The 57,671-nt window shown below is 72.9% G+C and carries 49 protein-coding genes and 1 riboswitch (2 of these 50 running past the window's edge); of the genes, 34 read left to right on the forward strand and 15 right to left on the reverse strand.

The genetic code is table 11. From position 1 onward, the window contains the following. The 5 genes from IE272_RS32100 to IE272_RS32120 all read left to right on the forward strand — a co-directional run. Window positions 1–1,106, forward strand: the 3' portion of a protein-coding gene (locus tag IE272_RS32100; RefSeq protein ID WP_073744066.1) for a S8 family peptidase. 85 nt of this gene lie to the left of the window's left edge; only the last 1,106 of its 1,191 coding nucleotides appear in the window; its start codon lies off the left edge, out of view; it ends in the stop codon at window positions 1,104–1,106. Window positions 1,107–1,357: 251 nt separating this feature from the next. Next, entirely contained in the window at window positions 1,358–5,647 is a 4,290-nt protein-coding gene (locus IE272_RS32105) for a discoidin domain-containing protein (RefSeq protein WP_190009255.1), read from the forward strand. 124 nt (window positions 5,648–5,771) lie between these two features. Beyond that, window positions 5,772–6,779: a LacI family DNA-binding transcriptional regulator gene (locus tag IE272_RS32110; RefSeq protein WP_050362639.1), complete on the forward strand. Its 1,008-nt coding sequence runs from the start codon at window positions 5,772–5,774 to the stop codon at window positions 6,777–6,779. A gap of 45 nt (window positions 6,780–6,824) precedes the next feature. Beyond that, window positions 6,825–7,142, forward strand: a complete 318-nt coding sequence (locus tag IE272_RS32115) for a cupin domain-containing protein (RefSeq protein ID WP_056700221.1) — start codon at window positions 6,825–6,827, stop codon at window positions 7,140–7,142. Window positions 7,143–7,303: 161 nt separating this feature from the next. Further along, window positions 7,304–8,227 (forward strand): YihY/virulence factor BrkB family protein, encoded by a 924-nt coding sequence (locus IE272_RS32120; RefSeq protein WP_190009257.1) that lies wholly within the window; start codon window positions 7,304–7,306, stop codon window positions 8,225–8,227. Here the strand turns inward: IE272_RS32120 and IE272_RS32125 are convergent. After that, entirely contained in the window at window positions 8,205–9,215 is a 1,011-nt protein-coding gene (locus tag IE272_RS32125; RefSeq protein WP_073960398.1) for a zinc-binding dehydrogenase, read from the reverse strand. The two genes, IE272_RS32120 and IE272_RS32125, sit on opposite strands and share 23 nt — an antisense overlap. Window positions 9,216–9,321: 106 nt before the next feature. Here IE272_RS32125 and IE272_RS32130 point away from each other — a divergent pair, with 106 nt between their 5' ends. Next, window positions 9,322–9,927 (forward strand): TetR-like C-terminal domain-containing protein, encoded by a 606-nt coding sequence (locus tag IE272_RS32130; protein ID WP_098892398.1) that lies wholly within the window; start codon window positions 9,322–9,324, stop codon window positions 9,925–9,927. 70 nt (window positions 9,928–9,997) lie between these two features. On the opposite strand, the gene IE272_RS32135 is transcribed toward IE272_RS32130, so the two are convergent. Continuing rightward, window positions 9,998–10,846, reverse strand: a complete 849-nt coding sequence (locus IE272_RS32135; RefSeq protein WP_056700229.1) for a M12 family metallo-peptidase — start codon at window positions 10,844–10,846, stop codon at window positions 9,998–10,000. Window positions 10,847–11,075: 229 nt separating this feature from the next. Here IE272_RS32135 and IE272_RS32140 point away from each other — a divergent pair, with 229 nt between their 5' ends. After that, window positions 11,076–11,948 carry a substrate-binding domain-containing protein gene (locus tag IE272_RS32140; RefSeq protein WP_190009258.1) on the forward strand — a complete coding sequence of 291 codons (873 nt, stop codon included), beginning with the start codon at window positions 11,076–11,078 and terminating at the stop codon, window positions 11,946–11,948. A gap of 25 nt (window positions 11,949–11,973) precedes the next feature. Here the strand turns inward: IE272_RS32140 and IE272_RS32145 are convergent, their stop codons facing one another. Then, complete coding sequence (locus IE272_RS32145; RefSeq protein ID WP_057661154.1) at window positions 11,974–12,399, reverse strand: nuclear transport factor 2 family protein; 426 nt, start codon at window positions 12,397–12,399, stop codon at window positions 11,974–11,976. Between the two features lie 149 nt (window positions 12,400–12,548). Between IE272_RS32145 and IE272_RS32150 the strand changes: the two genes are divergently transcribed. From IE272_RS32150 to IE272_RS32245, 20 genes are all read left to right on the forward strand, one after another. Next, window positions 12,549–13,118 carry a PadR family transcriptional regulator gene (locus tag IE272_RS32150; RefSeq protein WP_050362632.1) on the forward strand — a complete coding sequence of 190 codons (570 nt, stop codon included), beginning with the start codon at window positions 12,549–12,551 and terminating at the stop codon, window positions 13,116–13,118. Between the two features lie 90 nt (window positions 13,119–13,208). Continuing rightward, the gene (locus IE272_RS32155; protein WP_073960400.1) at window positions 13,209–13,886 is read left to right on the forward strand and encodes a winged helix-turn-helix domain-containing protein; all 678 of its coding nucleotides are present in this window, start codon (window positions 13,209–13,211) and stop codon (window positions 13,884–13,886) included. Further along, window positions 13,883–15,262 carry an MFS transporter gene (locus tag IE272_RS32160; protein ID WP_190009260.1) on the forward strand — a complete coding sequence of 460 codons (1,380 nt, stop codon included), beginning with the start codon at window positions 13,883–13,885 and terminating at the stop codon, window positions 15,260–15,262. The genes IE272_RS32155 and IE272_RS32160 overlap by 4 nt, the downstream gene beginning before the upstream one ends. A 136-nt stretch (window positions 15,263–15,398) precedes the next feature. After that, a complete protein-coding gene (locus tag IE272_RS32165; protein WP_229897871.1) occupies window positions 15,399–16,415 on the forward strand; it encodes a LacI family DNA-binding transcriptional regulator in 1,017 nt (338 codons plus the stop codon). A gap of 69 nt (window positions 16,416–16,484) precedes the next feature. Further along, window positions 16,485–18,167, forward strand: a complete 1,683-nt coding sequence (locus tag IE272_RS32170; RefSeq protein ID WP_057661148.1) for an ABC transporter substrate-binding protein — start codon at window positions 16,485–16,487, stop codon at window positions 18,165–18,167. Between the two features lie 81 nt (window positions 18,168–18,248). Continuing rightward, window positions 18,249–19,226, forward strand: coding sequence for an ABC transporter permease (locus IE272_RS32175; RefSeq protein ID WP_050362628.1), 978 nt, complete (start codon window positions 18,249–18,251; stop codon window positions 19,224–19,226). 25 nt (window positions 19,227–19,251) lie between these two features. Beyond that, window positions 19,252–20,262 carry an ABC transporter permease gene (locus tag IE272_RS32180; RefSeq protein ID WP_050362626.1) on the forward strand — a complete coding sequence of 337 codons (1,011 nt, stop codon included), beginning with the start codon at window positions 19,252–19,254 and terminating at the stop codon, window positions 20,260–20,262. Between the two features lie 3 nt (window positions 20,263–20,265). Beyond that, a complete protein-coding gene (locus tag IE272_RS32185; RefSeq protein WP_073960404.1) occupies window positions 20,266–21,228 on the forward strand; it encodes an ABC transporter ATP-binding protein in 963 nt (320 codons plus the stop codon). Then, on the forward strand, window positions 21,225–22,262 hold the full coding sequence (locus IE272_RS32190; RefSeq protein WP_050362623.1) for an ATP-binding cassette domain-containing protein: 1,038 nt from the start codon (window positions 21,225–21,227) through the stop codon (window positions 22,260–22,262). The genes IE272_RS32185 and IE272_RS32190 overlap by 4 nt, the downstream gene beginning before the upstream one ends. Before the next feature lie 2 nt (window positions 22,263–22,264). Continuing rightward, window positions 22,265–23,779 carry a glycoside hydrolase family 32 protein gene (locus IE272_RS32195; protein WP_190009262.1) on the forward strand — a complete coding sequence of 505 codons (1,515 nt, stop codon included), beginning with the start codon at window positions 22,265–22,267 and terminating at the stop codon, window positions 23,777–23,779. A gap of 53 nt (window positions 23,780–23,832) precedes the next feature. After that, window positions 23,833–27,399 (forward strand): glycoside hydrolase family 32 protein, encoded by a 3,567-nt coding sequence (locus tag IE272_RS39170; protein ID WP_190009265.1) that lies wholly within the window; start codon window positions 23,833–23,835, stop codon window positions 27,397–27,399. A gap of 14 nt (window positions 27,400–27,413) precedes the next feature. Continuing rightward, window positions 27,414–28,346 (forward strand): carbohydrate kinase family protein, encoded by a 933-nt coding sequence (locus IE272_RS32205; RefSeq protein ID WP_190009267.1) that lies wholly within the window; start codon window positions 27,414–27,416, stop codon window positions 28,344–28,346. Between the two features lie 100 nt (window positions 28,347–28,446). Beyond that, window positions 28,447–29,562, forward strand: coding sequence for a beta-ketoacyl-ACP synthase III (locus tag IE272_RS32210; protein WP_229897873.1), 1,116 nt, complete (start codon window positions 28,447–28,449; stop codon window positions 29,560–29,562). Then, the gene (locus IE272_RS32215; RefSeq protein ID WP_050362618.1) at window positions 29,546–30,802 is read left to right on the forward strand and encodes a beta-ketoacyl-[acyl-carrier-protein] synthase family protein; all 1,257 of its coding nucleotides are present in this window, start codon (window positions 29,546–29,548) and stop codon (window positions 30,800–30,802) included. Before IE272_RS32210 ends, IE272_RS32215 begins: the two co-directional genes overlap by 17 nt. Before the next feature lie 73 nt (window positions 30,803–30,875). Beyond that, complete coding sequence (locus IE272_RS32220; RefSeq protein WP_190009309.1) at window positions 30,876–32,885, forward strand: acyl-CoA dehydrogenase family protein; 2,010 nt, start codon at window positions 30,876–30,878, stop codon at window positions 32,883–32,885. A 105-nt stretch (window positions 32,886–32,990) separates the two neighbouring features. Then, window positions 32,991–33,266 (forward strand): acyl carrier protein, encoded by a 276-nt coding sequence (locus tag IE272_RS32225; protein WP_050362616.1) that lies wholly within the window; start codon window positions 32,991–32,993, stop codon window positions 33,264–33,266. Further along, window positions 33,263–34,486 carry a beta-ketoacyl-[acyl-carrier-protein] synthase family protein gene (locus tag IE272_RS32230; protein ID WP_190009269.1) on the forward strand — a complete coding sequence of 408 codons (1,224 nt, stop codon included), beginning with the start codon at window positions 33,263–33,265 and terminating at the stop codon, window positions 34,484–34,486. Before IE272_RS32225 ends, IE272_RS32230 begins: the two co-directional genes overlap by 4 nt. 119 nt (window positions 34,487–34,605) lie before the next feature. Continuing rightward, window positions 34,606–34,791, forward strand: a riboswitch (cobalamin riboswitch). A gap of 60 nt (window positions 34,792–34,851) precedes the next feature. Further along, on the forward strand, window positions 34,852–35,898 hold the full coding sequence (locus IE272_RS32235) for an ABC transporter substrate-binding protein (protein WP_107103477.1): 1,047 nt from the start codon (window positions 34,852–34,854) through the stop codon (window positions 35,896–35,898). Beyond that, the gene (locus IE272_RS32240) at window positions 35,895–37,004 is read left to right on the forward strand and encodes a FecCD family ABC transporter permease (RefSeq protein WP_057661130.1); all 1,110 of its coding nucleotides are present in this window, start codon (window positions 35,895–35,897) and stop codon (window positions 37,002–37,004) included. The genes IE272_RS32235 and IE272_RS32240 overlap by 4 nt, the downstream gene beginning before the upstream one ends. After that, on the forward strand, window positions 37,001–37,792 hold the full coding sequence (locus IE272_RS32245; protein WP_190009270.1) for an ABC transporter ATP-binding protein: 792 nt from the start codon (window positions 37,001–37,003) through the stop codon (window positions 37,790–37,792). Before IE272_RS32240 ends, IE272_RS32245 begins: the two co-directional genes overlap by 4 nt. Window positions 37,793–37,895: 103 nt before the next feature. On the opposite strand, the gene IE272_RS32250 is transcribed toward IE272_RS32245, so the two are convergent. Then, window positions 37,896–38,957, reverse strand: a complete 1,062-nt coding sequence (locus IE272_RS32250) for a PRC and DUF2382 domain-containing protein (protein WP_190009272.1) — start codon at window positions 38,955–38,957, stop codon at window positions 37,896–37,898. Window positions 38,958–39,238: 281 nt separating this feature from the next. Here IE272_RS32250 and IE272_RS32255 point away from each other — a divergent pair, with 281 nt between their 5' ends. Continuing rightward, entirely contained in the window at window positions 39,239–39,976 is a 738-nt protein-coding gene (locus IE272_RS32255; RefSeq protein WP_229897884.1) for an adenosylcobinamide amidohydrolase, read from the forward strand. A gap of 16 nt (window positions 39,977–39,992) precedes the next feature. Here the strand turns inward: IE272_RS32255 and IE272_RS32260 are convergent, their stop codons facing one another. The 8 genes from IE272_RS32260 to IE272_RS32295 form a co-directional block, all read right to left on the reverse strand. Beyond that, a complete protein-coding gene (locus tag IE272_RS32260; RefSeq protein WP_056700269.1) occupies window positions 39,993–41,246 on the reverse strand; it encodes a sulfite oxidase in 1,254 nt (417 codons plus the stop codon). A gap of 103 nt (window positions 41,247–41,349) precedes the next feature. Further along, window positions 41,350–42,567, reverse strand: a complete 1,218-nt coding sequence (metX, locus tag IE272_RS32265; RefSeq protein WP_056711882.1) for a homoserine O-acetyltransferase MetX — start codon at window positions 42,565–42,567, stop codon at window positions 41,350–41,352. After that, a complete protein-coding gene (locus IE272_RS32270; RefSeq protein ID WP_190009274.1) occupies window positions 42,564–43,925 on the reverse strand; it encodes a bifunctional o-acetylhomoserine/o-acetylserine sulfhydrylase in 1,362 nt (453 codons plus the stop codon). The genes metX and IE272_RS32270 overlap by 4 nt, the downstream gene beginning before the upstream one ends. Before the next feature lie 271 nt (window positions 43,926–44,196). Continuing rightward, window positions 44,197–44,730, reverse strand: coding sequence for a thioesterase family protein (locus IE272_RS32275; protein ID WP_073960412.1), 534 nt, complete (start codon window positions 44,728–44,730; stop codon window positions 44,197–44,199). Continuing rightward, a complete protein-coding gene (locus IE272_RS32280; RefSeq protein WP_190009276.1) occupies window positions 44,727–45,734 on the reverse strand; it encodes a 3-hydroxyacyl-CoA dehydrogenase NAD-binding domain-containing protein in 1,008 nt (335 codons plus the stop codon). Before IE272_RS32280 ends, IE272_RS32275 begins: the two co-directional genes overlap by 4 nt. 85 nt (window positions 45,735–45,819) lie before the next feature. Further along, a complete protein-coding gene (locus IE272_RS32285; RefSeq protein WP_176739417.1) occupies window positions 45,820–46,713 on the reverse strand; it encodes a beta-keto acid cleavage family enzyme in 894 nt (297 codons plus the stop codon). A 112-nt stretch (window positions 46,714–46,825) separates the two neighbouring features. Continuing rightward, window positions 46,826–47,719: a TetR/AcrR family transcriptional regulator gene (locus IE272_RS32290; RefSeq protein WP_056700273.1), complete on the reverse strand. Its 894-nt coding sequence runs from the start codon at window positions 47,717–47,719 to the stop codon at window positions 46,826–46,828. Window positions 47,720–47,875: 156 nt separating this feature from the next. Then, the gene (locus IE272_RS32295) at window positions 47,876–48,766 is read right to left on the reverse strand and encodes an RNA polymerase sigma factor SigF (protein WP_190009278.1); all 891 of its coding nucleotides are present in this window, start codon (window positions 48,764–48,766) and stop codon (window positions 47,876–47,878) included. A 616-nt stretch (window positions 48,767–49,382) separates the two neighbouring features. Here IE272_RS32295 and IE272_RS32300 point away from each other — a divergent pair. The 6 genes from IE272_RS32300 to IE272_RS32325 all read left to right on the forward strand — a co-directional run bounded on the left by IE272_RS32300 (window position 49,383) and on the right by IE272_RS32325 (window position 56,690). Continuing rightward, window positions 49,383–50,144, forward strand: a complete 762-nt coding sequence (locus tag IE272_RS32300; protein WP_057661117.1) for a GNAT family N-acetyltransferase — start codon at window positions 49,383–49,385, stop codon at window positions 50,142–50,144. Between the two features lie 212 nt (window positions 50,145–50,356). After that, window positions 50,357–51,634 (forward strand): PP2C family protein-serine/threonine phosphatase, encoded by a 1,278-nt coding sequence (locus IE272_RS32305; RefSeq protein ID WP_050362602.1) that lies wholly within the window; start codon window positions 50,357–50,359, stop codon window positions 51,632–51,634. Window positions 51,635–51,722: 88 nt separating this feature from the next. After that, complete coding sequence (locus tag IE272_RS32310; protein WP_098893576.1) at window positions 51,723–52,478, forward strand: TetR family transcriptional regulator; 756 nt, start codon at window positions 51,723–51,725, stop codon at window positions 52,476–52,478. Next, window positions 52,475–53,275, forward strand: a complete 801-nt coding sequence (locus IE272_RS32315) for an SDR family NAD(P)-dependent oxidoreductase (protein WP_190009280.1) — start codon at window positions 52,475–52,477, stop codon at window positions 53,273–53,275. Before IE272_RS32310 ends, IE272_RS32315 begins: the two co-directional genes overlap by 4 nt. An 88-nt stretch (window positions 53,276–53,363) precedes the next feature. Further along, window positions 53,364–54,404: an NAD(P)-dependent alcohol dehydrogenase gene (locus tag IE272_RS32320; RefSeq protein WP_050362599.1), complete on the forward strand. Its 1,041-nt coding sequence runs from the start codon at window positions 53,364–53,366 to the stop codon at window positions 54,402–54,404. A 489-nt stretch (window positions 54,405–54,893) separates the two neighbouring features. Next, a complete protein-coding gene (locus IE272_RS32325; RefSeq protein ID WP_190009282.1) occupies window positions 54,894–56,690 on the forward strand; it encodes an ABC-F family ATP-binding cassette domain-containing protein in 1,797 nt (598 codons plus the stop codon). Here IE272_RS32325 and IE272_RS32330 read toward each other — a convergent pair. From IE272_RS32330 to dhaL, 3 genes are all read right to left on the reverse strand, one after another. Continuing rightward, window positions 56,654–57,157, reverse strand: coding sequence for an NUDIX hydrolase (locus IE272_RS32330; protein ID WP_050362597.1), 504 nt, complete (start codon window positions 57,155–57,157; stop codon window positions 56,654–56,656). The genes IE272_RS32325 and IE272_RS32330 overlap by 37 nt on opposite strands. 66 nt (window positions 57,158–57,223) lie before the next feature. Further along, on the reverse strand, window positions 57,224–57,634 hold the full coding sequence (locus IE272_RS32335) for a PTS-dependent dihydroxyacetone kinase phosphotransferase subunit DhaM (RefSeq protein WP_007454357.1): 411 nt from the start codon (window positions 57,632–57,634) through the stop codon (window positions 57,224–57,226). Further along, a protein-coding gene (gene dhaL / locus IE272_RS32340) for a dihydroxyacetone kinase subunit DhaL (protein WP_190009284.1) crosses the window boundary here: on the reverse strand, window positions 57,631–57,671 show its final stretch. Its footprint extends 571 nt past the window's final position; the window shows 41 of its 612 coding nt (coding positions 572–612); the start codon falls outside the window, past its right edge — the gene reads right to left on this strand; it ends in the stop codon at window positions 57,631–57,633. The genes IE272_RS32335 and dhaL overlap by 4 nt, the downstream gene beginning before the upstream one ends.

The raw sequence follows: 57,671 nt of genomic DNA on the forward strand, positions 1-57,671 counted from the left end.
GCGGACCGGAAGGGGTTCTGGTGGAGCAGTCCACCCGGGCCGTACCCGGGCAGTACATCGTCACCCTGGAGCCCGAACTCTCGCCGGAAACCTTCCTGCGGGAGTTCGGGCTCAGCCCGTTGTTCACGTACGGAAATGCTCTGCATGGCTTCGCCGCCAAGCTCACCGCCACCGAACTGCAAGCGGTACGGGCCGTTCCCGGCGTCCTCGCCGTCGAGGAGAACGCCGAGGTGACCGTCCCCGCGCCCACCGCCGCGAATCTGCTGCGGGCCCCGGCGGCCGGCTGGGGCGCCGACCGCATCGACCAGCGCACCCTGCCGCTGGACGACACCTTCACCACCACGGCCACCGGCAAGGGAGTGAAGGCGTACGTCGTCGACACCGGGATCGACGCGGCGCACAGCGAATTCGGCGGCCGGGTCGTGAACGGGTACGACGCCGTCGGGGACGGCCGAGGGGGCATGGACTGCAACGGACACGGCACGCACGTGGCGGGCACGGTCGGCGGCGCGACGTCCGGTGTGGCGAAGGACGCCTCGCTGGTCAACGTACGCGTCCTGAACTGCGAGGGCCGGGGCACCTGGGCCGGCATCCTCGCCGGGTTCGACTGGGTCGCGAAGGACGCCGAGCGCAGCGGCGTCCCCGCCGTGCTGAACGCCTCGCTCGGCGGCGAGCGCTCCACCTCGGTCGACGCCGCGGTCGAGGCGGTCGCCGACGCGGGCGTGCTGCCCGTCGTGGCCGCGGGCAACGACAACCGGGACGCCTGTGACGTCTCCCCGGCCGCCGCGGACGGCGTGTTCACCGTCGGGGCGAGCGACCGGCAGGACCAGGAGACCTCCTTCAGCAACTGGGGCTCCTGCCTCTCGCTGTACGCACCCGGCGCCGGCATCGTCTCCGCCCGCCTCGGCGGCGGCACCGTCTCGCTGAACGGCACCTCCATGGCCAGCCCGCACGTCGCAGGCGTCGCGGCGCTCTACAAGGAGGAGAACCCCTCGGCCTCTCCCGCCGCCGTCTCGCGGTGGCTGACGGACACGGCCACCCCGGACGTGCTCTCCGGTCTCGGCCAGGGATCGCCCGACCTGCTGCTGTACACCGGCGGCATCTGACGATCCGTCGGACGGCCGGACCGACGACTCGTCCACGGGGTGGGGGAGCGGTGACCGCGCGACGGGATCCGCTCCCCGGCCGGGTCGCGCGGCTGTTGCCGGAACGGTGGACGGTCTCTCAATTCTCTGCAACTCTCTGACGGCACAACGCAAAACAGGCCGCAGCGCATGCAGAAACTCGTGTTCCCTGGCTGCGGTCACAGAGCCGCGCCCTCGACGCGCCCTGCGCCGAGGCCGAAGATCGGGGAGCTATGAGAGCCCAACGCTGGAGATGGCGGGCGATATCCGCCTTGGTCGCGACCAGTCTTCTGATGATCGGCGTACCGTCGCTCGCCGCTGCGGCGGCCGACGGCCCCAACCTCGCCGCGGGCCGGGCCGCGGCCGCGAGCAGCGCCCATGCCGAGTACGGCGCGTCCAACATCACCGACGGCAACCGGTCCACGTACTGGGAGAGCGCGGGAGGCGGACTCCCCCAGTGGGTCCAGACCGACCTGGGGGAGGGCGCCCGGGTCGACGAGGTGAGGCTGACGCTCCCGGCGGGCTGGGAGACCCGTACCCAGACGCTGTCCCTCCAGGGCAGCGCGGACGGCACCAGCTTCGCGACCCTGAAGAACTCCGCGACGTACACCTTCGCCCCGGGGGCGGCGAACGAGGTCACCATCGCGTTCCCGGCCACCCTGGCCCGCTTCGTCCGGGTCGACATCACCGCCAACACCGGCTGGTCCGCCGCCCAGCTCTCCGAGCTGGAGGTCCGGGGCGCCGGGGATTCCTCGGCCGACCTCGCGGCAGGCAAGGCCCTCACCGCCAGCAGCAGCAACGGCTCCCGGACCCCGGCCGACGCCAACGACGGCAACCGGGACAGCTACTGGGCGAGCCGCGACGACCAGTTCCCGCAGTGGATCCAGGCGGACCTGGGCGCGTCGCTCGGCGTGGACCGGGTGGTCCTGCGCCTGCCCGACGGCTGGGCCGCGCGCAGCCAGACCCTGAAGCTCCAGGGCAGCGCCAACGGCACCGACTTCACCGACCTCACCGCGTCCAGGGCCTACCGCTTCGACGCGGCGGGCGGACAGTCGGCGACGATCACCTTCGACGCGACGACCACCCGGTACGTCCGCGTCCTGGTCACCGCCAACACCGGTGCGCAGGCAGCCCAGTTGGCCGAACTGGAGGTCTACGGACCCACCACCGGCGACACGCGAGCCCCGACCGCGCCGACGAGCCTCGCGTTCACCGAGCCCGCCACCGGGCAGATCCGGCTGACCTGGAAAGCCTCGACGGACGACAAGGGCGTCGCCGGCTACGACGTCTACGCGAACAACACCCTGCTCACCAGCGTCGCGGGCGACGTCACCACGTACACCGACACCCGGCCGGCCGGGCAGCGCGTCAGCTACTTCGTCCGCGCCAAGGACGCGGCGGGCAACGTCTCGGCCAACAGCAACACCGTCACCCGCAACGGGGACACCGGCGACACCCAGGCGCCCACCGCCCCCTCCGCCCTGGCGTACACCGAGCCGTCCAGCGGCTCGGTCAAGCTGACGTGGCAGGCGTCCACCGACAACAGGGGCGTCACGGGCTACGACGTCTACGCCGACAACGTGCTGCGCGGCAGCGTCGCGGGCGACGTACTGACGTACACCGACGCCCAGCCCGCTTCCACCACGGTCAGCTACGTCGTGCGGGCCAAGGACGCGGCGGGCAACGTCTCCGGCGACAGCAACACCGTCACCCGCAACGGGCAGAGCGGCTCCGCCTCCAACCTCGCCGTGAACAAGCCGATCACCGCCTCCTCCGTGGTCCACACCTTCGTCGCGGAGAACGCCAACGACAACAGCGCCTCCACCTACTGGGAGGGCGCGGGCGGCAGTTACCCGAACACCCTCACCGTGAAGCTCGGCTCCAACGCCGACACCGAGAACGTCGTCGTCAAGCTCAACCCCGACAGCAGCTGGGGTCCGCGCACCCAGCGGATCGAGGTCCTCGGCCGGGAACAGAGCTCCTCGTCGTTCAACTCCCTCGTCGCGGCGAAGGATTACGCCTTCGCCCCCGCGTCCGGCAACACGGTGACCATCCCGGTCTCCGCACGCGTCGCCGACGTCCAGCTGAAGTTCACCGCCAACAGCGGCTCCGGGGCCGGTCAGGTCGCGGAGTTCCAGGTCCTCGGCGCTCCGGCGGCCAACCCGGACCTCCAGGTCACCGGCATCACCTCCGCCCCCGCCGCACCGGTAGAGACGGACGAGGTCACCCTGACCGCGATCGTCCGCAACGCCGGCGCGCTCGCCGCCCCGGCGAGCAAGGTCGAGCTGCGCCTCGGGGGCACCAAGGTCGCCACCGCTTCGGTCGGCGCCCTCGCCTCGGGCGCCTCCACCCAGGTCAGCGCCTCCATCGGGGCCCGGAACGCGGGCAGTTACCCGCTGAGCGCGGTCGCCGATCCGGCGGGCGAGATCATCGAGCAGAACGAGACCAACAACACCTACACCAGCGCCTCCCCGCTGGTCGTGAAGCCGGTCTCCAGCTCCGACCTGGTGGCCTCGGCGGTCACCACCTCACCCTCGGCCGCGTCCGAGGGCGAGACGGTCACCTTCTCCGTCGCCCTCAAGAACCAGGGCACGGTGGCCTCGGCTGCCGGCGCCCACGGCATCACCCTGACGCTCGTCGACAGCAAGGGCGCCACGGTGAAGACCCTCACCGGCAGCCACACCGGGGCCATCGCGGCGGGAGCCACCACCGCGCCGGTCCCCCTGGGCACCTGGACCGCCGCCAACGGCTCGTACACCGTACGGACCGTGATCGCGGCCGACGCCAACGAACTCCCGGTCAAGCGCGAGAACAACACCTCCAGCCAGGCGCTCTTCGTCGGACGCGGCGCGAACATGCCGTACGACATGTACGAGGCGGAGGACGGCGCGACCGGCGGCGGGGCGAAGGTCGTCGGCCCGAACCGGACCGTCGGCGACGTCGCGGGCGAGGCCTCGGGGCGCAAGGCCGTGACCCTCGACCAGACCGGCGACTACGTCGAGCTCACCACCCGGGCCGCCACCAACACCCTGGTCACCCGGTTCTCCATCCCCGACGCCCCGGGCGGCGGCGGTATCGACTCCACCCTGAACGTCTACGTGGACGGCGTCCTCCTCAAGGCGATCGACCTCACCTCCAAGTACGCCTGGCTGTACGGGAACGAGACCGCTCCCGGCAACTCCCCGGGCTCCGGGGCGCCCCGTCACATCTACGACGAGGCGAACATGATGCTGGGCACGACCGTCCCGGCCGGGTCGAAGATCCGGCTCCAGAAGGACAGCGCCAACACCACCACGTACGCGATCGACTTCGTCAACCTGGAGCAGGTCGCCCCGGTCGCCAACCCGAACCCCGCCACGTACACCGTGCCGGCCGGGTTCACCCACCAGGACGTCCAGAACGCCCTGGACAAGGTCCGCATGGACACCACCGGCACCCTCGTGGGCGTCTACCTCCCGGCGGGGCAGTACAGCACGGCCAGTAAGTTCCAGGTCTACGGCAAGGCCGTCAAGGTGGTCGGCGCGGGCCCCTGGTACACCCGCTTCAACGCCCCCTCCACCCAGGACAACACCGATGTCGGCTTCCGGGCCGAGGCCAGTGCCAAGGGGTCCTCGTTCGCGAACTTCGCGTACTTCGGCAACTACACGTCCCGGATCGACGGGCCGGGCAAGGTGTTCGACTTCTCCAACGTGTCGGACATCGTGATCGACAACATCTGGAACGAGCACATGGTGTGCCTCTACTGGGGCGCCAACACCGACAGCGTGACCATCAAGAACTCCCGGATCCGCAACATGTTCGCCGACGGCGTCAACATGACCAACGGGTCCACCGACAACCTCGTGACCAACAACGAGGCACGGGCCACCGGCGACGACAGCTTCGCGCTCTTCTCGGCGATCGACGCCGGGGGAGCGGACATGAAGAACAACGTCTACGAGAACCTGACCTCGATCCTCACCTGGCGCGCGGCGGGCGTCGCCGTCTACGGCGGGTACGACAACACCTTCCGCAACATCCACATCGCCGACACCCTGGTCTATTCCGGGATCACGGTCAGCTCATTGGACTTCGGCTATCCGATGAACGGGTTCGGGACCGGACCGACGACGATCGAGAACGTCTCGATCGTGCGCGCGGGCGGTCACTTCTGGGGATCGCAGACCTTCCCCGGCATCTGGCTGTTCTCGGCGTCCAAGGTGTTCCAGGGCATCCGCATCAACAACGTGGACATCGTCGATCCCACCTACAGCGGGATCATGTTCCAGACGAACTACGTCGGCGGACAGCCCCAGTTCCCGATCAAGGACACCGTGCTGACCGACGTCTCCGTCTCGGGTGCGCGCAAGAGCGGTGACGCCTTCGACGCCAAGTCCGGGTTCGGGCTGTGGGCCAACGAGATGCCGGAGGCCGGGCAGGGGCCGGCCGTCGGCGAGGTCACCTTCAACGGCCTGAAGCTCAGCGACAACGCCCAGGACATCAAGAACACCACCTCCACCTTCAAGATCGTCAACAACCCGTAGCCCGGGGGAGAGGCCGCGTCGAGCGGCAAGGGGGCGCTTCCCGATGACGGGGAAGCGCCCTTCTTGCGTGCAAGCTTTGCATGGATAAGTCAATTGTTTGCGTTGCTTACGCTAGTCTTGCGGCATGACGCGACGACTTGCTCAGGTAGCCAAGAAGGTTGGGGTCAGCGAGGCCACGGTGAGCCGGGTGCTCAACGGCAAGCCCGGGGTCTCCCGGACCACCCGGCAGTCCGTGCTGACGGCCCTGGACGTCCTCGGCTACGAGCGGCCCACCCAACTCCGGGGCGAGCGCGCCCGGCTCGTCGGCCTCGTCCTGCCCGAACTGCAGAACCCGATCTTCCCCGCCTTCGCCGAGGTGATCGGCGGCGCCCTCGCCCAGCAGGGGCTCACCCCCGTCCTGTGCACCCAGACCAAGGGCGGAGTCTCCGAGGCGGACTACGTGGACCTCCTGCTCCAGCAGCAGGTCTCCGGGGTGGTCTTCGCCGGCGGTCTGTTCGCGCAGGCCGACGAGGCCCATGAGCACTACCACCGGCTCGCCGAACGCCGCATCCCCGTCGTGCTGATCAACGCCCCCATAGAAGGCCTGGACTTCCCCTGCGTCTCCTGCGACGACGCCGTCGCGATCGAGCGGGCCTGGCGCCACCTGGCCTCCCTCGGCCACGAGCGCATCGGCGTGGTGATGGGCCCCTCCGACCATGTGCCCTCCCGCCGTAAGCTCGCGGCCGCCCGGTCCGTCGCGGCGGCCACCGGCGGGGAGCTGGCCGAGGAGCACGTCGAGCGCTCGATGTTCTCCCTGGAGGGCGGGCAGGCCGCGGCGTCCCGGCTGCTGGAGCGGGGAGTCACCGGCATCGTCTGTGCCAGCGATCCCCTGGCGCTCGGCGCTGTGCGGGCGGCCCGCAGGCGCGGTCTGCGGGTGCCTTCGGACATCTCCGTCGTCGGCTACGACGACTCGGCGTTCATGAACTGCACCGAACCCCCGCTCACCACGATCCGCCAGCCCATCGAGGCCATGGGCCGGGCCGCCGTCGAACTGCTCTGCGCGGGCATCCAGGGCGGCTCGGTCCCTCCGGACGAGCTGCTGTTCGAGCCGGAGCTGGTGGTGCGGGGCTCCACCGCGAAGGCGCCCCGCTGAATCCCGCGGATCGCGGCGCTGTCACGGCTGCGGCACAGTGGGCACATGGACGACCTCAACGCACTCGCCGAGGAACACCTGACCGCCGCCCGCGCCTCCGCGCACGGCCGCAGCGCCCACCTCGTGCTCCAGCAGCCCCCCTTGCGGCAGACGGTGATCGCCCTCACCGAGGGGACGGCGCTCGACGAGCACAACGCGCCGCCCGCCGCCTCGCTCCTCGTCCTGCGCGGCAGCGTCCGTCTCACCGCCGCCTCCGGGGACGCCGAGCTGCCGTCCGGGGTCCTGCACCCGATCCCGCAGGAACGGCACGGGCTGCTGGCGCTCCAGGACGCCGTGGTCCTGCTCACGGCCGTCAACGACTGACCACCGGGCGCACGGGGCTCGCCGGCCGACGCGCGGCACCGGCCGGGGAGGGGTGTGCTTCGGCCGGGACGTGGCAGGAGAGGATCGAGCAGAGTAACCGCGTCCGGAAACGGACAGGTCACGCCGCCCACCGCGTCCGCCCACGTCCCCGGAGTACCAGCTTGCCCACCCAGACCGCGTCCGCCGCGGAAAGCACCGCCCCCGCCGCCCTGCCCCGCCGCTGGGGCACCGCCCTGCGGCGTACGCCGGTCTCGCTGTGGAACGACGACGTCACCGACTGGGCCGCCGCCCTGACGTACTACGCCATCCTCGCCCTGCTCCCGGCGCTCCTGGTCACCGTCTCCGTGATCGGGCTGGCCAACCCCGGCGCGACCGGCGCCCTGATCGCCGACATCACCGCGTTCGCCCCGGCCGAGTCCGGTGACGCGCTGCGCAGGCCGTTGGAGGCGGCGACCGAACAGCGCTCCGCCGTCTGGCTGCTCGTCGCCACCGGGTCCGTGAGTGCCGTCTGGTCCGCGTGCAGCTACCTCGCGGTCTTCCGCCGGGCGATGCACGCCATGCACGGCGTCCGGGACACGCGCCCGCCCCTGCGGCAGGCGCACATCATCGTCGTCTCCGCGATCGGCCTGCTCCTCCTGCTGATGACCAGCGCCTTCGCCATCGTCATGACCGGCCCGCTGGCCCGCTGGCTGGGTCGCCGCATCGGCCTGCCGCACGAGGGGGAGACCCTGTGGGCGGCGCTGAAGTGGCCGCTGCTGGTCCTCCTCGTGGCCTGCCTGATCATGGTCCTCTTCAGTACCGGCCCCCGCTCCGCGCGCGGTGTCCGCCGGGGACTGCCCGGCGGGATCCTCGCCGCGTTCTGCTGGCTCACCGCGTCGGCGCTGTTCGCTCTCTACGCGACCCAGGTCGGCAGCTACAGCAGGCTGTACGGGTCGCTCGCCGGGCTCGTCGTCTTCCTCATCTGGGTCTGGTTCGCCAACCTCTCGCTGCTGGCCGGAGCCCAGTTCAACGTGGAGCTCCGGCGGCCCGAGCCGGAGTCCGACGCCCGCGGCGGGGAGCCCGTCACGGCCGCAGAACGATCCTGACCGGGTCGCCCTCCTTGGTCTCCATCCGCCGCACGGCCGACGCCGCCTCCTCCAGAGGCAGGACATCGGTGATCGACCGGGCGAAGTCCAGCCGGCCGCCCTCGGCGAGCCGGACGAGCTGCGCCACATGGTGTCCCTCCGAGCCGTAGTGGCCCAGGATCCGGTGCTGGAGGTAGCTGAACAGGGTGCCGCGGGCGACGGTCAGCGGCTGGTCGGTCAACCCCACCAGCACCAGCCGCCCCTTCGGGGCCAGCGTGGCCAGCGCCTGTTCGCGGACCGGGGGGACCCCGGCGAAGTCGAACGCCGCCTCCAGGCCCACGCCGCCCGTCGCCCCGAGCACCTTCTCGCGGAACAGCGGATCGGCGGGGTCCAGTGCCAGGTCGGCCCCGAACTCCAGAGCCCGCCGCCGGGCCGCCGGGGCGGGGTCCACCGCGACGACCGGGTGCGCGCCCACCGCCCGCAGCACCTGCACGGCGTGCGCGCCGAGCCCGCCCGCGCCCCAGACGCCCACGGCCTCCGCGGCCCGGACGTCGCCGGTGGCGGTCACCGCCGCCCAGGGAGTCGAGACCGCGTCCGGGATGATCGCCGCCTGCTCGAAGGGGAGCGAGTCGGGCAGGGCGACGAGGGTCGACGCGGTGGCGAGGGCGTACTCGGCCCAGCCGCCGTCGTAGTCGACGCCACGGGTGTGCGTCCGGCCCCGGCGCTGCTCGCCAGCCTGGAGCACCACCCTCGTGCCGGGCGACCAGCCGGTGACGTCCGGACCCGGCTCCGCCACGGTCCCGGCCACCTCGTGGCCCAGGGTGACCGTGTCCCCCTCCAGGTACATCGGGCTCAGGGTGCCGTCGACGAGGTGCACGTCCGAGAGGCACACGCCCGCCGCCTCCACCTTCACCAGTACTTCGCCGGGACCGGGCACGGGCCTGTCCACCTCCTCCACGGCGAGGGTGCGGCTGGGCAGGTGCAGACGCGCTGCGCGCATGCGTTCCATGACGGGTCCTTACGGTTCGGATCGGCGGCCTATCGCAAGTCGCCTTGCTTTGAAACGTAAGCCCGGCCTGCCGGTAAAGCAAGTAGCCTTGCGATACGGTTCGGGGGTGACCACCGAGAAGACCCCCGCGCCGCTGCGCCGCCGGGGCGAACGCATGCGGCAGGCCGTCCTGGCGGCCACCGTCGGCCTGCTCACGTCGGAAGGGCTCACCGGTACCACGGTCGCCGCGGTCGCCCGGGCGGCGGGGGTGCACGAGACCTCCGTGTACCGGCGGTGGAAGACCCGTGAGAACCTGCTGCTGGACGCCCTCGGCTCGCACGCCGACGAGGCCCTGCCCGCGCCCGACACGGGGGACGTGCGCCAGGACCTGACCCAGCTGATGTCGGCGGTCTCGGACTATCTCGCCTCGCCGCAGGGTGCGGCCCTCCTCCACCTCGGCGCGTCCCCCGACGCGGGATCCGTCGAGGCGGAGCGCCTGCCGTACTGGGACGCCCGGCTGGAGCGGGGCGAGGACATCGTGCGGCGCGGTGTCGAGCGCGGCGAGCTGGCCCCGGACACCGATGCCCGGCTGGTCGCCGAGACCCTGGCGGGGCCGTTGTTCGCCCGGGTCCTGCTGACCGGGGCGCCGCTGGACAGGGGGCTCGCGCGCCGGATCGTGGACCTGACGCTGGACGGCGCGCGCCCCCGTGGCGGCGGCGGCGCCGACGGGTGAAGCACCCCGGAAAGCGTCACGCGCCCGGGAGGCTCCGCGTACGACGGGACGCCCCGGGGGGGCGGCCGGGTCAGCGCTTGTCGCGGTATCCGGCGACGATCGGCAGGGTCTCGCGCAGCACCCGTACGCCGTCGTTGTCCGCGTCGCCCAGCCGCCGGCCCTTCCACGTCTCCGTCGCGCTGGAGAACCGGCTGATCCGCCGGCAGTGGTCCCCGCACGCGGAGCGGTACGCCATGATCGTGTAGTGCTTGCCGTCCTCGGTGATCCAGCCGGTGTTGTACGGACGGTTCCGGCTCACGCTCATCGAGCCGTCCGTGTCGCCCGCCAGCGTCGTACGGTCGTGGGCGAGGCCCAGATTGTGGCCGATCTCGTGGCTCGCCGAATCCAGGCCGATGCCGTCGGCCTCGACGACCGCGTAGGCGTACTCGTCCGTGGAACCGTCGAGCGCGGGCGTGTAGTCCGCCGTGCCGCCGCCCCGCTCCACCCGGTCCACGACGAGCGTGACCAGATCGGCGCCGTACCGCGCCCGCTGTTCGTGCACCTGGCGTCCGAGCCCGGCAGAGTGGTCCTTGAGGACGGTGTGCGCGGCGCGGAACTCCTCCGAGCCCTCGTACCCGGTCGCCGTGTACGGGTGGACGACCCGGATGGCGCCGCAGAGCCCGCCCGCCGCCAGTGACCGGTTCATCCGCGTGGCGATCTGCTGGGCCGACGAGGGCACCCGGTGCTCGCCGCCGACCCGCTTCGCCGCCTTCGGTGTGTAGACGGCCAGCACATCGACCACCGGGCACCGTTCCGCTCCCGCCGCTTCCGCCGACGGACGGGCCGCGGCCCCGGCCGTGGCCGGGGCGTCCGCCGAGGCCGCACAGAGCGATGCGCCGACGCCGACGGCCAGGGCTGCCTTCAAAAGGGTCGCGCGCATGGGGGGAGTTGGCTCCGTCCGGATGAGGGCCGGCCGAGAGCGCCGCCCCGGTGACTGAGGGTCCCTCATTTCTAACATTCCGTGACGCCGACCGCCCTTCGTGCCCGAAACCGGTTGACGGCCGTTTGTTCCCTGGCCGGAGGGGTGTGGCGGCGAGGAGGTGGGCAGGTACACGTGTACGAACTCGCACGAATGGAACGGCAGTCGGCGGCAGAGGGGCGTGTGTGACGTGACGGAGCAGAGCGAATGGCGGTTCTCCGACGACCGGGGTCAGCAGTCGACGGCGTCCCGGACGCCCGAGCGGGTGCTGGCCTATGTCCAGGCCGGGGCCACCCTGTGGGACCTCGGAATACGGCCGGTGGGGATCTTCGGCTCCGACCACGACGGACCGGACCCCGACACGGCGAAGACCGGGACCCTGCCGCTGGGCGAGGTCGCGTACGTCGGTGCGGGCGCGGCCCTGGACGTCGAGCGGCTGCTGAGCACCGGGCCGGACCTCGTGGTGGCCGTCAGCTACGGCGGCGGTCATGTCTACGGGCTGACCCCCGAGACGGCCAAGCCCCTGGAGGAGCGGGTCCCGGTGGTCGTCCTCGACGTCAGCCAGGCCCGTACGTTCGGTGAGATCGGCGACCGGTTCGCCGAACTGGCCCGCTCGCTCGGTGCCACGGCCCGGCCGGGCGCGGACCGGGATCTGGACGCCGCCCGGGAGCGGCTGCGCTCCGTGGTCGCCGTCACGTCCGGCGACGCGCCCCGGGTGCTCGCCCTCTCCCCGGCAGGCCAGGACCAGGCGCATGTCGCGCGCCCCAGGATGTGGCCCGAGCTGCGCGTGCTCACCGAGCTGGGCGTCCAGGTCGTGGAGCCGGCCGAGGGCCCCGGGGCCAACTGGTCCACGCAGAGCCGCTCCGACACCTTCGCGCTGCGCCCCGAGGTGATCCTGACCGACATCCGCGCCCACGCGGCCCCGCTGGAAGAGCTGCGGGGGAGCGAGGGCGCGCCGACGCCCGTCGTCCCGTGGAACCCCGAGCCCCTCTACGGGCCCCGCGACCACGCCCGGTTCCTGGGCCTGGTCGCGGACGCCCTGGAGGCGGCGCGGGCGCGCTGATCGCGAGCACCGCCGCCGAGCGCCGTTACGGGGCGGGGACGAGGCCGTCGGCGACCAGGCCGGCGAGCACCGCCTCGCCCAGCGCCTGGACGGCGGACTGCGGGCGCACCATCACGGTGAACTCCTTGATGCGCCCGTCGTCGTCCAGGTGCAGCAGATCGATGCCGTGGATCTCCCGGCCGCCGACCGTCGCCCGGAAGAGCAGGACCGCCGACGGGGCCTCGGTCCCGTCGGCGCTCGTCTGCGAGGCGCCCGCGAACTCACCGACGTAACGGAAGTCCTCGAAGGTGCGCAGCAGGACGCCGAAGAGGCCCAGCACCATCGGCCTGCCCTCGAACGGGGTGAACTTCACCGGGCTGTACAGCCGGATGTCCTCGGTGAACAGATCGTCCAGGGCGCCGAGGTCGCGACGGTCGACGGCGGCGCGGAAACGGTCCACTGCGGTGGTCATGTGTCCTCCTTGATGAGGTGCGTCCTCGCTGAGGGGCGCTGCATAGTCATGAAAGTGACTAGTCAGTTTCATGACTATCATGAGGGTCGGTGTTCCGGACAGGGGTGGGCGGGGATGTGCCCGGCCGCCGCGGAGAGGGAGGCGGTCCGATGGCGTTGCGCCACGCGGTGCTGGCGGCGCTGCTCGACGAGGAGTTGAGCGGCTATCAGGTGACGAAGGCGTTCGCGGCGGGCGTCGCGAACTTCTGGCACGCCCTGCCGCAGCAGGTCTACGCGGAGCTGGCCAGGCTGGAGAAGGAGGGACTGGTCGCGGGGCGCGAGGTCGTCCAGGAGGCGCGCCCCAACAAGCGGCTGTTCCACGTCACCGGCGAGGGGCTGGCCGAACTGGAGAGCTTCGCCTCCACCGCGGCCAAGCCCTCGTTCCTCCGGGAGGACCTGCTGGTCCAGGTCCAGGCCGCCGATCATCTCGACACCGACGTGCTGATCGAGCGGCTCACCGAACGGTTCGCGTTCGCCGAGGCCAAGGCCGCGCTGTTCGAGGAGCAGTTGCGCACGATGCGCGGGGGGTGCGACGAGGCGGAGTTCCTGCTCCGCGGCGCGCGCGTCGGCCCGTACCTCACCTGCCGGCGGGGACGGGACTTCGAACGGGCCAACCGTGACTGGTGCCGGGACGTGGTGGAGGTCCTCCGGGCGCGGCGGGAGGTCCGGGCCGAGTCCTGACGGGCGCCGCTCCGGGGTCCCGCCGGGTTTCCAAAAAATATTCTGCAAAAATACTTTGGGAAAGTGCTCCTTCCGTTCTACGCTGCGGTCATGGACAGCGAAGACGGTCGTCGCGTACTCGATCCGGCGCAGGACGGGGCCGCCCTGAAGGCCCTCACCCACCCCCTCCGCCTCACCCTGCTCGGACTGCTGCGACAGCACGGCCCGGCCACCGCCAGCGAGCTCGCGGCGAGGACGGGGGAGTCCTCGGCCTCCACCAGCTACCACCTGCGGGTGCTCGCCAAATACGCGTTCGTCACCGAGGCCGAACACCGCGACAGCCGGGAACGGCGCTGGAAGTCCGTGCACGACATGACCTCGTGGAGCAATGAGGCGATGCGCCGCAGCCCCGGCGGCAGCACGATCCTCAACGTCCTGCACCGCCGCCAGATCGAGCACCTCCAGCGGTCGCTCGACCGCCACGAGGCGGACCTGGAGAGCGGCCGGCTGGGCCAGGAGTGGCAGGAGCCGTCGGGCGTCAGTGACTCGATGCCCCGGCTGACCCCGGAGTCCCTCGCCGAGCTGTGGGAGGTGCTCCGGGCGAAGACGGACGAGCTGACCGCCCGCGATGCCGGGGACCCCCGCGCCGAACAGGTCGTCCTGTTCACCGCGGGACTGCCGCTGGCCCCGGATCCGGTGGCCGGTCAGGGCGGCGCGGACGCCTCCGCCGGACCCGACGCGACCGACGCCGGAGCCCCGGACGCCCCCGCTGCCGGAGACGCCTCGTGACCGGCGGGCCGGCGCTCGCCGCCCTTGCTCCGGGGCACGGTCCGGACGGGGCGACCGCGCGTCGCCGGTTCGTCACGGTCTCCTTTCTCTTCTGGTTCCCCATCGGCATGTCCATCGCGACGGGAGTGCTGCTCTTCACCGAGCGCGGTATGGGCCTCGCCGCCATCGCCGGCTTCTACGCCGTGCACTCCCTCACGGCCGCCGCGATGGAACTGCCCACCGGCGGCCTCTCCGACGTCATCGGGCGGCGCCCCGTCCTGGCCATCGCCGGGCTGCTCAACCTGGCCGCCTTCACCCTCATCGGCCTCGGCGCTGCGGGCTGGGCCATCGCGCTCGGCATGGGCCTGATGGGTCTGGCCCGCGCCCTGTCCAGCGGGCCCGCCGAGGCCTGGTACGTCGACACCGTTCACGCCCACGCGGGGCCCGACGCCGATCTGCGTACGGGGCTGGCGCGCGGCAGCTCCGCCACCTCGGCCGCCCTCGCGCTCGGCACCCTGCTCGGCGGCGGGCTCCCCTGGCTGCTCGGGCTCGCCCCGGGCCTGGGGGAGTGGCTCACCGATACGACCGGCGGGCTCGTCATCCCGCTCTCCGTGCCCGCCCTGCTCGGGGCGCTGGTCGAGATCGTCTTCGTGCTCTACGTGCTGAGCGCCCTGACCGAACCGCCCCGGCCCCGGACCGGTGTACGAGGCGTCGTGGGCGGCGTGCCCGCCGCCGTCGCCGCCGGTCTCCGGCTCGGCGCCCGGGACGCCCTGATCCGGCGCATCCTGCTGACCGCGAGCGCCGCCGGCGCCGCGCTCGCGGCCGTCGAACTGCTCACCCCGGGCCGGGCAGCCACCCTCATGGGAACGGCCGAATCCGGGGCCCTGGTCTTCGCCGGGCTCGCCTGCGCCGGATTCCTGTGCTCCGCCCTCGGCAGCCAACTCGCCCCGCTCGTCGCCCGGTTCGCCGGCAGCAGTGAGCGCGCGGTGCTCGTCAGCCTCGGGCTGGTGACGCTGGGGCTGACCCTGCTCGGCGTCACCGCGCACGCGATGAGCGCCCTCGCCACGACGGTCGCCGTCACCGGCTACGGGCTGGTGTACCTGGGCCTCGGAGCCGCGGGCCCCAACGAGAACGACCTGCTGCACCGCCGGGTCGACGCCTCGGGCCGGGCCACCGCCCTCTCCGTCCAGTCGCTCTCCCTGCAGCTGGTCGCCGCCGGCGCCGGACTGGGCGCCGGCGCCCTGCCGCCGGGCCCGCTGCCCTGGCTGCTGGCCGCCACGGCCGTGCTGGCCGGAGCCCTCCTCTGGCTCCGCCGGGCCGCCCCCGCGAAGCCGCTCCCGGACCCCGTACAGCGTACGGAGGCGGACGGTTCCGCAACGATGTCGGCGCATCCGTAGGAACCCCTGTCCGGCAGACCTCTTGACACCGCTGGTCCATCGCTCGTAATTTGCCTGCAACATCGTACTAACGCGCGTTACTAAAGCGCGTAACCAGGAACGGTCCGCCGCCGGCGGGGCGCAGAGGGTAGGCAAAGTGGCCAGCAGCAGCGCGCGTCGGGTGACGATGAGCGATGTCGCCACCCGCGCGGGGGTCTCGCGCACCACGGTCTCGTTCGTCCTCAACGGGCGGGCCGACGCCGCCATCCCGGAGGAGACCCGGGCCCGGATCCGCGCGGCCATCGCGGAGCTGGGCTACCGGCCGAACGCCGGGGCGCGGGCGCTCGCCGCCAAGCGCAGCGAGTGGTACGGGCTCATCACCGAGATCGTCACCGCCCCCTTCGCGGTCGACGTGATCAAGGGTGCGCAGGACCGGGCCTGGGCGGACGGGAAGTTCCTGCTCATCACGGCGGGCGACAGCGACCCCGCCATGGAGGCCGCCGCCTTCGACAAGCTCCTGGAGCAGCGGGCCGAGGGACTCCTGTACGCCACCACCTGGCACCGGGCCGTCACCCTGCCGCCCGCCGCCCGCGAGGTCCCGGTCGTCCTGGTGAACTGCTTCGACGCCCGGGGCGCCCTGCCCTCGGTGGTCCCCGACGAGGTCGCGGGCGGCCGCACCGCGACCCGGCGGCTCATCGAGGCGGGCCACCGGCGGATCGGGTTCATCAACCTGGACGCGGGCATTCCGGCGGCCGTCGGCCGCCGCCAGGGTTACGAGCAGGCGCTGCGCGAGGCCGGCCTCCCCGTCGACGAGGGCCTCATCGCCCCGGGGCACGCCACCGCCGACGCCGGATACACCGCCGCCCGCGCCCTGCTGGACCGCCCCGACCGGCCCACCGCGCTGTTCTGCGGCAACGACCGCACGGCCATGGGCGCCTACGACGCCATCAAGGAACGCGGACTGCGCATCCCGGACGACATCGCCGTCATCGGCTTCGACAACCAGGAACTCATCGCCGCCTACCTGCGGCCCGGCCTCACCACGGTCGCCCTGCCGTTCGAACTCATGGGGGCGAAAGGCGTCGACATGCTCGGCGCTCTCACAGCGGGCGAGCCGCTCGACACCACACAGGTGAAGGTCGACTGCCCGCTGATCGAACGCTCGTCGGTCTGACTGCGAATCAGCCCGACGGGAATCCTCACCCGTCTTCGGCCTATGTGAAGAGAGAGAAGAGACCTCATTATGTCATCGTCGATACGTGTCCGGCGCGCCCGGAGAGCATCCCTGCTCGCCACCGCCGCCGCCACGGCCCTGCTGCTCTCCGGCTGCAGCGGCGCCGGGGCGTCCGGTGCGGCGGACACCTCCGGCAAGCAGCTCCTCACCATTCCCCGTGAGGACTTCGCCACCTTCACCCGCAACTTCAACCCGTTCGCCCCCGGCCAGGTGGTCGCACCGCTCACCAGCCAGGCCGTCTACGAGGCGATGCTCGTCTACAACCCCGCCGACGGGAAGACCACCCCGTGGCTGGCGACCTCCTGGGAGACCGCGCCCGACGGGAAGACCCTCACCTTCACCCTGCGCCCCGGCGTCAAGTGGTCCGACGGCAAGCCGCTGACCGCCGAGGACGTGGCGTACACCTTCGCCCTCCAGAAGAAGCTGCTCGGCGGCTACGAGTACCTGGAGTCGGCGCGGGCGGAAGGGGCGGGCAAAGTCGTCTTCACGCTCAACAAGCCCTACTCGCCGGGCGTGTTCGAGCTGGGCAAGCAGATCATCGTGCCCAAGCACGTGTGGGAGAAGGTGAAGGACCCGGCGAAGGAGACCAACCCCGACCCGGTCGGCACCGGCCCGTACACCCAGGTCGCCGCCTTCCAGAGCCAGTCCTACGAGCTGCGGAGGAACCCCGAGTACTGGCAGCCGGACAAGCAGGCCGTCGAAGGCATCCGGGTCCTCGGCTTCTCCGGGAACGACAGCGCCAACCTCGCCTTCGTCAACGGAGAGGCGGACTGGACGCAGTCCTTCATCCCCGACGTCGCCAAGAGCTTCGTCGCCAAGAACCCCGAGCACAACAAGTACTGGTACCCGCGCACCGGTTCGCTGGTCGAGTGGACGATGAACACCACCAGGGCCCCCTTCGACGACGTGGCGGTACGCAAGGCCCTCAGCCGGGCCGTCGACCGCGAGAGCGTCACGAAGGTCGGCATGAACGGCTACACCGAACCCGCCGACTGCACCGGCCTGTCCGGTGGTTACGACAAGTGGCGCGACACGTCCCTCGCGAAGTCCTGCACCTGGACGAAGCACGACGCGGCCGCCGCGGGCAAGGCACTGGACGCCGCCGGATACCGGAAGGGCGAGGACGGCAGGCGCACCCTCAAGAACGGCAAGCCGTTCGCCTTCGACATCTCGGTGGGATCGGCCTCCTCCGACTGGCTCTCCGTCGCCAACATCATCAAGCAGAACCTCGCGGACATCGGCGTCACCGCCACCGTGAAATCCCCCGACTGGGCAGCGGTCGTGAGCGGATACGAGACCGGCGACTACGACACCGGCATCGTCTGGAGCGACAACGGGGCCACCCCGTACCAGTTCTACCGCAACACGCTGGGCACCGGATCGGTCAAGCCCGTCGGCACCCGTGCGCTGAACAACTACCACCGGTTCGGGACGAAGAAGGCCGACGCGCTGCTCGACACGTTCGCCGCCTCCTCCGACGAGGCGGGCCAGCGCGAGCAGATCGACGCCCTCCAGCGGCTCTTCGACGAGCAGGCGCCCGTGGTACCGCTCTTCCCCGGCCCGGAGTGGGGCTCGTACACGGACACCCGGTTCACCGGCTGGCCCACCGAGGACAACCCCTACGCCACGCTCACCAACCGGGGCGACACGACCGTCCTCGTCCTGACGAGCCTGAAGCCCGTCAAGCGCTGACCCCACCCCCGTCACCCGGTGGTCCCGCCCGGCACACCTTCCGGCGGGGCCGCCGGCCCCTCACACACAGAGAGGGACCCCGTGCGTTACCTCCTGCGCAACCTGGGCTTCTACCTGCTGGCCTTCTGGGCCTCCATCACCCTCAACTTCCTGCTCCCGCGCCTCATGCCGGGCGACCCCGTCTCCCGGATGTTCGCCCGCTCGCAGAGCCGGATGCAGCCGGAGCAGATCGAACAGATCCGCCGGCTCTTCGGGCTGGACGACCGCCCGATGTGGCGGCAGTACATCGACTACATCGGTGACGTCTGCACCGGGAACATGGGCATCTCCCTGTCCCGCTTCCCGACCCCCGTCTCCGAGGTCATCGCCTCCCAGATCGGCTGGACCCTCCTCCTCGGCGGCACCGCGCTGGTCATCGCCGTCGTCATCGGCAACCTGCTCGGTATCCTCGCCGCCTGGCGGCGGGGCGGCGTCCTGGACTCGGTCTTCCCGCCGCTGCTGGTCTTCGCCGGTTCGTTCCCGTACTTCTGGCTCGCCATGGGCGCGCTCTACCTGTTCGGCATGGTGCTCGGCTGGTTCCCGCTGCGGCACGCCTTCGACGTCGGGCTGAGCCCCGAGCTGTCCTGGAAGTTCATCTCCAACGCCTCCTCCCACCTCGTGCTCCCCGCCCTCACCATCGTCCTGGTGTCGGTCGGCGGCTGGATGCTCGGCATGCGCAACACGATGATCGCCACCGCGGCCGAGGACTACATCACCATGGCCGAGGCCAAGGGCCTCTCCACCGGCCGGATCATGTTCCGCTACGCCGCCCGCAACGCGATGCTCCCCTCGGTCACCAACTTCGGCATGGCGCTCGGCTTCGTCGTCGGCGGCGCACTGCTCACCGAGGTCGTCTTCGCCTACCCCGGGGTCGGCTTCCAACTGCTCGCGGCGGTCCAGGGCCTGGACTACCCGCTGATGCAGGGGATCTTCCTCACCATCACCGCCGCCGTCCTGGTCGCCAACTTCCTCGTCGACCTCGTCTACGTCCGACTCGACCCGCGCGTGCGCGTCCGCTGAGCGGCTGAGAAGGAGAAGACCCCTCATGAGTGTCCTCGACCCCCGAGCGACCCCCGCCGCACCGGCCGCCCCACCCGACGGCACGCCGCCCGCGCCGAGGCGCGGCCGGACCGGACTGTTCCGCGCCCTGCTCGCCAACCGGAAGGCCCTGTTCGGTGCGGCCGTCCTCGTGGTGTTCGCGCTCCTCGCGGCCCTGGCCCCGGTGATCGCCCCCGGCGACCCCTCGAAGATCAACAGCACCGGCGCATCGGAGCCCTCCGCCGCCCACCCGTTCGGCACCACCGCCAAGGGGCAGGACGTCCTCGCCCTGACGCTCTGGGGCGCCCGCAGCTCCCTGCTCGTCGGCTTCTCGGTCGGGCTCGCCGCCACCGCGCTCGCCGTGCTCGTCGGCATGGCGGCCGCCTACTTCGGCCGGATCACCGACGACCTGCTGTCCCTGATCACCAATGTGTTCCTGCTGGTCCCCGGCGTACCGCTGCTGGTGATCCTCGCCGCGTTCATGCCGCCCGGGACCACCACCGTCATCCTGGTCCTGGTGATCACCGGCTGGGCGGGCTCCGCCCGGGTGCTCCGCGCCCAGGCCAAGTCGATCCGGGGCAAGGACTTCGTCGCCGCCGCCGTCGTGTCGGGCGAACGCCCGCTGCGGATCATGTTCCGGGAGATCCTCCCCAACATGGCCTCGGTCGTCATGACGACCCTGCTCGGCTGTGTCATCTTCGGCATCGGCGCCCAGGCCGGCCTGGAGTTCCTCGGCCTCGGCGACGCCTCCGTCGTCAGCTGGGGCACCAACCTCTACTGGGCCGGCAACGACGGCGCCCTGATGACCGGCGCCTGGTGGGTCTTCGTCCCCTCCGGCCTCTGCATCGCCCTGGTCGCCTTCGCCCTTGCGATGGCCAACTACGCCGTCGACGAGATCACCAACCCCCGACTGCGCGCCCGCCGTACCAAGGCCCCGGCCGTCACCGAGGCCCGGGCCGTCACCGAAGTACGGGCCGCCGCCACCGAGGCCCCGGCCGTCAACCGGAAGGAGAGCTGAACCATGACCTCGTCCTTCGACGGACCCGTACTGGACGTGCGGAACCTGCGGGTCGCGTACGGCGGCGACGGCCGCAGCGTGCTGGGCGCCGACGACGTCTCCTTCTCCATCGGACCCGGTGAGGTCTTCGGCCTCGCCGGGGAGTCCGGCTGCGGCAAGTCGACCGTCGCCAACGCGATCATGCGGCTGCTGAAGCCCCCCGCGGTCATCACCGGTTCCGTGAGCTTCAAGGGCCGCGACGTCCTCGCCATGGACCCCCGTGAACTGCGCGCCTTCCGCTGGCGCGAGATCGCCATGGTCTTCCAGTCCGCGATGAACTCCCTCAACCCGGTCCTCACCGTCGGTGAGCAGATCGGTGACATCTTCACCACCCACGAGAAGCTCAAGAAGCGCCACGCCAGGGCCCGTTCCGGCGAGCTCCTCGAACTCGTCGGCATCGACCCCGCCCGGCTGAAGTCCTATCCCCACCAGCTCTCCGGCGGGATGCGCCAGCGCGTCGTCATTGCGATGGCCGTCGCCCTGAAGCCCTCGCTCCTCATCATGGACGAGCCGACCACCGCCCTGGACGTCGTCGTCCAGCAGGAGATCATGGCGCAGATCGGGGACCTCCGGCGCGAGCTGGGCTTCTCCGTCCTGTTCATCACCCACGACATGTCGCTGATGATCGAACTCTCCCACCGCATGGGCGTGATGTACGGCGGACGACTCGTCGAACTCGCCCCCGCCAAGGCGCTGTTCGCCGAGCCCCTGCACCCGTACACCCAGGCCCTGATGGGCGCCTTCCCGCCGCTCACCGGCCCCCGCGTCCACCTCTCGGGACTCTCCGACGCCCCCAGGACCGCCGGCGGCTGCGGCTTCCACGCCGTCTGCCCCGACGACCGGTCCGACTGCTCGCACCACATCCCCGACCTGCGCGAGGTGGCCGAGGGCCGCTTCGTCGCCCGTACCGCCGGAGGCCCGCGATGACGCCCCAGGCGCCCGCCACCACCGCCACCCGCCCGCCCGTGATGAGCGTGCGCGGCCTCACCAAGGACTTCACCTCCGGAGGGCTCTTCTCCCGAGCGCGCCACCGGGCCCTGAACGCCGTCGACCTCGACATCCCGCACGGGCGGATCGTCGCCCTCGTGGGGGAGTCCGGCAGCGGGAAGTCCACCCTGGCCCGCTGCCTGGCCCGCCTGGAGCAGCCCACCCGGGGAGAGATCCGCCTCGACGGACAGGATGTGCTGAGGACCCAGAAGCGCGGCGCGTCCCGGGCCTACCGAGGCGCGGTCCAGATGGTCTTCCAGGACCCCTTCGGTTCCCTCAACCCCGTCCACCGCGTCGAACACTTCCTGCGCCGCCCCCTGCTGCTGCACGGGAAACCGGCCCAGGAGAGCGACCTGCGCGCCCTGATGACCACCGTCGGACTCGACGCCGACATGCTCCAGTCCTACCCGCACGAACTCTCCGGAGGACAGCGCCAGCGCGTCGCCGTGGCCCGGGCCCTGGCCGTCGACCCCCGACTCGTCCTCGCCGACGAACCGACCTCCATGCTCGACGTCTCCGTACGCGTCGGCATCCTCAACCTGATGCGCCGGCTCCGCGACGAGCGCTCCATCTCCATGCTCTACATCACCCACGACCTCGCCTCGGCCCGCTACGTCGCCGACACGATCCAGGTGCTGTTCGCCGGGGAACTCGTCGAGGGCGGTGACTCGCTCGCCCTGATGGACCGGCCCGCCCACCCCTACACCCAGCTCCTGCTCTCCGCCGTACCCGACCCGGAACGCACCGAGCCCTACGACCCGGTACGGCGGGCCGCCCTGCGCGCCGCCGTCCTCACCCCCGAGTCCTGCCCGTACACGGCCGAGGGAACGTGCAGCCGCACCACCCCCGTACGCCATGTCATCGGCGAGGACGACGGCGAACCGCACTGGGTGCGCTGCCACCTCTACGCCCCCGCCACCCCCACCGCGCGCCGCGTCCTGACGGCAGCGGTCCCGGAAACCGAGAACGGCTGACCATGACCCACGACCTCACCCTGCCCCGCGCCCGCCACCAGGACGCGCCGCAGGGCCTGGCCGAGCGTGCCGTGCTCGATCCGCACCGGCCCCGCTTCCACTTCACCGCCCCCGGCGGCTGGCTCAACGACCCCAACGGGCTGACCCACCGGGACGGCGTCTACCACCTCTTCTACCAGTACAACCCGCTCGCCGCCGCCCACCACCGCATCCACTGGGGCCACGCCACCAGCCATGACCTCGTCACCTGGACCGACGAACCCGTGGCCCTGGTCCCCGGCGCCGAGGGCCCCGACCGCGACGGCTGCTGGTCCGGCGTCCTCGTCGACGACGGCGGCACACCCACGCTCGTCTACTCCGGCCGGCACGGCGACCGCGAACTCCCCTGCGTGGCGACCGGATCGCCCGATCTGCGCACCTGGCGCAAGGACCCGGCCAACCCGGTGATCACCGCCCCGCCGCCGGGCGATCTCACCGCCTTCCGCGACCACTGCGTCTGGCGGGAGGGCGGACTCTGGCGGCACCTGGTCGGCTCCGGCATCCGGGGCGAGGGCGGCACCGCCTTCCTCTACGAGTCCGAGGACCTGCGCACCTGGCGCTACGTCGGCCCGCTGCTGACCGGCGACGCGTCCACCGGCACCGCCGCCGACCCCGACTGGACCGGCACCATGTGGGAGTGCGTCGACCTCTTCCGGGTCGACGGCGCCGACATCCTCGCCTTCTCCGCCTGGGACGAGGGAACCACCCACCACCCCCTCTACTGGACCGGCCGCTACGAGGGCGACGCCTTCACCCCGGACCGGCTGCACCGCCTCGACTACGGCGGCCGCTACTTCTACGCACCCCAGTCCACCCGGGACGACCGCGGCCGCCGCATCATGTTCGGCTGGCTCCAGGAGGGACGCGACGAGGACGCCGCGGCGGAGGCCGGCTGGTGCGGCGTGATGTCACTGCCCCGCGTCGTCACACTCGCCGCCGACGGGAGCCTGGCCCACGCCCCGGTTCCCGAACTGACCCGGCTGCGCCGTGAGTCGGTCCGCACCGGCCCGGTCACCGTCGCGGACGGCGTCTACGCCGGACTCGACGCCGTACGCGGCGACCAGCTCGACATCGAGGCCACCCTGCGCCTCGCCCCCGGCACCGCCGCCCGCGTCACCGTCCGCGCCTCCGGCGACGGGTCCGAGCGCACCGTCGTCGAAGTGGCCCGTGCGCGGGACGGCGCCGGCGCGCTGCGCCTGCACCGCGAGTCCAGCAGCCTCGATCCCACCGTCGACACCGAACCCCGTTACGGAGAAATCCCGTTGACCGGGGACGGCGAGGTCGACCTGCGCATCCTCGTCGACCACTCGGCACTGGAGATCTTCGCCGGGGGCCGGGCCCTGACCGCCCGGATCTACCCCACCCTGCCCGACGCCCTCGGCGTGGGCATCGAGGCGGTCGGCGAGATCGCCGTGGAACGGTTCGACGCCTGGCAGATGGCCGCGATCTTTGACGGACCGCGCCCGCTCTGGCCCTGAACGGTCCTAGGGCCTGTCGGGTGACAGGCTCCACCCCCTCTGAGGAGACGACGATGTCCATCTCTCGGCGCGCGCTCATCTCGACCGCAGGACTGACCCTGTTGACCCCCCTGCCCCTCATCGGCCGGGCCGTCGCCGCGACAGGCGCGGCCGCAACCGCCCCGGACCCGGCGGCTGTCCCCATTCCCGATCCGCTCGCGCTGAGCGGCAGTTGGACCCGCGAGGCCGACGGCGGCCAGCGCGCTGCCGCCACCGCCGGCCGGCCCGCTCTCGCTCTGTCCGAGCAGCGCGTCGGAGCCGTCGGCCGCTACACGGCCCAGGTCACCGTCGACCCCGGCGCGACCGCGGCACTCGTCGTGCGAGCGGCCCCCGACGGCACCGCCGGGTACGCGGCAGCCCTGGAGCCGGGGACCGGACGCGTCAGGCTCCACGACCTCGCCACCGGCCGCGACCTCGCCCCGCCGGCCCGCGCCGACCTCCGCACCGGCGCCGCCCACCGGCTCGCCGTCGTCACCGACGGCCCCCTGCTCACCGTCGAACTCGACGGAGCCCAGGTCCTCACCGCCCGCGACACCGCCCACACCCACGGCGTCGTCGGCCTCCGCGTCACCGGCGCCACCGCCGCCTTCGGCCCGCCCGCCGTCACCGAGGTCGTCACCACGACGGCCACCGGCTGGCGCACCCACGGCGGAACCTGGGACGCCACCGCCCTCGGCTGGCACGTCCGGCCCGAGCCGGGCGACGGCTGCCGGGCCGTCGCGGAGACCCGGGCGCACGACACCGAGTACCGCGCCGACCTCCAGATCCACGACCCCGACACCACGGCGACGCTCCTCCTGCGGACCGACGCGGCGGGTACCACCGGGTACGGCATCCAGGTCCAACCACACCTGAACCGGCTGCGGTTGTACCGTATCGACGGCGACGTCACCCTCGGCTCCCACGAAACCACCGTCGAGCCGGGCCGGGTCTACCGCCTGCTCGTCCGGGCCGACGGGCCCGAGCTGCGGGTGCGCTGGCAGAGCGACTTCATCGCCCCCGACGGCTACGCCCCGGTCATCACCGCGACCGACACCGCCCACGCAGCCGGCCGCTTCGGCGTCGCGGTCACCGGCGGCGCGGCCTCCTTCGAGAACCTCGCCCTGACCGACCTGGTCACGGACCTCGACGGCTGGACCACCGCATCGGGCACCTGGACCCCCGACCTGCGCGGCATCCGCGCCGAAGGCCCCGCAGCCCTGCGCACCGCCCCCTTCGCCTCCGGCGACATCCTGCTGAGCGCCGACCTCCGCCCGGCGGGCGCCACGGCCGTGGGCCTGGTCGTGCGCGCGGACGGCCGGGGGAGGGGTGGCTACGAGGCCCGGATCGACGCCACCGGGGTATCCCTGCTGGACCGCGCGGCCGGCGCCGTGCTCACCCGAGCCGCCCTCCCCGTACGCCCGTTCAAGGCGAGGAGCACCTACAGGACCGAGGTGCGGGCGCTCGGCCGGAACCTCGCCGTGACGGTGGACGGCGTCCCCGTGCTGGAGGCCACCGTCACCCGCACCACGGGCACGACGACGGCCCTGACCGCGACCGGCGGGACCGCGCACTTCCAGGAGGTCCGCGCCCGCACGCCGCAGAACTGGTTCACCGACCCCCACCGCCCGGGCCACCACTACACCCAGCTCGCCTCGCACACCAGTGACCCCAACGGACTCGTCCACCACGAGGGGGAGTACCACCTCTTCCACCAGGACTCCGGCGAGTGGGCGCACGCCGTCTCCACCGACCTCCTGCACTGGCGCCACCTACCCGTCGCGCTGCCCGTCTCCGACCACGGCCACACCTGGTCCGGGTCCTGCGTGGCGGACACCGACGACACCAGCGGGCTCTTCGGCGGCGGCAGCGGACTGATCGCCTACTACACCAGCTACCACCCGGACAAACCCGGCGGCAACCAGTGCGTGCGCGTCGCGTTCAGCAAGGACCGGGGGCGCTCCTGGGAATGGCACGGGCCCGACCCCGTGGTCCCCAACCCCGGTGGACCGGACGGCAACTGGGACTTCCGTGACCCGAAGGTGGTCCGCGACGAGGAGCACGGCCAGTGGGTGATGACGGTCTCCGGCGGCGACCACATCCGCTTCTTCACCTCCACCGACCTCCTCACCTGGGACCACCGCTCCTCCTTCGGCTACGGCGACTGGGTGACCGGTGGGGTCTGGGAATGCCCGGACTTCTTCCCGCTGCCCCTCGACGGCGACGCCGCACAGGTGCGCTGGGTGCTGGCGATCTCCACGGGCGCCGTCCGCCGCACCGACGGGTCGGCCGCCGAATACTTCCTCGGCGACTGGGACGGCGCCGCCTTCACCACCACCAACACCCCGGGCACCCCGCTGCGCGCCGAGGCGGGCCGCGACTACTACGCCGCCATGACCTTCGCCGGCCTGCCGGACGGCAGGCGCGTGCAGCTCGCCTGGCTCAGCAACTGGGACTACCCCTTCAGCGCTCCCACCGGGGAGTGGAACGGCCAGCTGGGGCTTCCTCGCGAACTGACCCTGTCCGGCTTGGGACTTCTCCAGCGGCCGGCCCCCGAGACCCGCGCCCTGCGCAGGGACCGGACCCGTATCGAGGACGTCACCGTCGGCCCGGGCTCCCCCGACCCCCTCGCCGGGATGCGCGGCCGCTCCTACGAGATCGAGGCGGAGATCGCCCTGCCCGCGTCCGGCGCGGCCACCGAGTTCGGCCTCCGGCTCCGTACGAACCGGACCCGGCACACCACGATCGGCTACGACACCGGAGCGGGGGAACTCTTCGTGGACCGGACGGCGAGCGGCCCGGCGGACTTCACCGAACACTTCGCGGGCCGCAGCTCCGCACCCCTGCCGCTCACCGAGGCCGACGGCGAACGGCGCCTGCGCGTGCACCTGTTCATGGACACCAGCGCCGTCGAGGTCTTCGGCGGCGACGGCCGGGTCACCCTCACCAGCCTGCTCCTGCCGGAACCGGACGCCCAGGGCATGTCCTTCTACGCCACCGGGGGCGCCGCCCGCATCGTCACCCTCGACGTGCACCGGCTGGCGGACGTCTTCCGTGTCACCGACCGCGACCCGGACCGCCCGGCACCGCCGGCCCCGGGGGAGTTCCGCACCAGCGGCCTCGGTGCGCTCACCGTCCTCCCGGCCGGCCGCTGGACCACCACCGGGGCTGGCAGGACCGGCCACTTCGACCGGGACTCGACCGTGCTCTCCAGCACCGAGTACGGCGACTTCGAGCTGACCACGCTCGTCCGGTTCGGCGGCCCCGGCCCGGCGGACGGCGGCGCCGGCTCGGTCCTGCTGCGGGCCTCCGCCGACGCGGCGGACGGCTACGCGGTCAACCTGGACCCGAACCTGCGCACCGTCCGGCTCTTCCGCCGGGACGCCGGGCGGAGCACGGTCCTCGCCGAGGTACCCCTGCTCGTCCGGGGCGGGACCACGCTGCCGCTGCGCATCCGCGCCCGCTCCACCCGTATCGAGGTGCTCGTCGGCGACCGTACGGTCTTCGACACCACCGACGGAACCCATCGGCGGGGCAGGATCGGTCTGAATGTGTTCGGAGGCCGCGCCGCCTACCAGGACACCCACGTCACGGCACTCTAGGAGACCCCACCCCCATGCTCAACCACAGCGAACTGCTGGTCGTCGGCGAATGCGTCGCCGACATCGTCCGGCTGCCGGACCAGACCGCCCGGGTCCACCCGGGCGGCAGCCCCGCCAACGTCGCGTACGGCCTGGCCCGCCTCGGCCACCGCGCCGTCCTGCTCACCCAGCTCGGCCCCGACGGGAACGGGCGGCTCATCCGGGAGCACCTCGCCTCCGGCGGAGTCGACGTCCGCACCGACGGCTCCACCGCCCCCACTCCGTCGGCCGCCGTCACCCTGGACGGGTCCGGGCAGGCCGGTTACGCCTTCGACGTCTCCTGGACCCTCGCCCCGGTCGCCGTCGAACCCGCCCCGGTCCATGTGCACACCGGGTCGATCGGTGCGGTGGTGGAGCCCGGGTCCACCACGGTCCTGGACATCGTGCGCGCCGCCCGGGCCACCGCGACCGTCAGCTACGACCCCAATGTGCGGCCCGCCCTCATGGGCGATCACGCGGCGGCCGTGCGCCGGGTCGAGGAGTGCGTCGGGCTGAGCGATCTGGTCAAGGCGAGCGACGAGGACCTGGAGTGGCTGTACCCCGGGGAGGATCCGGAGCGGGTCGCTGCACGCTGGCTGGGGCGCGGTCCCGCCGTCGTGCTCGTGACCCGGGGCGGCGCCGGGGCCCTGGCCGTCCTGTCCGGCGGCCCCATCACGGTCCAGGCCCCGGAGGTCGACGTCGTGGACACCGTCGGCGCGGGCGACGCGTTCATGTCGGGGACGCTCCACGCCCTCGCCGCGCACGGCCTCCTCGGCCCCGGGGCGCGTGACCGGATGCACGCCGTGGACCGGGGCACCGTCACCGACGTCCTGCGCCACGCGGTCGCCTCCGCCGCCGTGACCGTCTCCCGGGCCGGGGCCAATCCGCCCGGCGCGGACGAGCTCCGCGAGGCGCTCGCAGACAACTGACACCACGTCATGACCCGTTCGGCGCAGTCGAACGCATCCTCGTGAGACGTTCCGCCGTTCGTCAACCGGATGCAGTACGACAACGGGAGCGGGGCAACGGGTGGCGAGGAGACGGACGTCCGACAGCGGTACGGAGCCGGGGACGCGGGCGGGCGTCTTAGCGGCCGGGGCGCGCACGGCGGTGCTGGAGAGCGTGGCGGGATGGGTGCCGGGGGAGCCGGTCGGCAACGACCGGCTCCCCGCGGACTGGGAGGTCGACGACGCCTGGGTACGCCGCCGCACCGGCATCGGCAGCCGGCACCGCGCCGGACCGGGCGTCGCCACCGGGGACCTCGCCTACGAGGCGGCCTCCCGGCTGCTGGCCCGCGCCCCCGCGGCGGGCGAGGTGGACGCGGTGGTCCTCGCCACCGCCACCCCCGACCACCTCTGTCCGGGCACCGCCCCCGCGCTGGCGGCCCGGCTCGGGCTCGGCACCGTACCGGCCCTGGACATCGCCGCCGTGTGCAGCGGCTTCGTCTACGGACTGGCCGTCTGCCACGGGCTGGTCGCCTCGGGACTCTACGAGCGGGTCCTGCTGGTCGGCGCCGACGTCTACTCGACCTGGCTCGACCCGGCCGACCGCTCGGCGGGCGTCGTCTTCGGCGACGGGGCGGGCGCCGCCCTGGTGGCGGCCGGGCACTCCGGCGATCCCGGGGAACTGCTCGCGTTCGACCTGGGCAGCGACGGCACGGGCTACGACCTGATCACCGTCCCCGGCGGCGGGGCCCGCGCACGGGCGAGCGGAAAGCCGCCGGCCCTGGACGACGGGTTCTTCCGCATGCAGGGCGGCACGGTCTACCAGCACGCCGTCGAGCGGATGACCGGCTCCTGCCGGACGCTCCTGGACCGGGTCGGCTGGGACCCGGCCGAGGTCGACCGCTTCGTGCCGCACCAGGCCAACGCCCGGATCCTGCACGCCGTCGCGGAGCGGGTCGGCATCGCGCCGCAGCGCTGCGTCACCCATGTGGAGCGGGTCGGCAACACCGGCGCCGCCTCCATCCCGCTGGCCCTGGCCGACGCGGCGGGCCGAGGCCGCCTCCGCTCCGGCGACCGGGTGCTGCTCACCGCCTTCGGGGGCGGACTGACCTGGGGTTCGGCAGCGCTGCGCTGGCCGGGGACCCCGGGGACCATTTGCACGGATTCTATGGAAGGAACACAGCATGTCGCTCCCCGCTGATCAGGGCACCGAGGCCGGAGCCGGCACCGCCATCGCGGTGACGGGTGTTGGCCTGGTGACACCCGCAGGGGCGGACGAGCACAGCTTCTGGGAGAGGCTGTGCTCCGGGCACTCCACCGCCCGGCGGTGCGAGGAACTGGCCGGTCTGCCGGTCGACTTCGCCTGTCCGGTCGACGGCATCGACCTGGACGCGGCGGTGGGCGGCCGGTCGGTGTGGCGGATGGCCCGGTTCGTGAAGCTGGCACTGGTGGCCGCCCGGCAGGCCGTCGCCGACGCCGGCCTCGACCCGGCACGGTGGGACGGCAGCCGGGTCGGGGTGGTCCTCGGCGTGGGCGTCGGCGGCGTCTCCGTCCTGGTGGACAACGCGGCCAAGCTGGCGGCCTCGGGCCCCGAGGCGGTCTCCCCGCTGCTCGTCCCGATGATGATTCCCAACGCGGCGGCGGGCGAGGTCGCCATCGCCCTGAAGGCGGGCGGCCCGAGCCTCGCCCCCGCCACCGCCTGCGCCTCCGGGGCCACCGCGGTCGCCGTCGCCCGCGATCTGCTGCTCGGCGGCAGCTGCGACGTGGTGGTGGCGGGCGGCGCGGAGTCGGTGCTGACCCCGCTGGTGGTCACCGCCTTCGCCCGGATGGGCGCGCTCTCCACCCGCAACGGCGACCCGGCGGGCGCGTCCCGCCCGTTCGCCGCCGACCGGGACGGCTTCGTCATCGGCGAGGGCGCCGCCATGCTCGTCCTGGAGCGTGAGGCGGGGGCCCGTGCCCGGGGCGGCCGCCCGCGTGCCCTGCTCACCGGGGCGGGGTCCAGCACGGACGCCCACCACCCCACCGCCCCGGCCCCCGACGGGTACGGCGCCCAGCGGGCGGTCCAGGCGGCGCTCGACCAGGCGGGCTGGACGCCGTCCGACGTCGACCACATCAACGCCCACGGCACCTCCACGCCCCTCAACGACGCCATGGAGACCACGCTCATCTCCCGGCTCTTCCCGCACCGGCCGCCGGTGACCGCGCCCAAGGGCGTCGTAGGCCACACCCTGGCGGCGGCGGGCGCGATCGAGGCGGTGGCCACCGTCCTGACGCTGGAACGTTCCGTCGTCCCGCCGATCGCCAACCTGGACGCGCTCCCCGACGCCTTCCCGCTCGACTGCGTGACCAAGGAGCCGCGCCACCAGCGGGTCGAGACGGCGCTGAGCCACTCCTTCGGCTTCGGCGGCCACAACGTCGCCCTCGCCTTCCAACGCGCCTGATCCACAGGGGCATTTCGGGACGGCGAGGGTGTCCTCGCCGTTCCTTGATCGTTACTGTGTTGTGACCGTAATCATGAACGACGCGGCCCCGCCGTCCACGAACGACCTGCTCACCGCGGTGCTCTTCGGACCGAACTTCCGCCGGGAACACGGTTTCTGGCGCCGGCTGCTCACAACAGAACCGTTTCGCCGTCCCGATGGCGGCACCCCCGACGAACGACTCGCCCTCTCCTACCACCGGCTGCGGATCCTCAACAACGCACTCGACAGCGGCGCGAGGCTGGCCGCCGACCCCCGGGCGCTGGCCGCCCTGCACGAGTGGCTCGGCCCCGTCGACCCCGCGCTGACCACCGTGGCGGGCATCCACTACAACCTCTTCCTCGGCAGCCTCCTCGACCACGACGCGGGCACACTCCGCGACTTGTCGGACTTCCTCGCCCTGCGGCGCGTGGGCACCTTCCTCTGTACGGAGGTGGCGCACGGCAACGACGCGGCGGCCATCGAGACGACCGCGACGTACGACCGCGAACGCGACGGCTTCGTGCTGCACACCCCGCACGCCGGGGCGCAGAAGTTCATGCCCAACACCAGCCCCGCAGGAGGTCCCAAGTCCGGTGTCGTGGCGGCCCGGCTGCTCGTCGACGGCGCCGACCACGGGGTCTTCCTCTTCCTCGTCCCGCTCACCGACGCCCATCGCGCCCTGCCCGGTGTCCGGGTGCGGCGGCTGCCCGCCCGGATGGGTTCCCCGGTCGACCACTGCCTGACCTCCTTCGACCGCCGCTTCGTCCCGCGCGACGCGCTGCTCGCCGGACAGCAGGGACGGATCGGGGACGACGGGCGGTTCCGCAGCGAAGTCCCCAACCGCAGAAGGCGGTTCCTCGCCTCCATCGGCCGGGTCACCCCCGGAAAGCTCTCCATGAGCGCCTGCGCGGTCGGCTCAGCCCGGGTCACCCTGGCCATCGCCGTCCGCTACGCCGGCCACCGGATGATCTCCGGATCGCGCGCCGTGCGGCGGATCCCGGTGTACGCGCACCGCACCCACCACGGGCCGCTGGCCGGGGCGATGGCCACCGTCTACGCGATGAGCCTGCTGCACCGCAGGGCCCTGGACCGCTGGGAGTCGGCCCCGGAGTCCGACCGGGACGAGGCGGAACGCCTGGTGGCCGTCGCCAAGGGGTGGATCACCTGGCAGGCGCGCGCCGTCATCGTCGAGTGCCGCGAACGGTGCGGCGCCCAGGGGCTCCTGGAGAACAACGGCATGACCGAACTGTTCACCGGCATCGAGGGCGCGATCACCGCCGAGGGCGACAACCTCGCCGTGCACGCCAAGGCCGCCGCCGAGATGCTGTTCAGCGCCACCGTCCGGGAACCGGCCCCGGAAGGCCCCGGCGATACGGACGATCCCGCCTTCCTCGGGGGGCTGTTCGCGGCCGTGGAGGACCTCTGGTTCGCCCGCGCCCGCGAGCGGATGGCCGCCGCCCCGCCCGGCGACCCGCTCGGCCGGTGGAACGCCGCCTCCTCGGCCGCGCTGCGCGGCGTCGAGGCACACGCCTACCGGCAGGCCGACGAAGCGTACGCCGAGGCCGTCGCCGCCCTGCCCGATGGCGCTGCGCGCGAACGGCTGACCGAGCTGCGCAGGCTCTTCGCGCTCCGGTGGATCGCCCGCAACAGCGGCGACCTGCTCGCATCCGGACGGCTGACCGCCGATCAGGTCACCTTTCTGCCCGACGCGGTGGAGGACGCGGTCGCCGTCGTGGCCGAACACACCCCCGCCCTGGTGGAATCCTTCGCGCTGCCCGAGCGGTTGATGTCGGACTGGCCGATCGCCGGACCCGGTTACGCGGACGTCTACGACGACCCCGAGGGGTCCTGGCACCGGGGCCGCCGGGTGGGGATCCGGGGCCGCGCGGCGGAGTTCCGGCGGCCCGTCTGCGGCAGCAGGAGGCGCCCGCTGCGCGAAAAGGTGGCGGCGCTCGGCACCCGCGGCGTCCTGCTGGCGTACTGGGGAACCACCTCCGTGCTCTCCCGATGGTTCGAGAAGCCGCAGGTGAGCGTTGACGAATCGGTTCACCCGAAGGCGTAACCGGAGGATCGTCATCCAGTTACATCGGGCGGTGGGCCATCGCGTTCACGGACCCGCCGCGCAGCACGAAGCCAAGCCGATGAGACGCCGATGAGAGGAACCACCATGAGGACCATCCACCCCAAGATCACCGAGGTGCTGACCGGGACGTTCAAGGTGCCCGCCGCCGAGATCCTGCCGGAGTCCACCATGGACAGCCTGGAGATGGACTCCCTCGCGGTCGCCGAGTTCGCCGTCGTCATCAAGGAGACCCTGGGCGTCGACGCGGACTCGGAGAAGCTGTACAAGGACGCGACGCTGGCCGACATCACCGCGTACATCGACGCGGCCGTCGGCAGCGCGGCGGCCGAGGCCACGGTGCCGGTGAGCAACACCCGATGAAGCGACCCGCCATCGCCGTCACCGGGCTGGGCATGATCACCCCGGTCGGCCACACCACCGACACCACCTGGGACGGAGTCTGCGCGGGTGTGTCGCCCGCCCGTACCGTCCCCGAACTGCTGGGCTGCGAAGTCGACTTCGCCTGTACGGTCTCCGGCATCGACCTCGACGACGCGGTCGGCGGCCGGACCGCGTACCGGATGGGCCGGTACGTCAAGTTCGCGCTCCTCGCCGCCCGGGAAGCGGTCGCCGACGCCGGGCTCGACCCGGCGCACTGGGACGGCGCCCGGGTCGCCGTCGTCGTCGGCACCAGCAGCGGAGGATCCGCGGGACTGACCGAACAGGCCGTCGCCCTGGAGCGGCGGGGCCCCGGGGCCACCTCGCCCTCGGGCATCCTGCTGACCATCCCGAACATGCCCGCGGCCGAGATCGCCATCGGGATGAGGGCCACCGGCCCCAGCCTGGCGCCGTGCACGGCCTGTTCGTCCGGGGTGACCGCGCTGTCGGTGGCCCGGGACATGCTGACGCTGGGCCAGTGCGACATCGCCATCGCCGGGGCCACCGAGTCGATCGTGTTCCCGGTCGCCATGACCGGCTTCGCCCGCTCCGGCGCGGCAGCGCTGCGGGACGGCGACCCCGCCCGCCTCTGCCGCCCCTTCGCGGCGGACCGGGCCGGGATCGTCATGGGCGAGGGCGCGGCCATCATGGTCCTGGAGCGGGCGGATGAGGCCCGTGCGAGAGGCGCCGTCCCCCGGGCGCTGATCGCGGGCGCGGGCGCCACCACCGACGCTCATCACCCCACCAGCCCCCACCCGTCCGGGGACGTCGCACGGGCGGCGGTCGACGCCGCGCTGCGCGACGCGGGCTGGCGTGCCGAGGACGTCGACCACGTCAACGCGCACGGGACGTCGACCCCCCTCAACGACGCCACCGAAGCCGCCCTCATCGGCCGGTCCTATCCGCACCGGCCGCCCGTCACCGCCCCCAAGGGCGTGCTGGGCCACTGCATGGGGGCGGCCGGCGCCATCGAGGCGGGCCTGACGATCCTCACGCTCCAGCACGGAGTGGTCCCCCCGATCGCGAACCTGGACGCCCCCGAGCCCGGGTTCGACATCGACTGCGTCACCAAGGTCCCGCGCGAGGTGCCCGTACGGCGGGCGGTCAGCCACTCCTTCGGCTTCGGCGGCCAGAACGCGGTGATCGCCCTCCAGGCTCCGTAACCCCCGGGCCCCGAAGCCCTGGCGGACCCCGCCGGGCCGGTGCGGCGGGCCGATCCCGCGCCGCACCGGCCCCGCGTACAGCCGCCCGCCGCACCGCCTCCGACCAGCCCGAAGACGCGTGATAGCTTGCCGGGGCCAGTCGAACCCCACGACGGGGTCAGGGAATCCGGTGCGAATCCGGAACTGACGCGCAGCGGTGAGGGGGACGGGCGGGGCCACGGCCACTGGAGCACGGATGTGCTCCGGGAAGGCGTCCCGCCCGGACGAACCCGAGTCCGAAGACCTGCTGGCGCCCGCGCCCGCACCGTGGCACGGGAACCGTACGACGGGCTCCGCGGCTGGGCCCAGAGACACCGAGGTCCTTCGTGCTGCCCACGGCCACCCCTGCCCCGATACGCACCGCCGCCCTGCTCGCGGCGGGACTCCTCCTGCTGACCGCCTGTGGCGGCGACGGGAGCACCGCCGCCGCCGAGGGCGGCACCGCCGACGGATTCCCGGTCACGCTCAAGAACTGCGGGCGCACCGTCACCGTGAAGGCCCCGCCCGAGCGGGCCGTCTCCGTCGACCAGGGCTCGACCGAGATCCTGCTCTCGCTCGGCCTGGCCGACCGGCTCGCCGCCACCGCCACCTGGACCGATCCGGTCATGAAGGGCCTGGAGAAGGCGAACGCGGGCGTCGAGCGGATATCGGAGAACCGGCCCTCCTCGGAGAAGGTCCTCGACAAGGAGCCCGACTTCGTGTCCGCGTCCTTCACCTCCACCCTCGCCAAGGGCGGAGTCGCGCCCCGCGAACAGTTCGAGCAGCTCGGCGTCCCCACCTACATCTCGCCCGCCGACTGCGCGGGCAAGGACAACAGCGGCGGCGGCGACGGAGCCCGTACCGCGCCGCTGACGATGGACAGCGTCTACACGGAAGTCCGCGAACTGGCCCGGGTGTTCGGCGTCCCCGAACGCGGCGACGCCCTGGTGAAGAAGCTCCGGGCCCGCGTGGACAAGGCCACCGACGGCGTCGACGCGTCGAACGCCTCCCTTCTCTACTGGTTCTCCGACTCCAAGGCCCCCTACCTCGCGGGCTGTTGCGGAGCCCCCGGTGTCATCACCGAGGAACTCGGCGCGAAGAACGTCTTCGACGACACCCGAGACGAATGGCCCCAGATCAGCTGGGAGACCGTCGCCGACCGCAACCCCGACGTCCTGGTCATCGGCGACCTGACCCGTACGACACAGACCGCCGAGAGCGCCGCGAAGAAGATCGAGTTCCTGGAGTCCGACCCGGTCACCAGGACCATGGACGCCGTGAGGAACCGCCGCTACGTACTGCTCAGCGGACAGGCCATGAACCCCACCATCCGGACGGTCGAGGGACTGGAACGCGTCGCGGCCGGACTGCGCGGCTTCGGGCTCGCGGGGTGAGCACCGGGAACCGAACGGCGGCGGAGCCGGTGCCCGCCGCCGGGGAGAGGGATGCGGCGCCGCCCGTAGCCCGGCCCGCCCCCGCCCGGCACGGCGCCCGGCTCGCCGTGCCGTTCTGGACGGGCGGGATCCTGCTCCTGCTGCTCTCCGTCGCGGTCGCCGTGACCATCGGGCCCGCCCGGATCTCCGTGCCCGACGTCCTCTCCGCCGTCGCCGCGCACCTCGGGTTCGGCGATTCGGACCTCAGCCCGATCCGCGACGGCATCATCTGGAACCTCCGCATGCCCCGCACCCTCCTCGCCGCCGTGTGCGGCGCGGGTCTCGCGGTCTGCGGCACGGTGATGCAGTCCCTGCTGCGCAACCCGCTCGCCGACCCCTTCGTCCTCGGCGTCTCCTCCGGGGCCTCGACCGGGGCGGTCGTGGTGGTGGTCCTCGGGGTCGGCGGGGGAGCGGTGTCGCTGTCGGCCGGGGCGTTCGTCGGGGCGCTGCTCTCGTTCGCCCTGGTGCTGCTGCTCAGCCACACCCTCGGCGGCTCCACCGACCGGGTCGTCCTCTCCGGCGTCGCCGCGATGCAGCTCTTCTCCGCCCTCACCTCCTTCGTCGTGATGACCTCCGCCGACGCCGAGCAGACCCGCGGGGTGCTGTTCTGGCTCCTCGGCTCGCTCAGCGGGGTCGGCTGGAGCGAGGTCGTCCTCTGCTCCGCCGTCCTCGCCGTCTGCCTGGTGATCTGCCTGGCCCACGCCCGTACGCTCGACGCCTTCGCCTTCGGACAGGACGCCGCCGCCGCGCTCGGCGTGAACGTCGCCCGCACCCGGATCGTCCTGCTGTGCACCACCGCGCTGCTGACCGCGGCCCTGGTCAGCGCCGCCGGGGCGATCGGCTTCGTCGGACTGGTCCTGCCGCACGCCGCCCGCGCCCTCACCGGCTCCGGGCACCGACGGCTCCTCCCGGTCACCGCGCTCGCCGGGGCCGTGTTCCTGGTCTGGGTCGACACCCTCGCCCGGACCGTCCTGGACCCCCAGGAAGTACCGGTCGGCGTCGTCACCGCGCTGATCGGCGTCCCCGCGTTCGTCCTCGTCCTGTACCGCACCCGGAGCACACCATGAGCCGCACCACGAACGGTTGTGAAGGCCTGCGCGCCGACCGGGTCGGCCTGGAGGCGGGCGGCCGGCTCATCCTCGACGGCGTGGCCATCACCCCGCCTCCCGGCTCCACCGTCGGACTGCTCGGCCCCAACGGCTCCGGCAAATCCACCCTGCTGCGGATCCTCGCGGGCCTTCTCGCCCCGGACACCGGCGTCGTCACCCTGGACGGGGATCCCCTCGCCTCCCTCGGCCGCCGCACCGTCGCCCGCCGGATCGCCGTCGTCGACCAGCACGCGGTCACCCAGGTCGACCTCAGCGTCCTGGACGTCGTACGCCTCGGCCGCATCCCGCACCGCCGCGCCTGGTCGGCCCCGGACCGCACCGACGAGGACGCCGTCGCCGAGGCACTGCGCCGCACCGGGCTCACCGACCACGCCGGGCAGTCCTGGCACACCCTGTCCGGCGGCGAACGCCAACGCGTCCAGATCGCCCGCGCCCTGGCCCAGCAGCCCCGCGAACTCCTGCTCGACGAACCGACGAACCACCTCGACATCCAGCACCAGCTGGACCTGCTCGCCCTGGTCGCCGACCTCCCCGTCACCAGCGTCGTCGCGCTGCACGACCTCAACCTCGCCGCGATGTTCTGCGACCGGATCACCGTGATGAGGGCCGGCCGGGTCGTCGCCGGCGGGACCCCGGCCGAGGTCATCACCGAGGAGCTCATCGAGGACGTCTACGGGGTCCGGGCGGTCGTCACCCCGGACGGTCCCGACGGACGCCCCTCGGTACGGTTCCTGCCGCGCCGCTGAGCGCGGACGGCGCCGGACAGCCCGCCGGGCGGGCCCGTTGAACGAGCCCGCCCGGCGGCCGAGGACATGGGAGCGGCCGTGCGGCCACCTGAGGAAGTACCGGTCAGCGGCGTCGCCCCTGGCCGAACTCGCCTCCTGCGTCCTTGCCCTTGCCCATGTCCGTGCCGTCCGCGTAGTCGATCTTCTCCTTGCGGATCTCGGCGGAGACTTCCTTCTGCTCGGTGACCCGGTTGGTCTCCAGCCGGACCCGCTCCACCGGCACGGCCTCCTTGCGTACGGTGGCGCGTTCCGCGTGCAGCGTCACCTCGACGTCCTGCTCGCCGAAGTCCGTGGTCCCGGTGGTCTTCTCACCGGGCTGGAGCGGTTCGCGGACCACGCGGACCTCTTCGTGGGACACGGGCACGGTCCGGGTGACCTCCTCGGTCACCACGTACTTGTGCAGCCGCGCCTTGCCGCTCTCGTACTCCTCCTTGCCGACGTGCAGCTGCTCCTCGGAGCGGATCATCTCCTCGCGGCCGCTCATGTCGGCCGACCGGGACGTGCCCGCACCGGCGCCCGCCATCGGGCGTGCCGTGGTGGAGGCGTCCGTGTCGCGGTGCCTGCCCGTACCGCTGCCTGCTCCTGCCATGCCCGCTCCCGTAGTTCCCGCGCCGGCCGTCCCGGCGCTCGTGCCGACGGTGGTCGCCTTCCCGGTCGCCTTGGCGGTGGGGGCCGTTCCGGTCCCACGGGCCGCGCCCGCCGCGCCCGCCGCGCCGGCGGCGCCCGCCGCACCCATCGCCCCGGTCCCGGCGACGGTCGGCGCGTCCGCGCCCGCCGAACGGTTCTCACCGAGATTGCCGGACTTCCTGGTCAGGCCGTAGTGCCGGTACAGCTCCTCCTCCTCGGCCACGGAGAGGTGCGCGTCCGCGTCCACGCGCGGTGCGTCCTTGACGCTGTCCTTCGGATGCGCGAGGTGCAGGTCGGAGCCCACCCGACGGGCTCCGGCGAGCGGGACGAAGCTCTCCTTCATGCCGAACAGGCCGGTCTTGACCGTGACCCAGTCGGGCTTGCCGGTGTCGTCGTCGACGTAGACCCGGCCCACACTGCCGACCTTCTCGCCGTCGTTGTCGTACACGGTCAGACCGTCGAGTTCTCCGGAATCCGTGAAACCGTCAGCGGCTCCCATAACCGATTCCTCCTCTCGGGCACGCCCTGTGGGTGGCTCCACCAGAGGTGGCGCGTCCGGATTCCATCGCGCCTCACCCGCATGGACGCTGCAACCGCCCGCCCGGCCCGATCCTGGCTCCCGGAAGCCCGGTGCGGGGCCCCGGGCCCGTGCGGCGGCACCGGGCCGTCCCGGAACCTGTTAGGCCAATCGGGTGAGAAGCCGGGCCGCGCATATGATCGACGGACCGTGGCGGCCGAAGGACGGACCACCGCCGACCGCCGAGCCACCAGGGGTGCGCCATCTCTTCCGTACGCCTCCGGCCGCCCGCGCAACGCGGCGAACTGCGCGACCGGCACGAGGACGGGCACCGGCTCCACCACCTCCTGTGGCGGCTGGGGCCCGGCGTCCGGGTCTGCAGCAGCGCGGTGCTCGGCGGCGGCATCGGCCCCCGGGCCTGGATCCTCAACGCGCAGGTCCCCGGTGGTTACCCGCGCCTCGACCCGGACCGCCACCTCGCCGAGATCGCCGCCGCGGAGGGGCTCACCGGTCCGGGCGCCGGGCTGATGACCGCGGCCGACGTCGCCGCGTACACGACCGGCCACGACGGCGGCGTCACCGCGACCGTCACCGCCGGCCTCGGTGTACGGGGCTGGGCGGCGGTCCCCGACACCGCCACTCGGGCGCCGCGCCGACCGGAGGCGGAAGTCCCGGGGTCCCCGTTCCGGCCGGAGGACGAGGAAGTGCCGGGGGCTCCGTTCCGGCCGGGCACGGTCAACATCGTCGTCACGCTGCCCGTCGCGCTCTCCGACGCCGCCCTCGTCAACGCCGTCGCCACCGCCACCGAGGCCAAGGTCCAGGCACTCCTGGATGCCGGGCTCGACTGCTCGGGCACCCCCACGGACGCCGTGTGCGTCGCCGCCCCCGAACCGGGACAGGACGGCGGCGAACCCTTCGCCGGACCCCGGTCCACCTGGGGCGCGAGGATCGCCCGCGCCGTGCACACCGCCGTACTGGCAGGGGCCCGCACGGCACCGTGACGCGGCCCGGTCCGGCTCAGACCACGCTCACCGGATGCCGCACCACCGCGTCGAACAGGTAGCCCTGGGTGTTGTGCGCGGTGGCCACCGGCTGCGTACGCCCCGAACGGTCCGTCGCCCGCGCCAGCAGCACGGCCGGTCCCCGCTCCTTCGGCACCCAGTCGGCCGTCCAGCGCACCCAGCTCCCGGCCCGCGGCTCGTCCCGTAGCCGGGCCCGCCGCCAGTGCGTCCCGCCGTCGGTGCTGACCTCCACGGCCCGCACGGGCGCCCCGCCCGACCAGGAACGCCCGGTCAGCAGCGTGCGCCGATGGGCGCGGAACGAGGCACCCGGGGCCAGCTCGAAGGCGCTCTTCAGGGTCTGCCGGGTGAGCGGCGCGCTTCCCTCGGGCGGATGCCCGGGACCGAACAGCCGGTAGAGGCCGGTGTTCCACGGGGTGAGCAGCGGCTCGGCGCTCACCTCGATGTCGCCGACCCACTTGATGTTGGCGATGCCCACCCACGACGGCACGATCAGCCGGACCGGGTAGCCGTGGTCGGGCGGCAGCGGTTCGCCGTTCATCTCGTGGGCGAGGACGACGTCGTCCAGCGCCTTCTCCACCGGCAGCGGACGGCGCACCCGCCCCAGGTTCACTCCGTCGGTGACGACCTCCGCGTCCAGGCCGCGCGGCAGGACGTCCACCGCGTGCCGCCCGATTCCCGCCCGGCGCAGTACGTCCGACAGCCGAACCCCGCGCCAGCGTGCCGTCCCGATCGCCCCGAGCGTCCACGCGGTGCCGCTGACCGCCTGGCCCTGCTGCGAGGTGAAGAAGCTGCGGCCGTTGCCCGCGCACTCCACGAACGCGGTGCGCGTCACCTGGGGGAGGGCCAGCAGGTCCGCGAAGCCGAAGTCCACCGGGCCGCCCGTCAGCCCGTCGCCCCACACCGTCAGCTTCCAGTCGGTCCGGTCGATGCGCGGGGTGGCGGTGTGATTGCGGACGAAGAACCGGTCGGCGGGCGTGAGCAGCCCGGTGTCCCGCAGGGCGGCGAAGTTCGTCTCCGCGTTGGTGCCGCGCAGCGTGAACAGCTCCGGAGGCAGCGGCTTGACCACCCCGGGCAGCCCGTCGGCCGCCCGCGCGGGTGCGGCGACCGAGGCGAGCGGCACGGCGGCCGATGCCGCCGCGACCAGCTTCAGCAGATCGCGGCGGTCGATCCCGGCGGAGCGTGCCCGGCCGCCGGTCCACTGCCGCATCCGTATCCGGTCGTAGACGTCCTCGGTCGGAACCGGGCTCATGGAAGCTCCTCGCAGGTCAGGTGGAGAGTCGGGGTGGAGAGTCGGAGTGGAGAGTCGGGGAGAAAGGCAGGGGGAGCCACCGGTGGGCGGGCCAGGCGGGCGGTCAGGTGGGAGAGGGAGCGGAGGGGGCGGGAGCGGAGGGAGCGGGGCGCGGGCGCGGCTGCGGCAGGCTCGCGAGCAGTTCCCGTACGAGCGGGCCCACCTGCTCCGTCTCGATGAGGAAACCGTCGTGCCCGCAGGGCGAGGCGATGGTGCGCACGGCGTCCGCCCCCGGCAGCAGCGCGGCCAGACGCTCCTGCTGCGCCAGGGGGTACAGCCGGTCCGAGTCGACCCCCGCGACCAGAGCGGGCATGTCCGCCCGGCGCAGCGCGCGGGCGATCCCGCCCCGGCCCCGGCCGACGTCGTGGCCGTTCATCGCCTCGGTGAGCGTCACATAGCTGCCCGCGTCGAAGCGGCGCACCAGCTTGTCCGCGTGGTGGTCTAGGTAGGACTCCACCCGGTAGCGGCCGCCGTGCCCCGGCTGCTCCCCGGGCTGCGCCCGGCCGCCGAAGCGGGAGTTCAGCTCGGGTTCGCCGCGGTACGTGATGTGGGCGATGCGGCGCGCCTGGCCGAGGCCTCTGTGGGGGCCGCCGCCCGGGGGCGCCCGGTGGTAGTCGCCGCCCCGCCATCCCGGGTCGGAGCGGATCGCGCCGATCTGCACCGAGCCCCAGGCGATCTGCTCGGCGGTCGCGGCCGCCGGGGCGGCGAGCACGAGCAGCGAACCGGTGCGCCCGGGCCTGCTCACCGCCCACTCCAGGGCCCGCATACCGCCCATCGACCCGCCGACGACGGCCGCCCACCGGTCGATGCCCAGCACATCGGCGAGCGCCGCCTCGGCCGCCACCTGGTCCCGGACGCTCAGATACGGGAACAGCGGCCCCCACGGCGTGCCGTCGGGCCCGAGGGAGGAAGGGCCGGTGCTGCCCTGGCAGCCGCCCAGGACGTTGGGCGCGACGACGAACCAGCGGTCGGTGTCGACGGCCCGGCCCGGACCGACCAGCGCGTCCCACCAGCCCGGCGTCGGATGCCCCGGGCCGGCGGCTCCGGCCACATGGCTGTCGCCAGTCAGCGCGTGCAGCACCAGCACGGCGTTGGACCCGTCCGCCGCCCGCTGCCCCCAGGTCTCGTACGCCAGGCGCACCCCCGGCAGCAGGACGCCGGACTCCAGGGGCAGCGGGTCCTCGATCGCCGCCCAGCGGCGACGACCGGGCGGATCCCCCTCCCGCCGGCCGCCGGAGGCCGGCGGGAGGGGGCGCGCGCGGTGCGGGGCCGTCCGGTTCAGGACGCCGCCTTCGCCGCCCGGAAACCCGCCTCCAGGTCGGCCTTCAGGTCGTCCACGTTCTCCAGTCCCACCGACAGCCGCACCAGACCGGGCGTCGCGCCGGTGGCGAGCAGCTGCTCCTCGGTGAGCTGACTGTGCGTGGTGGAGGCCGGATGGATGATCAGGCTCCGTACGTCACCGATGTTGGCGAGGTGGCTGAACAGCCCGACGGCGTCCACGAATTGGCGGCCCGCCTCGGCCCCGTCCCGCAGTTCGAAGGCCAGCACGGCCCCGGCCCCGCGCGGCAGGTAGCGCTGCCCGGCCTCGTACCAGCGGTTCGACTCCAGACCCGCGTAGTGCACGGTCTCCACCTCGTCGCGCCGCTCCAGCCAGCGGGCGAGCTCCAGCGCGTTGGAGGTGTGCCGCTCCAGCCGCAGGCTGAGCGTCTCGACGCCCTGGAGCAGCAGGAACGCCGAATGCGGCGAGAGGGCGGGACCCAGGTCGCGCAGCAGCTGCACCCGGAGCTTCACCGCGAACGCACTCGGGCCCAGGTCGGGCCAGTAGCGCAGCCCGTGGTAGCTCGGGTCGGGATCGTGGAAGTCGGGGAAACGGTCGGCGTGGGCCCCGAAGTCGAACGTGCCGGCGTCCACGACCACGCCGCCGATCGTCGTGCCGTGCCCGCCGAGGAACTTGGTCGCCGAGTGGACCACGATGTCCGCGCCGTGCTCGATCGGCCGCAGCAGGAAGGGGGTGGGCACGGTGTTGTCGACGATGAGCGGCACCCCGGCCCCGTGCGCGGTGTCCGCGACGCCCCGGACGTCCAGCACGTCGCCGCGCGGATTGCCGAGCGTCTCGGCGAAGAACGCCTTCGTGTTGGGCCGGACCGCGGCCCGCCAGGCCTCCAGGTCGTCCGGGTCCTCGACGAACGTCACCTCGATGCCGAACCGGGGAAGCGTGTGACGGAAGAGGTTGTAGGTGCCGCCGTACAGCGACGGGGAGGACACGATGTGGCCCCCGGCCCCGGCCAGCGTCAGGATCGCCAGCGTCTCGGCGGCCTGCCCCGAAGCCAGCGCGACGGCGGCGACCCCGCCTTCCAGCGCGGCGATGCGCTGCTCCAGGACGTCCTGGGTGGGGTTGTGGATGCGGGTGTAGATGTTGCCCGGCTCGGCCAGCGAGAACACGTCGGCCGCGTGCTGCGTGTCGCGGAAGACGAAGGACGTCGACTGGTAGATCGGCACCGCGCGGGCGCCGGTCGTCGGGTCCGGGGCTGCGCCGGAATGGATCTGCTTGGTCTCGAACGACCAGGCGGCGCCGGGCTCCTGACGGTTCTGGTTCTCGGGGGTGTGGCCTGCGGTGACGGAGTCGAGGGGCTGGCTCATGTGGTTCCTCGCACGGGGCGGTGACGGCTGAATACGGACCGTAGGCCGCATACCGCACCCTCGGAAGCGTGTCGCCCGCCCGGCCACGAACCCGCAACGGCGCGTCATGGCCCGCAACACTGCGGCAACGGAGAAGCCATACCCGGCCGCTCCGGAGCCGCCGCTCTCCGCCGCCTCCCCGCTCCGTCGCCGCCACATCCCATCGCTTCCCCGCTCCGTCGCCGCCCCGGCCCGGCGGTGACGGTGACGGCGACGGGAGTACGGAGACGGCTCAGCGGACCGCCGGGACCTCGGTGATGGAGCGACCCGCCCACGCGGGCGGCGGTTCGACGAGCGCGGCCAGCCGCTCCCGTACCGAATCCGGGAACGGGACGGTGCGGCCCGCCCGTTGGTCCACATGGAGCGCCAGCAGCTCGCTCGTCGCCACCGGGGCGGCCTCCGGCTCCGGCGCGGCGTCCGGTGCGCCGACCACGTACAGCTCGTGGCTGAAGCGCGCCTTCTTCGCGTCCACTCCCAACAGGCGTGTCCGGACGGCGAGATGGGCGCCCTCGGCCACGTCGAGGAGATAGCGCAAGTGCGACTCGACGGTGTAGAGCGAGCAGCCGGTGCTCTCCCGGTATCCGGCGTGCAGACCGGTCTCGATCATCATCGCGTCGGTGGCGTACCCGAAGACGAGGACGTAGAACGCCTCGCTCATATGGCCGTTGTAGTCGATCCACTCGGGTCGTACCGTCCGGTGGACCAGGGGGAGTTCCGTGGCGTCGTCGGTCACGGTCGTCTCCTCGGGGGCCGGGTGCTCGCTCATCGGGCGACCTCCTCGGCGGTCCGGGGCAGGCGGCCCGTCGCCCGCAGGACGTCGATGACGCCCCGGTCGCGTTCGGCTACCAGGTCGGCGATGCTCCGGCCGTCCGCCGCCTGCTCGCAGCCGGCCACCACCGCCTCGTACAGGGCGCGGTCCAGTTCGGGTGCTTCGAGCCGGGTCCAGGGCGACTTCAGCGACGGGCCGAAGTGGTCGAGCATATGGGCCATCCCGCCCTCGCCGCCCGCGAGCGCGAACGTGAGCATCGGGCCCATGACGGCCCAGCGGAGCCCCGGGCCCTCGGTGATCGACGCGTCGATCTCCGCCACCGTCGCCTCGCCGTTGGCGACCATGTGCAGGGCTTCCCGCCACAGGGCCTCCTGGAGCCGGTTGGCTATGAAGCCGGGCACCTCGCGGTCCATGGTGATCACGGACTTGCCCGCGACACCGTAGAAGCGCGAGGCCCAGTCGACCGCGGCGGGCGCGGTCCGTTCACCGCCGACGACCTCGACCAGGGGAATGAGGTAGGGCGGGTTGAAGGGATGCCCGACGACGAGCCGCCCGGGGTCGGCGGCCTCCGTCTGCATGTCCGTCATCGGATAGCCGGAGGTCGACGAGGCGATCACCGTGCCGGCGGGCGCGGCGGCGTCCAGCCGGGCCAGCAGATCGCGCTTCAGGTCCAGCTTCTCGGGGGCGCTCTCCTGGACGAACTGGGCGTCGGCCACGGCCTCTTCGAGAGTGGCGGTGACGGTCAGCCGGTCCTGCGACGCTCCGGGGGCCAGGCCGAGCTGCTCCAGCGCGGGCCAGGCCGCGGCGATGAGCCGACGCAGCCGGACGGCAGCGTCGGGGGCCGGGTCCCAGGCGGTGACGTCGTAGCCGCGGGCGAGGAAGTGGGCCGCCCAGCCTCCGCCGATCACCCCGGCCCCGACACACGCCACACGGCGTACGTCCTCCGGGGCGCAGGGAGCGGCGGGGCCGTCGGTCGCGGCGGCAGTGGGGGTGACAGTCATGGGCGACTCTCCAGAAAGATGGGGGGGAGGGGGCGGCGGAGGCGGAGGCGGAGGGCGAACGGGGAGGTGAGGGAGGCGTGCGGGGTCAGGCGCGCGGGCGCAGGCCGAGCTTCGCGCGTGCCTCGTCGGGCGTGGCGACCCGGGAGCCCAGGGATTCGGTGATCCGCACGGCGCGCTCCACCAACTGGCCGTTGGTGGCCTTGACGCCCTTGCCCAGATAGAGGTTGTCCTCCAGGCCGACCCGGACGTGTCCGCCGAGCAGGATCGACTGGGCGACCCAGGGCATCTGCATCCGGCCGAGCGCGAAGCTCGCCCACTGGGCGCCCTGCGGAAGCATGTTGACCATCGCCTGGAGCACGCCCGGGTCGGCGGGCGCGCCCCACGGAATGCCCATGCAGAGCTGGAAGACCGTGGGGTCGTCGAGCAGCCCCTCGGCGAGGAGCTGCTTGGCGAACCACAGCTGTCCGGTGTCGAAGATCTCCAGCTCGGGGCGGACCCCGAGCTCCTGGATGCGCTTCGCGCCGGTGCGCAGCATGTCGGGGGTCGAGACGTAGAGGTTGCTGCCGTCGCCGAAGTTGAGTGAACCGCAGTCGAGGGTGCAGATGTCCGGCAGCAGCTCCTCCACGTGCGGCAGCCGTTCGAGACCGCTGACCAGATCGGTGCCGGGCAGCTGACGGAGCGGGGCCTCCGGGTCGATGACGAGGTCCCCGCCCATCCCGGCGGTCAGGTTGATGACCACATCGGTGCCGGTCTCCCGGATCCGCTCGACGACCTCCCGGTAGAGCCGCGGATCGCGGGAGGGCGCGCCGGTCTCCGGCTCGCGGACGTGGATGTGGACCACGGCGGCCCCGGCCCCGGCGGCCTCCACGGCGGAGGCGGCGATCTGCTCGGGCGTCACCGGGACATGGGGGCTGCGGCCGACGGTGTCGCCGGCTCCGGTGAGGGCGCAGGTGATGATGACGTCCTGGTTCACGGGCATGCGGGAACGTCTCCTCTCGGGGAGTTCGGGGAGTTCGGGGAGTTCGGGGGAGTACGGGAAGTTCGCGTTCGGGGGTTGGGGGTACAGGGGGTGTACGGGGCGGGCGCGGCCGTCAGCCGGACACGGGCGCCGTCAGGCAGGCGTCCACGTGGGCGATGAGCGCGTCGTGCATGGCCGGTGCGCCGGTGCCCGGGAGGCCGGGCTCGGTGGCCAGGACCTGGGAGGCCAGTCCGTCGATCAGCGCGGTGAGGGCGAGGGCCGCGCCGTCCGCGTCGACCGGACGGAACACGCCTTGTCCGACGCCGCGACGGATCACGTCGGCGACCGTGCCCCGCCACTGGCGGTAGTACTCCACGTGGAGCCGTCCGACCGTGGTGGACCGGGCGGCCTCGGCCCACAGGTCGAGCCAGACGCACCACTGCCGCCGTTGCTGTTCGGTGCGGGGCGTCTGGAGCTCGATCAGCAGACGCAGTTCGTCCCCGGCGTGACGGGTACCGGCCGTGGCCTCGGCACGGCGACGGGTGTCCTCGTCCATGCACCAGCGGACCGCCGCCTCCAGCAGTTCGTCACGGCCGGGGAAGTGGTAGTGGATCGCCGCCGTGCTGGTGTGGCAGGCGGCGGCGATGTCCGCGACCCGGACGGCGTGGAAGCCGCGTTCGGCGATGAGCCGGACGGTCTCCCGCACGATCTGCAAGGGTCTGCCGCCCTCCGGTGAGGGCGAAGGAGAGCGAGAGGGCGACGGGGAGCGGACGTTCGACGGTGTCGCCGCCGCACCCGCTGTCACCTCGCCCGCCGCGCCGGCCGTCGTGCCGATCAGCCGGCCGACGTCCACGCCGCCGATGTCCGCGATCCGGGCCAGCTCGGCGGCGGTGAAGCGCCGTGTGCCGTTCAGGGAGCGTGACAGCTTCGACGGATCGATGACGATCCGCCGCGCGAACTCGCGCGCGCTGACACCCGTCGCGTCGATCACCTGCCGGACCCGTGCGGCCACCTCGTCCTGCTGCATGGTCAGCCACCGTAGCCATGTGTTGAGAAAACCTCAACACGGTCGGACGTGGCCCTTTAACAAGAAGGGCGTTGCGGTTCTGACTGATGCATCAGTCAGAACCGCAACGCCCTTCTCGCCCGCTGTCCGCCCGCCCGGCGGAGTGGCTCGGGATGCTCACTCCTGGACGAGCATCCCGTTCCGCAGCTTGCCCAGCATCCGGCTCAGCAGCCGGGACACGTGCATCTGCGATATCCCGAGCTCCGCGCCGATCTGCGCCTGGGTCATCTCCTGGCCGAAGCGCATGTCGATGATCCGGCGCTCCCGCTCGTCCAGTTCGCCCAGCAGGGGCGCGAGGGCGTGGAGATTCTCCACGGTCTCCATGGCGGGGTCCGGTCCGCCCAGCACATCGGCGAAGGTCCGCCCGGCGGCCTGGCGGGGCCCGGTGTCCGCGGTGTCGGTCGGCATGTCCAGGGAACCCGCCGTGTAGCCGTTGGAGGCGACGATCCCCTCCGTGACCTCGGTCTCCTCGATCCCCAGGTCCTTCGCCAGCTCCTGCACCGTGGGGTCCCGGTCGAGGTCGCCCGCCAGGGACTCCTTCGCCTTGGCGAGGTCGACCCGCAGCTCCTGGAGACGCCGCGGCACGTGCACCGCCCAGCTCGTGTCACGGAAGAACCGCTTGATCTCCCCGACGATGTACGGCACCGCGAACGAGGTGAACTCGACCTCCCGCGACAGGTCGAAGCGGTCGATCGCCTTGATGAGCCCGATGGTGCCGACCTGGATGATGTCCTCCATGTCGCCACTGCCCCGGTTGCGGAAGCGGTTGGCGGCGAAGCGGACGAGGGACAGGTTCATCTCGATCAGGGTGTTGCGCGCGTACTGGTACTCGGGCGTGCCCTCCTCCAGGACCTGGAGGCGGTCGAAGAAGAGGCGCGAGAGCCGACGCGCGTCCATCGGGGCGACCTTCCCGGCATCCTCGATCCACGGAAGTTCCTCGGTGGTGCCCGCCTTCTCCGTACCGGCCGTCTTCGCGGTCCGTGCGGTCTGTGCGGTCTGCGCGTTCATGTCGCTTCACGCTCCCTGGTTCGTAGGCCCTGAGGTCTGTTCGCCTTCCCAGGGGTACGGCTCTCATGCGTCGAGGAGGGAGTTGATCCGGCCATCCGGTGTGAGTTGGCCGGAAATAGGCGTGGTTCGGCTCTGAAGCGCCGTCACCGCGAAGCGAGAGGCGCGAGGCGAAGGGCGCGAGCAATGAATGCGCAAACAACCGCCCCACCGGTACGGGGGAGCCCGGTGGGGCGGTCGCCACCAGAGTGCCACAGCCGGGCGGCCGTTGGGACCGGACCGGCGCGTATTGGCCTACGGATGAGTCGATTTCGCCGCTCGGCGGCTCGGGCGTACGCCGGGGCATCGGGGCGCCGTAGGGAGACGGGTTCCCTCGGCCGGGTCGCGACCCGACGGTGCTGGGCCGGTGTCCCGATGGCGGAGGCCCGGCGGCCGGCATCCCGGGGGCGCGGGGCAGGACGGACCGCGTCCCGATGATTGCGGCGTCGTGAACAGATTCGCCTCGCGGAATACCTGCCGTACCCACCGGCTTTTCCTGCCTGGCGGGTGCGCCGCGCCGAACCCCCGGGCACCCGCCGCCGAGAACCGCGCGATGGACGGAACGAGAACGAGGAAGACCATGACCCAGAACCACCCCCGGCCCCGGACCGACGCCCCTTCCCCGCTCCACCCGCTGGACAACCCCGCCCGGTCCTCGCTCACCGGTCCGCACGCCCACTTCGCCGAGAGGCGCGGGCGAATCCTGCGCTATCCCGCCGATGTCACACCCTGGCTCGCGCTCCCCGACGTCCCGGACGCCCAGGACTGGGCCGACGTCGCGGCGCTCGTCGGACCGGGCGGCTCCGTCGCCCTGGCCGCGTTCCAGGAGTCGCCGCCGCAGGACTGGGAGATCGCCTTCCGGGCCGAGGGCGTCCAGCTGGTCGACGCGTCGGTGGACGCCGCGCCCGATCCGGAGGCGGTCCCGCTGGGCCCCCGGGACGTGCCGGAGATGCTGGACCTGGTGGCGCGCACCCGCCCCGGCCCCTTCCTGCCGCGCACGGTCGAACTGGGCACGTACCTGGGCATCCGTAGGGGCGGCGCGTTGGTGGCGATGGCGGGGGAACGGCTGCACCCGCCCGGCTGGACCGAGATCAGCGGCGTCTGCACGGACGAGTCCGTACGGGGGCAGGGGCTGGCGAGCCGACTGGTCCTGGCGGTCGCGCACGGTATCCGGGAGCGCGGCGAGACGCCGTTCCTGCATGCCTCCGCCTCCAACACCGGGGCCGTCCGGCTCTACGAGTCCCTCGGCTTCCGGCTCCGCCGGCGTACGGAATTCCTCTCCGCCATCGTCCCCGCCACCCTCCCGTCGGCCGACGGGACCCGCAGGCCCTCGCTGCGCTGACCGATCCGGCGTACCGGGACCTGGGGCACTCCCGGTACGGGACCTGGGCCCCGGGCCGGAAGTCCCGGGCGGGACCTTTGGCGGCCGCCCCGGGCCCTATGCCCTCCTGCGCGGACGCCCGCCACCCGGTCCACTGGAAGGGACCGTCCGAAACTGCGGGCGGCACCGAGAGACCAGCGGGAGGACAGGCCGTGCCCATGAGGTTGCTGGACATGGCACTGAAGCGGAACGCGGTACGGCACGGGGGTGCTGCCGCGCCCGGTGCGGACGCCGGCGTCGCGACGGTGTCCCGGAGCCGGATCGGCAACTGGGCACTGGTCGGCGGTCTCGCGCTGCTGACCGTACTCGTCGTGCTCCTCGACGTCAGCACCGGCAACGACCTGCGGGTCGTGCCGCTGCTCGTGGTCGTCCCCGCACTGGCCTCCGTCTACTGCAGCCTCCGCCAGACCATCTGGATCGCGGTGTGGATCACCACGGTCGTCGTCGGATTCCGGGTCGGTGCCGACGGCACTTTCTGGGACTTCGTCTTCGGCATCGGATTCGCCGTACTGGCCTGTGCCCTCGGGGTCGCCGCCTGCGCGGCGCGGATCCGGCACGCCACCGAGATGGCGCGGCTGCGGTCCGCCGCCGTCACCCTGCAGCGCCAGATCCTGCGGCCGCTGCCGGTCGGTACCGACCACGTCATCGCGCACGGGCTCTACGAGCCGATCGAGGAGGACCGCTTCGTCGGCGGGGACATCTACGAGGTCGTCGAGTCGCCCTACGGGACCCGGGTGATCATCGGGGATGTCCAGGGCAAGGGGCTCGCGGCCATCGGCGCCGGTTTCGCGGCCATCGCCGCGTTCCGTGAGGCGGCCATCCGCGAACCCACGCTCACCGGAGTGGTGGAGGCGCTGGAGGCCGCAGTCGTCCGGCACAACGTGTTCTCCGCCCAGACGGGTGAGGCCGAACGCTTCGTGACCGCGCTCGTCCTCGGGTTCGACGAGGGCGGCCGGGTGGAGGCCGTGAACTGCGGGCACCTGCCGCCGCGCCTGCTGCACGACGGCCGGTCATCGGCCGTCACGCTCCACCGGACGTACGTCCCCCTCGGCCTCGCCGGACTGAGCCAGGAGACCCGTACGACCGAGTCCTTCGACCTCCCGCCGGGCGCGACGCTCCTCGTCGTCACCGACGGGGTGACCGAGGCCCGGGACGCCGCCGGCGCGTTCTACCCGCTGGACGAGCGGATCGGGGCCTGGGCCGGGCACGGGCCGCGCGAACTGCTCGACGCGCTCCACGTCGATCTGGAGGACTTCTCCGGAGGCGTCCGGCGCGACGACATCGCCGCGCTCGCCCTGCTGCACACCCCCGCCGACGGCAGGCGTCGGCCCGCGGCGCCCGGCGACGCCGCTTCCCGCGTGGCCCCTCCCGGCGCTGTGGTTCCCGGCGTTCGCGCACCCGGCGATGACGCCGACGCGGGCGAGAACGAGCGGCGGACCGCCGCGGTCTGAGCGCGCGCCGCGCGCCCGCGGCAGGCTTCCCTGATGTCCCCACGAGACGAATGTCGCGTGGGGACATTTTCAGGTGTACGGTGCACATATGACTCCGGAACGGAAGATCCCGGAACGGCGCAGCCGCAAGGCGCGCCGCACCCGCGACACCCTGGCGCAGGCCGCGTTCGAGCTGGTGCTCGACCGGGGGCTGCGGAACGTGACGGTCGAGGAGATCGCGGAGGCCGCGGACGTCGACCGCCGTACGTTCAGCCGGTACTTCACGAGCAAGGAGGCCGCCGCCCTCGACTCCCTGCGGGGCGACGGGGACCGCATCAACGCGGCCCTGCGCGCCCGGCCGGCCCCGGAACCCCCGCTCCTCGCCTACCGGCGGGCCGTCCTCGACTGGCTCGCCGATCCCGGGGCGGAGCCCTGGCACCGCCGCCCCCGGATCTTCGACCTGCTGGTCGTCGCCGAGGAGGAGCCGACCCTCTACGCCGTCTTCCACCACATCCGGGTGGACGCCCAGGAGGACTCGGTCGCCATCGTCGCGGACCGGCTCGGCGTCGACCCGCGGCAGGACATCCGGCCCGCCGTGACCGTCGCCGCGGGAGCGGGCGCACTGCTCGCCGCCCAGGCCGCCTGGGTGCGCGGAGGCCGCCCGGACGCCCTGCCCGCACTGGTCGCCGAGGCGTTCGACGCGCTCTCCGCCGACCTGCTCGGCGAACCGCGCCCCGCTCCGGAACGGCACCTGGACGCTCCGGAACAACACCCGGGCGCCCCGGAACAGCACCGGGGCATCACCAGCACCACCCGCACCACCAGCACCGCAGAAGAAGCAGAAGGAACCGAGGCAACCTCATGACCACCGAGCACAGCACCACCCCCGCACCCGAGGCGAAGGCCGAAGCCCAGGCCGAGTTCGCGGGCCGCACCGCTCTCATCACCGGCGGCGCCTCCGGTATCGGCCTCGCCCTGGCCCGGCGGCTCGCCGCCGGCGGCGCGGCGGTCGTCGTCGCCGACTACGACGAGGAGAGCGCACGCAAGGCCGCGGCCGAGCTGGAGAGCACCGGAGCCAGGGCCGCAGCCGTCGCGATGGACGTCACCGACCCCGCCTCCGTCGAAGCGGGCGTGCGATTCGCGGTGGACACCTTCGGCGCCCTCCACCTCGCCGTCAACAACGCCGGCATCGCGGGCCCCAGCAGCCCCACCGGCGAGTACCCGGTCGAGGACTGGAACCGCGTCGTCGCCACCAACCTCAGCGGCGTCTTCCACTCGATGCGCCACGAACTGCCCGCCATCGTCGCGGCGGGCGGCGGCGCGATCGTCAACATGTCCTCCATCCTCGGCACCAACGGCTTCGCGGGGTCGCCCGCCTACGTCGCGGCCAAGCACGGCGTCGTCGGCCTCACCAAGACCGCCGCGCTCGAGTACGCCGGGCAGAACGTCCGGATCAACGCGGTCGGCCCCGGCTTCATCGACACCCCGCTCCTGCGGAACACCGACCCGGGGGCCCGCGAGCACCTGGTCTCCCTGCACCCGGCCGGACGGCTCGGCACCGCCGAGGAGGTCGCCGAACTCGCCGCCTTCCTGCTCTCCGACAAGGCCTCCTTCATCCACGGCAGCTACCACCTGGTGGACGGCGGCTACTCCGCCCCGTGACGGAGCCCGAGTGGCGCGCGGGGGACACGGGGGCGACAAAAGAAGCACGGGGCGACAGAGCGAAACAAGGAAGAAGCGAGGAGACCCCATGAAAGCCGTTCAGTACCGAGCCGTCGGCGCCGCCCCCGAGGTGGTCACCGTCCCGGACCCCGAGCCCGGCCCCGGCCAGGTCCTGCTGAAGGTCACCGCCGCCGGCGTCTGCCACTCCGACATCGCCGTGATGAGCTGGCCCGCCGACCAGATACCCTTCCCGCTGCCCCTCACCCTGGGGCACGAGGGCGTCGGCACGGTTGCCGCCCTCGGTGACGGCGTCGACGGCTTCGCCCTCGGCGACTCCGTCGCGGTGTACGGGCCCTGGGGCTGCGGCACCTGTGTGAACTGCGCCGAAGGCAAGGAGAACTACTGCCTGCGCGCCAAGGAGCTCGGCATCATGCCGCCCGGACTCGGCGCACCCGGCGCGATGGCCGAGTACATGATCGTCGACGATCCCCGCCACCTGATCCCGATCGGCGACCTCGACCCGGCGAAGACGGTGCCCCTCACCGACGCCGGACTGACCCCGTACCACGCGATCGTGCGTTCCCTGGCGAAGCTCGTTCCCGGTTCCACGGCCGTCGTCATCGGCACCGGCGGCCTCGGCCACGTCGCGATCCAGCTGCTGCGCGCCATGACGGCCGCCCGGGTGATCGCCCTCGACGTCACCGAGGACAAGCTCGCCCTGGCCAGGACCGTCGGCGCGCACGAAGCCGTCCTCTCCGACGAGAAGGCGGCCGCCCGTGTCATGGAACTGACCGGCGGACTCGGCGCCCACGTGGTCCTCGACTTCGTCGGAGCGCCGCCCACCGTGGCGACCGCCGGAGCCGTCGCCCGCGTCGACGGCGACGTCACCATCGTCGGCATCGGCGGCGGTGCGCTCCCGGTCGGCTTCGGGACGCTCCCGTACGGCGCCAACGTGTGCGCGCCCTACTGGGGCTCGCGCAAGGAACTCGCCGAGGTCCTCGACCTGGCCCACGCCGGAGCGGTGGACGTCCACGTGGAGACGTACACCCTCGATGAGGCCCCGCTCGCCTACGAGCGCCTCCACGACGGCAGGATCAACGGCCGGGCCGTCATCCTCCCGAGCGGCTGAGGCCGCCCCGTACGCACGGCTGAACCTTTCCCGTACCCGTCGGTTGAAGCCGCTCCGTACGCACGGCTGAACCCTTCCCGTACCCGTCGGTTGAAGCCACCCCGTACGCACGGCTGAACCCCTCCCGCACCAGGCGGTTGAACCTCCCGGTCCGCCCCGGCGCCGAACGTCCGTCCGTCCGCCCCGGCGGCGCCCCCCCCGGGTCCTTCCCGGCGGCCGCGCCGCCGGGGCGGACGGAAAATACACGGCACCGGGAGGCCGGCCGCCGTTAGACTGGCCGGCATGGGTTCGTACCGCTTCTACTTCTTCCGCTGATCCCCGGCCCGGACGGCCGCAGCGCGCCGCACCGCGCGTCCCTCTGAGACGCCCCGGTGACGTCGACGTCACCGCGCGCACCCGCCGCCGTCCCCTCCGCCGTCCGGCATCCACGCCCCGCCGCCGCGCCTCCACGCGCGCCTTCGCGGGCCGTCACCCAGGGAAAAGGCACCCATGCACCCCCAGCGCGACCGCGCTCAACTGGCCATGAAGGACGTCTCCAAGGCGTACGGGGACCGCTCCGTACTCGACCAGGTGACCCTCACCGTCCGGCCCGGTGAGAAGACCGCCGTCATCGGCGAGAACGGCTCCGGAAAGTCCACGCTGCTCCGGCTGCTGGCCGGAGTGGAACAACCGGACACCGGTGAGATCACCGTCCGCTTCCCCGGCGGCACCGGCTATCTCGCCCAGACCCTCGACCTCGACCCGGCCGACACCGTGCAGGACGCCGTCGACGCGGCCCTCGCCGAACTGCGCGACCTCGAACACCGTATCCGTGAGGCCGAGGCCGGTCTCTCGGAGCGGAAGCCCGGCGACCCGGGGCCGACCGACGAGGAGCTCGCCGCGTACGGAGACCTCCTCACCGCCTACGAGGACCGCGACGGCTACCGGGCGGACGCCCGCACCGAAGCGGCTCTGCACGGACTCGGCCTCGCCCACCTCACCCGCGACCGTGCTCTCGCCACGCTCTCCGGCGGCGAGCAGTCCCGGCTCGCCCTCGCCTGCGTCCTGGCCGCCGCCCCCGAACTGCTGCTGCTCGACGAGCCGACCAACCACCTCGACGCCCGCGCCGTCGGCTGGCTGGAGGACCATCTGCGCGGCCACCGGGGCACCGTCGTGGCGATCACCCACGACCGGGCGTTCCTGGAGCGCGTCACCTCGGTGATCCTGGAGGTCGACCGGGACCTGCGCACGGTCACCCGGTACGGGGACGGCTGGGAGGGCTATCGCACCGCCAAGGCCGCCGCCCGCCGCCGCTGGGCCCAGGAGCACGAGGAGTACCTGACGGATCTGGCCCGCACCGAGGAACTCGTCGAAGCGGCCGGAGCGCGGCTCGCGGCCACCGGAGGGGACCCGAAGCAGGGCTTCGGCAAGCACCGCCGCTCGCACGAGGCCAAACTGTCCGGCCAGGTCAGGGCCGCCCGGACCCGGCTGGACGCCCTGCGCAGGTCACCGGTGCCGCCCCCGCCCCGCCCGCTCGCCTTCACCGGCCGCCCGGCCGTCACCGACGGGACCGGGACGGCGGACCGCGACGGAACCGGCACGCCGGACAGCGTGAGGACCGCTACCGGGGCCGGGACGGGGGACCGCGACGGAACCGCCACCGGGACCGGGACGGGGGACCGCGCGAGGCCCCTGGTGGAGCTGGACGCCGTCTCCGTCGGGGAGCGACTCCGCCTCCCCTCCCTGCGCGTGGCCTCGGGAGCCCGCCTCCTGGTGACCGGTGAGAACGGGGCCGGGAAGACCACCCTGCTGCGGGTCCTCGCCGGTGACCTGACCCCCGACACGGGCACGGTCACCCGCCGGGCCCGTGTCGGCTACCTCCCGCAGGAACTGCCCGCTCGCCCGACCCGGCGCACCCTGCTCGCCACCTTCGCGGCGGGCCGCCCCGGCTTCCCCGACGAGTACGCCGACGAACTCCTGGCCCTCGGGCTGTTCCGCCCCGAGGACCTCGACGTGCCCGTCGCGTCCCTCTCCGTCGGGCAGCAACGCAGGCTGGCCCTGGCCCGCCTGGTGACGCGGCCGGCCGATCTGCTGGTGCTGGACGAGCCGACGAACCACATCGCGCTGAGCCTGGTCGAGGAGCTGGAACAGGCCCTCGACCAGTACCCGGGCGCGGTCGTCGTCGTCTCGCACGACCGCAGTTTCCGGGCCCGCTTCACCGGCGACGTACTGGAACTGAGGGCAGGCCGCCCGGCGGCCGCGGAGCCCGCCTATGCGTCGGGGGAGGCGGCCGTCCCCCGCACCTGAGCGCGCAGCCGGTCGACGAACACCCGCTGACCGACGATCAGCCGCTCGGCGGCCAGCTCCGGCGTGCACCAGGCGAACCGGTCCATCTCCGGGAACTCCTGCTGCACGCCGGACCCGCGCGGCCACTCCATCGTGAACGTCCCGGGCACGACGGACGCCACGTCCAGCTCCGCCTCCAGGGCCCAGACGGTCACCGTCTTGCCGCTGCGCTGCCGTGACTCGCCCAGCGCGATCCACTCGCCCGGCGGGACCGGGACCCCCAGCTCCTCCACGAACTCCCGGCGGGCGGCGGCCGCCGCGTCCTCCTCCGGTCCGTACTCGCCCTTCGGCACCGACCAGGCGGCCGCCTCCCGCCCCGCCCAGAACGGCCCGCCCATGTGCCCGATCAGCACCTCGACATCCCGCCCGTCCACGCCCTCCGTGACCCGGAAGAGAAGAAGCCCCGCACTGCGCCTGCTTGTCGACATGTCGTCAAGTCTGCTGCGGCGCGGTGCGGGGCGCCATGCGGGCCCGGCCCTATCCGGAGGGAAGCGCTACGTCTTGCGGTAGCCGTACGCCTCCGAGGCCGCGGCCTCCACCGCCGCGAGGTCGCCGCCCGCCGAGGCGGTCACCACGGCTGCCACCGCGCCCTCCACGAACGGCGCGTCCACCAGCCGCGTGTCCTCGGGCAGCTCGTCGCCCTCGGCGAGCATGGCCTTCACCGTGAGGACCGCGCTTCCCAGGTCCACCAGGACCGCGACACCCGCACCCCGGTCCACCGAGGCGGCGGCCCGGCCGATCAGCTCCGCGCTCGTCCCGAGCCCACCGTTGGGCAGCCCGCCTGCCGGGGCGACCGGAGCGGTCACCCCTCCGGCGGCGAGGCCCCGCGCCAGCTCGGCGACCGACTCGGCGACCGGACCGCTGTGGGAGACCAGCACGATGCCCACCTGCCGTGTGCCGCTCACGCGCCCGCTCCGTCCGCCGCCGTCGCCGCCAGGGCCT

The sequence above is a fragment of the Streptomyces anulatus genome (assembly GCF_014650675.1).
Classification (GTDB): Bacteria; Actinomycetota; Actinomycetes; order Streptomycetales; family Streptomycetaceae; genus Streptomyces; species Streptomyces anulatus.

What these genes read in the sequence shown, in the direction of transcription:
- IE272_RS32155 (WP_073960400.1), top strand. Translation starts at nt 13,209, where the DNA reads ATGGACAGCGAAGACGGTCGTCGCGTACTCGATCCGGCGCAGGACGGG.
- IE272_RS32190 (WP_050362623.1), top strand. Translation starts at nt 21,225, where the DNA reads ATGACGCCCCAGGCGCCCGCCACCACCGCCACCCGCCCGCCCGTGATG.
- IE272_RS32310 (WP_098893576.1), top strand. Translation starts at nt 51,723, where the DNA reads ATGACTCCGGAACGGAAGATCCCGGAACGGCGCAGCCGCAAGGCGCGC.
- IE272_RS32260 (WP_056700269.1), bottom strand. Translation starts at nt 41,246, where the DNA reads ATGAGCCCGGTTCCGACCGAGGACGTCTACGACCGGATACGGATGCGG.
- IE272_RS32180 (WP_050362626.1), top strand. Translation starts at nt 19,252, where the DNA reads ATGAGTGTCCTCGACCCCCGAGCGACCCCCGCCGCACCGGCCGCCCCA.
- IE272_RS32325 (WP_190009282.1), top strand. Translation starts at nt 54,894, where the DNA reads ATGCACCCCCAGCGCGACCGCGCTCAACTGGCCATGAAGGACGTCTCC.
- IE272_RS32320 (WP_050362599.1), top strand. Translation starts at nt 53,364, where the DNA reads ATGAAAGCCGTTCAGTACCGAGCCGTCGGCGCCGCCCCCGAGGTGGTC.
- IE272_RS32150 (WP_050362632.1), top strand. Translation starts at nt 12,549, where the DNA reads ATGGCGTTGCGCCACGCGGTGCTGGCGGCGCTGCTCGACGAGGAGTTG.
- IE272_RS32125 (WP_073960398.1), bottom strand. Translation starts at nt 9,215, where the DNA reads ATGGAACGCATGCGCGCAGCGCGTCTGCACCTGCCCAGCCGCACCCTC.
- IE272_RS32215 (WP_050362618.1), top strand. Translation starts at nt 29,546, where the DNA reads ATGTCGCTCCCCGCTGATCAGGGCACCGAGGCCGGAGCCGGCACCGCC.
- IE272_RS32230 (WP_190009269.1), top strand. Translation starts at nt 33,263, where the DNA reads ATGAAGCGACCCGCCATCGCCGTCACCGGGCTGGGCATGATCACCCCG.
- IE272_RS32290 (WP_056700273.1), bottom strand. Translation starts at nt 47,719, where the DNA reads ATGCAGCAGGACGAGGTGGCCGCACGGGTCCGGCAGGTGATCGACGCG.
- IE272_RS32205 (WP_190009267.1), top strand. Translation starts at nt 27,414, where the DNA reads ATGCTCAACCACAGCGAACTGCTGGTCGTCGGCGAATGCGTCGCCGAC.
- IE272_RS32275 (WP_073960412.1), bottom strand. Translation starts at nt 44,730, where the DNA reads ATGAGCGAGCACCCGGCCCCCGAGGAGACGACCGTGACCGACGACGCC.
- IE272_RS32250 (WP_190009272.1), bottom strand. Translation starts at nt 38,957, where the DNA reads ATGGGAGCCGCTGACGGTTTCACGGATTCCGGAGAACTCGACGGTCTG.
- IE272_RS32315 (WP_190009280.1), top strand. Translation starts at nt 52,475, where the DNA reads ATGACCACCGAGCACAGCACCACCCCCGCACCCGAGGCGAAGGCCGAA.
- IE272_RS32185 (WP_073960404.1), top strand. Translation starts at nt 20,266, where the DNA reads ATGACCTCGTCCTTCGACGGACCCGTACTGGACGTGCGGAACCTGCGG.
- IE272_RS32305 (WP_050362602.1), top strand. Translation starts at nt 50,357, where the DNA reads ATGGCACTGAAGCGGAACGCGGTACGGCACGGGGGTGCTGCCGCGCCC.
- IE272_RS32285 (WP_176739417.1), bottom strand. Translation starts at nt 46,713, where the DNA reads ATGCCCGTGAACCAGGACGTCATCATCACCTGCGCCCTCACCGGAGCC.
- IE272_RS32195 (WP_190009262.1), top strand. Translation starts at nt 22,265, where the DNA reads ATGACCCACGACCTCACCCTGCCCCGCGCCCGCCACCAGGACGCGCCG.
- IE272_RS39170 (WP_190009265.1), top strand. Translation starts at nt 23,833, where the DNA reads ATGTCCATCTCTCGGCGCGCGCTCATCTCGACCGCAGGACTGACCCTG.
- IE272_RS32115 (WP_056700221.1), top strand. Translation starts at nt 6,825, where the DNA reads ATGGACGACCTCAACGCACTCGCCGAGGAACACCTGACCGCCGCCCGC.
- IE272_RS32300 (WP_057661117.1), top strand. Translation starts at nt 49,383, where the DNA reads ATGACCCAGAACCACCCCCGGCCCCGGACCGACGCCCCTTCCCCGCTC.
- IE272_RS32135 (WP_056700229.1), bottom strand. Translation starts at nt 10,846, where the DNA reads ATGCGCGCGACCCTTTTGAAGGCAGCCCTGGCCGTCGGCGTCGGCGCA.
- IE272_RS32270 (WP_190009274.1), bottom strand. Translation starts at nt 43,925, where the DNA reads ATGAGCCAGCCCCTCGACTCCGTCACCGCAGGCCACACCCCCGAGAAC.
- IE272_RS32105 (WP_190009255.1), top strand. Translation starts at nt 1,358, where the DNA reads ATGAGAGCCCAACGCTGGAGATGGCGGGCGATATCCGCCTTGGTCGCG.
- IE272_RS32295 (WP_190009278.1), bottom strand. Translation starts at nt 48,766, where the DNA reads ATGAACGCGCAGACCGCACAGACCGCACGGACCGCGAAGACGGCCGGT.
- IE272_RS32330 (WP_050362597.1), bottom strand. Translation starts at nt 57,157, where the DNA reads ATGTCGACAAGCAGGCGCAGTGCGGGGCTTCTTCTCTTCCGGGTCACG.
- IE272_RS32110 (WP_050362639.1), top strand. Translation starts at nt 5,772, where the DNA reads ATGACGCGACGACTTGCTCAGGTAGCCAAGAAGGTTGGGGTCAGCGAG.
- IE272_RS32170 (WP_057661148.1), top strand. Translation starts at nt 16,485, where the DNA reads ATGTCATCGTCGATACGTGTCCGGCGCGCCCGGAGAGCATCCCTGCTC.
- IE272_RS32145 (WP_057661154.1), bottom strand. Translation starts at nt 12,399, where the DNA reads ATGACCACCGCAGTGGACCGTTTCCGCGCCGCCGTCGACCGTCGCGAC.
- IE272_RS32220 (WP_190009309.1), top strand. Translation starts at nt 30,876, where the DNA reads ATGAACGACGCGGCCCCGCCGTCCACGAACGACCTGCTCACCGCGGTG.
- IE272_RS32225 (WP_050362616.1), top strand. Translation starts at nt 32,991, where the DNA reads ATGAGGACCATCCACCCCAAGATCACCGAGGTGCTGACCGGGACGTTC.
- IE272_RS32280 (WP_190009276.1), bottom strand. Translation starts at nt 45,734, where the DNA reads ATGACTGTCACCCCCACTGCCGCCGCGACCGACGGCCCCGCCGCTCCC.
- IE272_RS32245 (WP_190009270.1), top strand. Translation starts at nt 37,001, where the DNA reads ATGAGCCGCACCACGAACGGTTGTGAAGGCCTGCGCGCCGACCGGGTC.